We start from the raw sequence: 51,948 nt of genomic DNA, 5'->3' as shown, positions 1-51,948 counted from the left end.
CCTCACCCCCAGGGGATGAATTGAGCGAAGGCGTCCGCGCCACCGCAGTGGCGAAGGTCCTGATCCGGGTACGCCACCCGCCGAACCGACGCGGCCGCCGACGGAACTGCCATTTCGCCTGGTCAGCGCGTGGGACGACGCTCACAGCGATGCGATGCCAGAACTGCGTCCGCAGGCAGGTAATCTTTCGCCTCATGTGGATCATCCTTGCCATCTCCGTGGTCAGCTCGGTCGCGATTGCGATCTTGTTCGCGACAGGCTTCCCCAAGGACTGAGCGTCCGCGGATCGACCAAGCACCAGCGATCGGTGCCGTTTTCGTCCTGATTCGTGGCGATCGGCCTAGAGTTGAGTGATTGTGCGGGGCGATGTGGTGGGGGATGGTGGGCTTGCCGTCGCGGTGCGGCGTCGTCGCAAGCCAGGTGCTTTCCGGGTGTATTGGACGTTGGCGCGGGCGGGGTTCAAGCGGCAGGCGCAATACAAACTGGCGATGTTCGCCGGGCTTTTCACCAACTGTGTGTTCGGGTTCGTTCGCGCGGCGGTGATGGTCGCGGCGGTGCGGGCCGCCGGTGATTTCGGCGGCTACGACGAGGGCACCATCGGGGCGTATGTGTGGTTGTCGCAGGCACTGCTCGGCGCCACCCAGTTCATGGGACCGCAGATCGACCTGGTCGACCGGATCAAAACCGGTGATGTCGCCATCGACTTCCTGCGCCCGATCGACGTGCAACTCGGCTACCTGGCCACCGATATGGGCCGCGCCGCCTGCACGATCCTGCCGCGCGGGGTGCCGAGCATCCTCATCGGCGCGGCCACCTTCGGTCTGTCGATGCCCGACACACCGCTGGCCTATCTGCTCGGTCTGATCAGTGTGCTGCTCGCGGTGGCGTTGTCGTTTCTGTGTCTGTTCGCGGTGGCGCTGATCGGGTTCTGGGTGGTCGAGATTCGTGGCTTCCGGGTGCTGTACCAGATCGTCGGAACGTTCCTGGCCGGGCTTTTCGTCCCGGTGCACATGTTCCCCGACTGGTTGCGTGTCGTCGCGATGTCTACCCCGTTTCCGTCCATCCTGCAGGCCCCGATCGATACGCTGTCAGGGCGGGCCGCCGGCCCGGAAGCCTTGGTCATCGTTGCGATACAAGGCTTCTGGGTGCTGGTGATCGGACTGCTCGGCAGGGTGTTGCTGCGAGCGGGACAACGCAGGCTGGAGGTACAGGGTGGCTGAACCGGATTCCGCGCGCGTTGTTGCCGGGACCTGGTTCACTCCCTATCTCGCAGTATTGCGTTCGCGTGTGAAAGCACAGCAGGTGTACCGCCTTTCGTTCGCCACCGAGGTGTTCAGCGCCTTCCTGATCGGGCTGGTGGAGTTCGCCGAGGTGTGGGTCATCTTCCACAATGTCAAAACCCTCGGCGGCCTCGATGTGGATGCGGCGCTGCTGCTGTTCGGGCTGTCCAACACCTCGTTCGCGCTGGCACAGGTCGCGGTCGGGCATCTGGACTCCCTGCCCTCGATGATCCGGATGGGCACCCTCGACGCGTATCACCTTCGCCCACAACCGTTGCTGTTACAGCTGGTGACCAGTGACATCTCGTTACGCAGGCTCGCCCGCGCCGCCGTGGCGGTGATCGTGCTCGGGATCGGGCTGTGGCGCAACGATATCGATTGGGGCATCGCCCCGGTTACCTTGATCGTGATCACCCTGATCAGTGGAATCGCGCTGTTCTGTGGCCTTTTCGTATGCGCAGCCGGACTACAGTTCTTCCTGATCGACGGTGCCGAGCTCACCAACAGCTTCACCTACGGCGGCTCGTTCGCCGCGATGCAGCCGGCCTCGGTGTTCCCGACACCGCTGAAACTGTTGTTCGGGTTCGCGATTCCCGTCGCGTTCACGGCGTACGTGCCGACCGTCGCCCTGCTCGGGCTGCCGGGTCCGCCGCTGCTGCCCGCGTGGTCGGCGTGGCTGACGCCACTCGCCGCGGCGTGGGTGTGGTTGCTCGCATCAGCGGCATGGCGGATCGGTACGAGGCACTATCAGGGAGGAGGGGGATAACGATGGACGAGCACGAGAACTCCGAACCGATCATCGACATCGATGACCTCACCCGGCAGTTCACCGTCTACCGCAAGAACGGCAGCCGTTGGCGCCGACATCGCGACACCATCACCGCCGTCGACCGGATGAGCTTTCGCATCGAGCGTGGCTCGGCGGTCGGCTATATCGGCGCCAATGGCGCGGGCAAGTCGACGACGATCAAGATGCTCACCGGCATCCTCGTCCCGACCACCGGAACCGTGCGCACCTGCGGCCTCGAACCGGTGCGCCAGCGCAAGGAACTCGCCTCGCGCATCGGCGTCGTGTTCGGGCAGCGTTCGCAACTGTGGTGGGATCTGCCGCTGCACGAATCGTTTTCGATCCTGGCGGCGATCCACCGCCTCGACCCCGATATCGCCGACAAGCGGACCCACGAGCTGGTGGAACAGCTGGAAATGGGCGACACCCTCGACACCCCGGTCCGCCAGCTCTCGCTCGGTCAGCGGATGCGCGCGGAAGTGGCTGCCGCGCTGTTGCATTCGCCGGAGCTGGTGATCCTCGACGAGCCGACGATCGGCCTCGATGTGTTGTCCAAGCAGCGATTACGCGAGTTCTTGCGCGCCGAACGGATCGAACGCGGCACCACACTGCTGCTCACCACCCACGACATGGGCGATATCGAACGGCTCTGCGATCGGGTGCTCGTGGTCGATTACGGCAGGCTGGTGTACGACGGTTCACTGGCTGGGCTCGGCGCCACCGTCGGCGCGCGGCGCGTCTTGGTCGTCGACTTGGCCGCGCCCACTCCGGATCTCGACGATCTGCCGTGCGGGGCGCAGTTGCTGTCCAGCGAGGCGGGCGGCATGCGCCAGCGGCTGGCCTTCGACGCCGAGAAGACCACCGCGGCGGCTTTACTGGCCGCGGTGTCGGACCGGGCGCAGGTGCGCGATCTGTCGATCGAGGAACCCGATATCGAGGACGTGGTCCGCCGGATCTACGAGTCGACCCGCTGAATTCAGCTCGGCCCGTCCGGGTTTCCCGCGTACATGCTCACCTCGCCACCCTCCCCGAGGAAGGCGTTGACCAGCATGATCCGCTGCGCGCGCAACTCCTCCTCGTCGGGAGCGCCGGTGGTGATCGAAATCTGCGGGATGGCAGCCCAGTTCACGACATAGCGCTCGGGTGGGCCGACGTCGCCGGACAGCCGCGCGAGCCGGAACACCGATACCGCACGACGTTCCATGAGGCCACGCACGACATCGGCGATTCGCTCTGGGTCTTCCAGCGCGAACAGGAACCCGAAGGTCAGCTCTGGCGAGGACACGTAGGCCGGCACAATTATCGAGGTTAGTACATAGGGCGGAAAATGGTTGCCGGAAATGTGCCACCTCGGTTACCCAGCGGTGCTCACCGGGAGACCCCGCCGTAATGGTGGATAACAATTTCCGCCGACCGCCGGGTTTGTACACCATACTATTGCGCGTCACGACCGAATCGCGCTTTCCTGAAGGGGTCCCGATTTTCCCCGGGCCGTCTTCTCTACCCGCAGCGTCGCGGCCATTCGTCGACGTCCGGGCGGGGCTACGCCGGTGCCGGGGAGTGCACCCCCACCACATCCTCCTCGGTGCCGGCGCATCCATGCACGAACGCGTCATCAGGGGCCAGCCATGCCGATCGATTACGGCCACCGTCTGGATGCCGCACAGCTGCCGACTCCCTCGGCACTGTTGCGCGCATTTCTCGAAACCGACCACCCCGACCCGGCGCGACACCGGGTACTCGACGCCGCGAGCGGGCTCGCGCACTGCCACGATCGCCGGCGCAGAGTCCTGGAGCAGGCCCGCGATCCCGCCGCGTCGAGCAGCGGCGTCGCGGCGTGCGGGCGCCTGGTCGACGACATCGACAACGACCGCATCGCGCTGATCGCCCGCATCGACAACTGGGTCGCCACCCATGTCGAACACCGCGACGGCGCCTCGTTGCACACCGAGACGCTCGGCGCGGTGATCGACCGGATGGCCGCGAAATGGGTTGCCGCGCACCAGGCTCTGGCCGCGCAAACGACAACGACACCACGGCAGCGGGAGGCTCGCACCCATCTGCAGTGGTGTCGTCTTGCCGAATTGACCGACGGCTACCGCGATCTGATCACCGATGTCACCGAACACCGCAGGCGGTTGCCGGTGTGGTGAACGTCAGGCCTTGTCGCCCGGCTCGGCGAACACCGGCGCCGCCCCGAGATCGCTCTCGACCGGTGCGTCGAGGTCGACAGTCTCGGTCTCGACGAACTCCGCCGCCGCGCGATCCTGCGCCGCGTCGCGACGAGCAGCAGCCGCGGCTTCTCTCATCTCGATCGCATCGGTGACGAATTCACCGATCTCGCGGGCAACCTCGGCGACGGTTCCGGTGATGAGGGTCGCGATCTTGCCGACCCGCTGGGCACCGGATGCCGTCAGTTCCTGGACCAGGTCCTTATTGCTTTCGAATTTGCCGACCATTTACACGCCCACTTCGGTTGCCTTCCGATTACGCATAACGATAACACCGGGCTTGGGCGCCCTCTTCACGAAACGATCGGGCACCGCGAGCAGGAAGATCTTGGCCCAGACCGAACCGATCTGCTTGGAGAAACGACCGGTGTTGTAGGGCAGGCCGTACTTCTCGGCCAGCGCCTTCACCTCGGGCGCGATCTCCGGGTACCGGTTCGCCGGGATATCGGGGAACAGGTGGTGTTCGATCTGGTGCGACAGGTTGCCCGACATGATGTGGAACAGCCGCGAGCCGGTGATGTTGGCCGAGCCGAGCATCTGGCGCACGTACCACTCACCGCGGGTCTCGACCTCGGTCTCCTCCTTGGAGAACGTCTGCACGCCCGACGGGAAGTGACCACAGAAGATGATCGAGTAGGTCCACACGTTGCGCACCAGGTTGGCCGCCACGTTGCCCGCCAAGGTGTGCAGGAACAGCGGGCCGGTCAGCGCCGGGAACATCACGTAGTCCTTGAGGACCTGCTTGCCTGCCTTCTTACCCTGTCCCTTGAGCAGGGGCTTGATGTCGGACCACTTGCGCTTGCCCTTGATGATGTTGTCGGCCTCGAGGTCGTGCAGCATCACGCCCCACTCGAAGAACGTCATCAGCAGGAAGGCGTAGAGCGGGTTGCCCAGGTAATAGGGGTTCCACTTCTGCGCCTCGTCGATCCGCAGGATGCCGTAACCGATGTCGCGGTCCATGTCGACGATGTTGGTGTAGGTGTGGTGCATATAGTTGTGCGAGTGCTTCCACTGGTCGGCCGGGCAGACCGTATCCCAGTCGAATTCGCGGGAGTTGATACCGCGCTCACGCATCCAGTCGTACTGGCCGTGCATGACGTTGTGGCCGATCTCCATGTTGTCGAGGATCTTCGACACACCGAGCGCGGCGACACCGGCCAGCCAGAACGGCGGCAGGAAGCCCAGGTACATCAGACCGCGGCCGGCGATCTCGAAGCCACGCTGGGTCTTGATGATGTTGTAGATGTAGTCGCGGTCGCGTTCGCCGAGGTCGTCGACGACGCGGGCGCGGATCGCGTCGAGCGCGGCGCCGAGTTCTTCGACCTGCTCCGGGCTCAGGATGACCGGACCGTCTTTGCCTTCGGTGAGGATCGTCATGGCTATATCTCCCCTTGTTGTCTCGGTGTCGATCTACAGCGCGATGTCGACGTCGCCGACAGCGGTGTTGATGCAGACCTGGATCTGCTTGTCGGGCTCGGCGTCGAGTTCGCCGGTACGGATGTTGCGGGTGCAGCCGGAGACCTTGGTTGCCGTGCAGGAGAAGCAGATCCCCATGCGGCAGCCGTATTCCGGGGTCAGGCCGGATGCCTCGGCCTGCTCGAGCAGCGTTGCTCCGGTGTTGTCGGCGGCGACGTCGCTGTCGGAGAAGGTGACAGTGCCGGTGGCCTCGGACGGGTCGGTCGGGACCGTGGTGAGCGTGAATTCCTCACTGAGCACTCGATCTTGGAGACCCTCGGCCTCGAAGATCGTGTGCACCGCGCGCATCAGCGGCGGCGGCCCGCACACGAACGTCTGCGCGTCGGCGAACCAGGGTGCGACCCGCTCGAGCTCGTCGTAGTCGAAGAACCCACTGCCGGTGGAGGTTTCACCGTCGATCACCGTGCCCGGCTCGACCGGGTAGCGGTATTCGATGCGAAAGTTGGCGCGGCGCTGCGCGATCGAGGACAACTCGGCCCGGTGCGGCACCATCTCGGGCTGACGAGCGTAGTGCAGGAACGTGACCTGCCCGGTGTAACCCTCCGCGTCGAGGGTCCGCAACATCGACAGTACCGGCGTGATGCCACTACCGCCGCTGACCAACAGGATCTTGTCGGGTCGCTGCTGCGGTAGGTGGAACACACCGGAGGCAGGCGCCAGGTCGACGACCATGCCCGGCTTCGCGTTGGCGTGCAGGTAGTTCGACACCAGCCCGCCCGGGTGCGCCTTGACGGTGAGCTGCAGGTAGCGCTCGCCGGTGCTCTCCGGGTCGATCGGCGAGTAGCAGCGGGTGTGGCGAACGCCGTTGATCGAGACGCCGATCTGCACGTACTGACCGGCGGCGTGGCCGCGCCACTGCCGCGAGGCGCGCAGGGTGAGCGTCACCGAGCCGGGCACCGCGTGTGAGACATGGGTGACCTCGGCGCGCAGCTCCCGAGCGGTGAGCCCGGGGCGGACGAGCTCCAGGTACCGGTCCAGCGGGTGCGGCGTCGTCAACGTCTGCACCAGATCGATCAGTCCCACCATGTCGTGTTGCCCCTTTTGCGAAGTACGGAGAAGTTCCTCGACGTGCGGTTAAATTTTCAGTGCACGTCTGTACACTCACCAGTGTGCCCGATGACCCCGGGCCACTGTCAACCGGCAATAATGTGAGGCGGACAACATCATGACGAAGGCCGCTATGGTGAACGGATGTATGCTCACCGATGTGACTGAGCAGGCAGGAACCCGCAACGAGCGCAAAGCGCATACCCGGGCAGCCCTGCTCGAGGGCACCCTGGCCTTGGCCTCGGAGCGCGGATTCGCTGCATTGAGCCTGCGTGAGATCGCCCGTTCGGCCGGCATCGTGCCGACCGCCTTCTACCGCCACTTCGCCTCGCTCGACGACCTCGGCGCGACCATCGTCGACGAGGGCGTCACCGCGCTGCGGCTGGCATTGCGCGAGGTCAGGCGCAAGCCGGACGCCCACCTGGCCGATACGGTCCGCTTCGTCTTCGAGCAGGTACGCGCCAAACGCGCCCTGTTCGGTTTCCTCATTCGCGAACGGCACGGTGGGCCCGCGCCACTGCGTCAGGCGATCGCGATGGAGATGCAGCTGATCGTGCGCGAGATCGTCGCCGATCTGTCGCGCCTGCGCGCACTGGATTCGTGGAGCACGACCGAGCTGGAGATCGCCGCGGACCTGCTGGTCACCACCGTGACCGACGGTATCGCCGCGTTCGTCGCATCGAGCCCTCGCGAGGAATCGGCCATCCAGGAGCGCACCGTCATGCAGATGCGGCTCATCGCCCTCGGCATCGCGGGCTGGACGCCGAGCGGGCTCCCCGAGTCTTAGGCTCATCGACGCCTCCGCGGCTACCGGACGTGGGCACGCCAGGTGAACGCATCGGGCGGAACGATCGGCCTACACAGGGCGTACCCGGTGAGTTACCCCTGCCCCTTCGAGGTTAGTTGGCCACCGCTGTTCGGAGTACAGGTGTTCACACTCAATGCGCGCGACGATTTCAGTGATACCCCACAACACGATTCACTCGGCGCGCGCAGGCGCACGCACCGGGAGCAACACCAGCAGACCCAGCGCCAGCACGACGAGCAGTCCGGCGATGCCGGCGCGGTCGCTGTGGAAAACCGCCACGAACACGCCGAACAGGGCAGGCGCCAGGAACGACACGGCCCGTCCGGTGGTCGTGTACAGCCCGAACAGCTGACCTTCCCGTCCCGGCGGAGCCAGCCGGGCCAGGAACGAACGCGCCGAAGCCTGTGCCGGACCGACGAACACGGTGAGCGCGAGGCCGAAGATCCAGAACATCGCCGAGCCCGACACCAGCAGCAGCGCCACTCCGCACACCAGCATCCCGGCCAGCGACCCCACGATCACCCGTTTGGGCCCGATCCGGTCGTCGAACCGGCCCGCCACGATCGCAGCCGCCCCCGCGACGACATTCGCGGCGATCCCGAACAGCAGCACATCGGCGTCAGCGAACCCGTACACCGATACCGCGAGCACCCCGCCGAAAGTGAACACACCGGCCAGGCCGTCCCGGAACACCGCGCTGGCGAGCAGGAAGTACACCGTGTGCCGGTCCTGCCCCCACAGCTCCCGCACGTCACGCCACAGGACGCGGTAGGAACCGGCGAAGCCGACCTTCGCCGCACCCGGGTCGGCGCCGGTGCGCGGCATCTCGGGCACCGCGAACAGCACCGGCAGCGCGAAGACCGTGAACCACACCGCCGCGAGCACGATGACGAGCCGGACATTGAGGCCCTGATCGGTGGGCATCGCGAGCAACCCGCGGGTGTCACCGTCGCCGGCGAGGAATCCCACGTAGCAGATCAGCAGCAGCGCGATGCCGCCGAAATAGCCCATCGCCCAACCGAATCCGGACACCCGGCCCACCGTGGCCGGGGTCGACACCTGCCGCATCATCGCGTTGTAGGGCACGCCCGCGAGCTCGAAGGTGGCCGAGGCGAATGCGAGCAACGCCAAGCCAAGCCAGAGGTCGTCATAGTTGTCGCGGACGAAGAACATCAGTGACATCGCGCCGACCGTCAGCGCCGTCAAGGTCGCCAAGGCTCGTTTACGTGAGCCGACCGCGTCGAAGTACTGCCCGCAGACCGGCGCCGTCAGCGCGACGACCAAGCCTGCCCCCGCCAGCGCCCACCCCAGCCAGGCACTCGCCGGTGTCGTCCCCGGCAGATCTTTGCCCACCTTGTCGGTGAGATACACGGAGAACACGAAGGTCAGCGTGACGGCCTGGAACGCCGACGACCCCCAGTCCCACAGCCCCCACGCCAGCACCTGCCCGCGTCCGGCCGCCTCCCCGACGGTCTCGGCCGCGTCCACCTCGGTCATACGCCGAAGCGTAACGACGATCCGACAACCGCGCCGTCTATTGGATCGGCACCGGCAGTTCATATGAACCTGGTTGCATAGTACCCAGCGTTCCGGATACTCTCGTCCCATGGCACTGGAGCACGCGCTACTGGTCTCGCTCACCGAGCGGGCCGGATCGGGCTATGAGCTCGCACGCCGATTCGACAAGTCGATCGGCTACTTCTGGAGTGCCACCCACCAGCAGATCTACCGGGTGCTCAAGCGGATGGAGTCCTCCGGCTGGGTCACCGTCGAATCGGTGACCCAGCAGGGCAAGCCCGACAAGAAGGTGTACTCGGTAGCCCCGGCCGGCCAGGCCGAGATCGCCCGCTGGCTCGCCGAGCCCACCGACGCCACCCCGGCCCGCGACGAACTGGGCGTGAAGATCCGCGCCGCCGCGTACGGCGACATCAATGCCATCTGCGCCGAGGTCGAGCGCCATCGCGGCCAGCACGCCCAGCGCCTCGATGAGTACCGCCTCAGCGAAAAGAAATTCTTCCCGGTGCCGGACCAGCTCTCCGGCACCGCTCTGCACCAGTATCTGGTGCTGCGCGCGGGCATCCGCGCGGAGTCCGGCTACCTCGAATGGTGCGACGAAGTACTGCAGGCCCTGCGACCGCGAAAAGGTGACGACCGCCCATGACTGCCTATCCCCATCTGTTCGAGCCACTCGACCTCGGCCACACCACGCTGCGCAATCGCGTAGTCATGGGCTCCATGCATACCGGTCTGGAGGACCGCGCCTGGGACACCAACAAACTGGCCGCCTACTTCGCCGAGCGCGCCCGCGGCGGTGTCGGCCTGATCATCACCGGCGGCTACGCGCCCAACCGCACCGGCTGGTTGCTGCCGCTCGGCGGCAAGCTGACCAACAAGACCGAGGCCTACCGGCATCGCACGATCACCAAGGCGGTGCACGCCGAGGGTGGCAAGATCGCCATCCAGATCCTGCACGCGGGGCGTTATTCCTATATGCCGACCAGTGTTTCGGCATCGGCGATCAAGTCCGCGATCAACCCGTTCAAGCCGCGGGCGCTGTCGTCGAAGGGTGTGGAGAGCACCATCGACGATTACGCGCGCTGCGCGGGCCTGGCCAAGTTCGCCGGCTACGACGGCTGCGAGATAATGGGCGGTGAGGGCTATTTCCTCAACCAGTTCCTCGCGCCGCGGGTGAACAAGCGCACCGACAAGTGGGGCGGCACACCGGAGAACCGACGTCGGCTGCCCGTCGAGATCGCCCGCCGCATCCGTGCCGAAGTGGGCCCCGATTTCATCATCGTGTTCCGGTTGTCGATGGCCGAACTCGTGGAGAAGGGGCAGACCTTCGACGAGATCGTCGCTCTGGCACAGGAATTGGAAGCCGTCGGCGTCGACATCCTCAATACCGACATCGGCTGGCACGAGGCGCGCGTGCCCACCATCGTCACCTCGGTGCCGCGTGCGGCGTTCGTGGAGTTCACCGCGAAGATCGCGCGCAAGGTGAACATCCCGGTCTGTGCCTCCAACCGGATCAATATGCCCGAGGTCGCCGAGGAGATCCTGACCCGCGGCGACGCGGCGCTGATCTCCATGGCCCGCCCGCTGCTGGCCGACGCCGAATGGGCCAACAAGGCCGAGCAGAATCGGGCCGACGAGATCAACACCTGCATCGCCTGCAACCAGGCCTGCCTCGACCACGCCTTCGGCAACAAGAAGGTGTCGTGCCTGGTCAACCCGCGTGCGGGCAGCGAGACCACGTTGAACTTGCTGCCGACTCGGCGCGCCAAGCGGGTCGCGGTCGTCGGTGCGGGCCCGGCTGGGCTGTCGGCCGCGGTGAGTCTGGCCGAGCGTGGCCATCACGTCGACCTGTTCGAGTCCGATGACAAGATCGGCGGCCAGTTCGACATCGCCCGCCGCATACCCGGCAAGGAGGAGTTCGACGAGTCGATCCGCTACTTCCGCCGCAAGATCGACGTCACCGGTGTCACCCTGCATCTCGAAAAGCGGGTCACCGCCGAGGAATTGATCGCGGGCAAGTACGACTCGGTGATCCTGGCGACCGGTGTGCGCCCGCGCATCCCCAACATTCCCGGTATCGACCACCCGATGGTGCTCTCCTACGCCGAACTGGTGAAGGAGGAGAAGCCGGTCGGTAAGAAGGTCGCGGTGATCGGCGCGGGCGGCATCGGCTACGACGTGAGCGAATACCTCACCGTCGAAGGGCATCCCACGCTCAAGCTCGACGAGTGGAAAGAGGAGTGGGGCGTCGATTCCGAGAACGAGCAGGCTCCCGGCCAGCTCAAGAAGCCCAATCCCTCCCCCGCTGCCCGCGATGTCGTACTGCTGCAACGTAAGTCGACCCCGTTCGGCAAGGATCTGGGCAAGACCTCCGGCTGGGTGCACCGCGCGGCCCTCAAGGCCAAGGGTGTCGAGCAGGTCGGCGGCGTGAACTACGACCGCATCGACGACGCGGGCCTGCACATCAGCTTCGGCGAGAAGCACGAGAACCCGCGCGTGATCGAGGTCGACAACGTGATCGTCTGCGCCGGACAGGAATCCGTGCGCGAACTCGAAGAACCGCTGCGCGCCGCGGGCGTCGACCTGCACCTCATCGGCGGCGCCGACCTGGCCGCCGAACTCGACGCCAAGCGCGCGATCAACCAGGGCACCCGATTGGCCGCTGTGTTATAGGAGCGCTGGCGCGCTCGAGCGCGGCCCCTGGGGGGCCGCGAGTTAGCCGCCGTTGCTGGCGGCTGCGCCGCGGACGCAACGGCGGCTAACTCGCGGCCGGGCCGCTACGCCGCTTCGCGGCGGACCCTCCTCGAGGTCGGGTCGTGGTGGGTGGGAGTGCGGTCATGGCGGAACTGGGGTTTGACGGTGTAGCTGGGAAAGCGGTGCGGGTGGGCGGACTCGGTGGTGCCGGGTGGGCGGTCAGTGTAGGGAGAGGTCGCGAACAGCATCGCGTAGTTCGCGGCCCTCCGCTGATTCGTACCAGCGAAGATGTCCGAGAAGCCAGTCGTGGTAGGCGACTTCGGCGTTGCGTGGGTCGTGGGCGATCGTGAGGAAGTAGTCGATCTCCGAGAGCTCGTAGCCGATGTGGACCAGCGGGAGCAGGCTCGGAAGCAGGTTCTGTTCGGCCGCCGACAGTGTTCGCTCGGATCGGTATCCCTGGATCAGCGCGGTGATCTGGTCCGCGCGCACATGGGCGGGACCGCCGTCACGCAGGGAAACCCAGTCGACGGCGGTGCGTTCGATGGCGGTGGCCAGGTCGAAGACGGCGGTGGTCCGGTCTGCCAGTCCGAAATCGATCACCGAGGTCACCTCGTGGTCGGTCCAGAGCAGGTTGGTCGCGTGCCAGTCTCCATGTGTCCACAGTGGCGCGACACCGGAGAAGTCGACCCGGAACTCGGGAACCTCAGCACGCCAGTCCCTTTCGCCCAGGAATCCGGCGACCGACGGCCGCCGTGCGATGTGCCGTTCGAACGCGCTCACCACGTCACCGTGCATACTCGCCAGCAATGGCCTGGGCGGTCGAGCAGGCGCATCGAAACCTGCTGCGGCCGAATGTAATCGACCGAGCATCACCCCGGCGCGCACCGCATCGTCGCTGTCGCGATAAGGCGACCAGGAGAAGTCCGCGCGATACCTGTCCTCCCCCACCCCAACCCTGTGCACTTCGTAGACGAACTCACCCACCGTCGCACGCACTTCGGGCACCGGAATGCCCCGATCCCGCAGATGCGCCATGAAGCGATGCTCCTCACCCAACGCCACCTCATCACGCAAGCGCACTGGCATCCGCTTCACCACAAGCCGCTCCCCGTCGTCCAACCGCACCCCCACCGTCGACGACAACGGCCGCGCACCACGCCATTCGATCGCCGCGGGCGAGCCACCCCACGTCGCGGCGACCGCCCGCGCGATCTCGTCCTCGGTGAGCGCGGGCCACGTCGGCTCGGCCAGTGGGTCATCGCCCATCCCGAACACCTGCTCGTCAGCCATCAGTCCAGTATCGATGGTGTCGCGTCGAACTACCGGAGCGCGCTGCCACCCGTCGACGCGGGCACGGCACACCTGGAGCCGATCCCCTAAGCTCCCCTCGTGAGCTTGCCCTCCCCCACTGCAGACAATCGTGCCGTCGTCACCGGCGCGTCCTCCGGCATCGGCACCGCGTTGGCCGCCGAACTGGCCGGGCGCGGCTATTCGCTGATCCTGGTCGCGCGCCGCGGTGAGATCCTCACCGAGCTCGCCCAGCGGCTGACCCTGGTCCACGGCATCACCGCCGAGGTCCGCGCGGTCGACCTGGCCGATCGCACCCAGCGGGCCAGCCTCGTCGACGAGCTCGCGGTCCGCGATATCGCCGTCCTCTGCAACAACGCGGGCATCGCGACCTTCGGCCCGGTCGCCGAACTCGACTTCGCCTACGAGCGCATGCAGATGGAACTCAACGCCACCGCCGTGCACGACCTGACCCTGGCGGTGCTGCCCGGCATGATCGAGCGCAAGGCGGGTGGGATCCTGATCAGCGGTTCGGCGGCGGGCAACATGCCGATCCCGAACAACGCCACCTACGCGGCGTCGAAGGCGTTCGCGAACACCTTCTCGGAGTCGTTGCGCGGCGAGCTCAAGGGCACCGGCGTGCACGTCACCCTGCTGGCCCCCGGTCCCGTTCGCACCGAAACCCCCGCCCCCGAGGACCAGTCGATCGTCGACAAGATGGTTCCCGACTTCCTCTGGGTGTCGTCGGAGTACACCGCCAAGGTCTCCATCGACGCGCTGGCTCGCAACAAGATGCGCATCGTCCCCGGCCTGATCAGCAAGGGCATGAGCGTCGCGGGCAACTACGGACCGCGCGCGCTGACCGCCCCTGTCGCGGGCGCGTTCTACAAGAAGCTCGGCAGCTGAGCACGGCCTGACGGGTCGGCATGTCAGCAAACCGTCAGGAAGGACTCACCGGTGGTCAAGGACCCGTAAACACCGAGTTCAGCGGCGCGCGCACGGCGTAGTTCTGACAGTAGGCCCCGCCGTTCCGAACGCGGGGGCGTCCTCAGGAGACCACCGTGACGTTGCTCGACATCTTCCCGTCGTTGCGTGCTACCACCGTGCCGCGGCTCGATTCCGCGGTTTGGCCTGCCGATACCCACTACGACCACGACGGCCGGATCACCCTCGGCTCGGTGGCGCTCGCCGATATCGCCGATCAGTTCGGCACTCCTGTCCAGGTGGTCGACGAAGCCGAGGTACGAGAGCGCTGCCGCGCCTACCGCAAGCACTTCCCCGAGGCCGAGATCGTCTACGCGGGTACCGCGCTGATGGTCGGCGCGGTGGCCCGCTGGGTCGCCGACGAGGGTCTGTCGGTGCAGGTGGGTTCGAGCGGTGAGCTGTCGGTCGCGCTCGCGGCGGGCATCGATCCGCGCCGAATCGTGTTGCACGGCAACGGCAAGACCCTCGACGAACTGAAGACCGCCGTGCGCTGCGGGGTCGGCCGCATCGTGGTCGGCTCGCTCACCGAGATCACTCTGCTCACTGCCTTGGCGACCCAACCGCAGCAGGTGCTGCTCCGCGTCGCCACCGGTATCGACGTTCCCGGCGCCGACCAGTTCGGCTTCCCGCTCGGCAGCCGGTCGTTCGAGACCGCCGTGGCCCGGATCGCGGGCCGGTGCAACCTGCAGCTCGTCGGCCTGCACTGCCACCTCGGCCCGCACATCCACAACCCCGACCACTACGGCGAGGCGATCCGCCGGATGATCGGCGAGATGTCCTGGGTCGACCACGAATACGGTCTGCTGCTCTCCCATCTCGACATCGGCGGCGGGCACGCGGTAGCGCTGCGCAGTGGCGACGCGGAACTGAACCTGCGCGAGCTCGCCGACATCCTCGACGACGCACTGGACGCCGGCTGCGCGCGCCATCGCTTTCCCCGCCCCGTGCTGGCGATGGAACCCGGGCGCGCGATCGTAGCCAGGGCGGGCGTCACCCTGTATCGAGTGCTCGCCGTCAACGAGACCGCCGACGGTGGCACCCGGGTGATCGTCGACGGCGGCGGCTGTGGCGGCCAGGGACGCGGACACGGCGGCGCGCTGGTGGTCAACCGGCACCCGACCGGCTCGCAGATGACCGCGTCCATCGCGGGCAGGCACAGCGAATCCGGCGCGCTCATCGCCACCGACGTGCGCTTACCCGCCGATCTGCACCCCGGTGAGGTACTCGCCCTCCCGTGCACCGGCGCCTACCACCACGGGCTCGCGTCGACCTACAGCACGGTGGGCAGGCCGCCGATCGTCGCTGTCGCCGACGGCAGCACCCGGCAGTTGATGCGCCGCGAGACAACCGCCGATCTGCTGATGCGCGAAATTCTGGAATAGGCCGGAATACTGCCGTCATCGGTCTGGTGGCGGCACCCATCGCGCGCCTAATATCAGACAGGTCGGGGATAATCACACAACTCGACCGACGGTGCGTTGGTCCGGTGACGAGCGCACCGGAAGAGGTAGCGATGAATACCAACAGAACACGCGAGGTCGGCCTGCGCCGACTGCTCATGAGCATGGCGGTGGCCGGTATGGCGGTCACATTTCCGATGACAGTGGCGGCGCCCGCGACCGCATTGCCCGCAGCGGCCCCCGACCAGGTACAGACCAATCGCCCACGATGCGACGACTGGAACCACCGGAACTACGACTACTGCGACCGCGACCGCGGGCACCGATGTGACAACGACTGGTACGGCCGCAACCACTGGAACGATCGCGACTGGGATCGCTGCGACCGCGGCCGTGGCGGGCACAACTGGTTCCCGTGGGGCTGGTTCGGCAGCAGCTGAGCCAACCGTCTCGTCCGTCAGCGCCGCCGGGTGCCGAAGATACTGCGACTGATCTCGCGACCGGCGGCGCTGGCCGCTGATCGCAGAAAGCTCTTCACGGCGGGGTTCTTCATGATCCGTTCGGCCGCCGTGTCCTCGTCCTGCTGTGCCTGCGATCGGCCCGGTGCCTGCGCGGCCTCGGGCGCGGGTGCGGCGGCGGCCACGCTGGCCAGCAGCATCTCGTAGGCGGATTCCCGGTCGACGCTCTGCCCGTATCTGCCCTGCAACGCGCTCGCCAGCGCCTTGGACTTGATCGCGTCATCGCCGATGGTGTCCATCAGCGAGCGCGGCGGCGCGATCTTGGTCCAGGCGACGGGCGTCGGCGCACCGGTCTCGGAGAGCACAGTGACGATCGCCTCACCGGTGCCGAGCGAGGTCAGCGCCTCTTCGAGGTCGTACACCGACGACTTCGGGTAGGTGCGCACCGTCTTGGACAGCGCCTTCTGATCGTCGGGGGTGAAGGCGCGCAAGGCGTGCTGGACGCGGGCGCCGAGCTGGGAGAGCACCGGGTTGGGGATGTCGGTGGGCAACTGGGTGCAGAAGAACACACCGACGCCCTTGGACCGGATCAGCTTCACCGTCTGCTCGACCTGCTGCAGAAACGCCTTGGACGCCTCGGCGAACAGCAGATGCGCCTCGTCGAAGATGAACACGAGCTTCGGCTTGTCTACGTCACCCACCTCGGGCAACGTCTGGAACAGGTCGGCCAGCACCCACATCAGGAACGTCGAGAACAGCGCGGGTCGCGCCGCCTGCTGGCCGAGCTCGAACAGCGTGATCACGCCGAGCCTGCCCGCGGTGCGCAGCAGATCGGCCGGGTCGAGCTCGGGTTCGCCGAAGAAGGTGTCGCCGCCTTCGGCTTCCAGGTTCACCAGTGACCGCAGGATCACCCCCGCTGTCTGCGAGGACACGCCACCGATGCCCTTGAGGTCTTCCTTGCCTTCGGGGCTGGTCAGGTGGGTGATGACCGCGCGCAAGTCCTTCAGATCCAGCAGGGCGAGGCCACGCTGATCAGCCCAGTGGAAGATCAGGCCGAGCGTCGATTCCTGGGTGTCGTTGAGGCCGAGCACCTTGCTGAGCAGGATCGGACCGAACGAGGTGATCGTCGCCCGGATCGGCACCCCGATGCCGCCGGTGCCGAGCGAGACGAACTCGGTGGGGAAGGTGCTCGGTGCCCAGTCGGTCGCGCCGGTTTCCGCCGCGCGCGCCCGGATCTTCTCGTTGTCGGCGCCCGGCTCGCTCAGACCTGACAGGTCGCCCTTGACGTCGGCCATCACCACGGGAACGCCTGCGCGGGAAAGCTGTTCGGCGATACCCTGCAGGGTCTTGGTCTTGCCGGTGCCGGTGGCGCCGGCGACGAGGCCGTGCCGGTTCATCATCCGCAGCGGAATACGCACGCGCGCACCAGGATCGGCCACCCCGTCGACCATCACCGTGCCCAGTTCCAAGGCAGGCCCCGCGAAGGCGTAGCCCTCGGCGATCTCCCCGGCCACGCCGGATGCCGGTGACTTCGAATCGGATTCCGTACTCGCGGAGGCGGATTCGTTGCCAGGTGCCGCATGTTCGTCGTCGGTGGCCGCTGCCGCGGCCTCTTGCTCGGCGGCCTCCGCGGCCGCCATCGCCTCGGCCGCGACCCGGGCCGCGTCCTCGGCCGCCTTACGTGCCGCTGCCGCCTTCTCCTGTGGGGTGGTCATTCGCGCGTCCTCCGTCTGCTCACTGGCACGTACGCAAGAAATGCTCGGAACGTCTGCGGACAATTCCAGGCAAACTGTATCCGTGCCGGTCACCTGGGCGGCGAACATCCGCCGATGTCGTCGGCAAACCTGGCCCGCCTCGCCCGCACGACACACCTGCCGACGAGGTTCACGCCTACCCCGTTAGGGTGGCTCGGTGTCCGACAAACTTTTGGTCTGGATGGATTGCGAAATGACGGGGCTCCGTCTCGACAGCGACAAGCTGATCGAGATCGCCGCGCTCGTAACCGACAGCGACCTCAACATTCTCGGTGACGGTGTCGACATCGTCATCCACGCCGACGACGCCGCCCTGGCCTGCATGCCACCGGTCGTCGCCACCATGCACGCTAAATCCGGTCTGACCGACGAGGTTCGGCGTTCGACCGTCACCCTCGAGCAGGCCCAGCAGCAGGTACTCGACTATATCCGCGAGTACGCGCCTACCGCGCGCACGGTGCCGCTGTGCGGTAATTCCATCGGCACCGATCGCGGTTTCATCGCCCGCGACATGCCCGAACTCGACGCGCACCTGCACTACCGGATGGTCGACGTGAGCTCGATCAAGGAACTGTGCAGGCGCTGGTACCCGCGCATCTACTTCGGCCAGCCGGAGAAGGGCCTTGCGCACCGCGCGCTGGCCGACATCAAGGAATCCATCCGCGAACTCGAGTACTACCGCCGCACCGCCTTCGTGCCGCTGCCCGGGCCATCGACCACCGAGATCGCGGCCGCCGCGCAGGCGGCCACCGAGGCCGTGGATGTCACCGGTTCGAGCCCTCTACCAGCGGATTAGGGCCTGGCACCAAACTCACGCTAGTATCGACGGCGCCGGTGATTCACCGGTGATGGTGACCGTAGTTCAGTTGGTAGAGCACCAGGTTGTGATCCTGGATGTCGCGGGTTCGAGTCCCGTCGGTCACCCCGAAGAGAAGGCCCGGTCCCCAGGACCGGGCCTTCTTTGTTCGCCGCGTGCATGTCACACTCGCCGGTCCGGCATCGTCTACTGATCATGAGCATCAACGAACTGCGCGCCGATCTCCGCGGAAACGTTCTCCTGCCGGGCGATACCGCATTCGACCTCGCGGCCCGCCCGTGGAACACCGCGATCGCCCAGACGGTCGCCGCCGTCGTCGAGGTCGCCGACGCCGACGACCTCGCGAACCTCGTGCGCTACGCGAACCGCGCGGGCCGCACGGTGGTCACCCAGCCGACCGGCCACGGCGCGACCGGCGACATCGACGACACGATCCTCGTGCGCACCGGCCACCTCGACACCATCGACATCGACCCGGTCGCGCGGGTGGCCCGCATCGGCTCCGGCACCCAGTGGGGCGCCGTCCAGACCGCGGCCGCCGCACACGGCCTGAGCGGGCTCGCGGGCAGCAATCCCGTGGTCGGTGTGACCGGGTACACCCTGGGCGGCGGCTTCGGCTGGCTGGCCCGCAAGCACGGGTGGGCGGCCGACGCGGTCCGCGCGTTCGAGATCGTCGACGCCGACGGCAACCGCGCACGAGTGAGCGCCGACGCCGATCCGGAGCTGTTCTGGGCACTGCGCGGCGGCGGTGGCGACTTCGCGATCGTCACCGCGCTCGAGATCGACCTGTTCGAACTACCGCGGCTCTACGGCGGGCGGGTGAGCTGGTCGGCCGAGCGCACCCACGACGTGTTCGACGTCTTCACCGCACTCACCACCGACGCACCGCCGGAACTGTCGGTGTGGTTGCAGCGCTACCAGATTCCCGGCGCCGCACCGACCGTCGCGATCGACTTCGCCTACCTCGGTGACGAGGCGCGGGGCCGCGAGCTGACCAGCCGCCTCGACACCATCACCGGCGCGCTCGCCGACACCCGCGCCACCATGACCCCCGACCGGATCGGCACCATCACCGCCGAACCCACCGACCCGAGCCCGTCGCTCTCGCGCGGCGAACTGCTCACCGACCTGGGCGACGCGGTCGTCAAGACGCTCATCGACGCACCGGTCGCACCCCTGCTCAACATCCAGATCCGTGCCCTCGGTGGGGCCCTCGCCGACACCACTCGCGAACACGGCGCCCGCGGCCCGGTCGCCGAGCCCTACGCCCTCTACTTGCTCGGGCTCGGACTCCCCCACCTGATCGACGACGTCCAGACCGCCTTCACCAGCATCGTCGACGACCTCGGCGCCCACGTCACCGGCAAGAAGCCGTACACCTTCCTCGCGCCAGGTGAATCGGCCGAGGCCGCCTTCGACACAGCCACCTTGGAACGCCTCCGCGCGATCAAGCAGGCCCGCGATCCGCGAAACATCTTGAGCGCCAATTTCCCGGTTCAGCCCTGATCACGAGCTCGCGCCGCCACGGGTCGGCGGCGCGGGTCCGCGGTCGTATTACTCGCGGCGAACACCATCGGCCTTTCGCGCACACGCCGTCATCGCGCCGATCCTTCGCCGCACTACAGGCAGGCGTGGTCACATCAGGGTGTGCCCCGCACCGGCAGGCTGTCACCAACTGCGCGACCGGCCCGGTGCCTTCGGACGGCCGACCGGTTCGCACAGGCCGGACTACAGAAGCGTTGTCGGCCGTTGCGCGAAATGTCGGCGTACACCTGGGAACACCCCTGCGCCTCGCAGGCGCCCAAGCGGTCCATGCCGAGCCCGGTCAGGTGCAATGCCGTCCCCACGGTGATCATCGCCGCGATCTGGCGGTCCGTCGGCACCTCGGGGGGCCGGAAATGCAGATGCCAGCCGTCGCCCACGTGGTCGGTCAGGCGGGGCGGGGACGCGTACTCGGCCAGCAACACATTGAGCAGCGCCGCCCGCTCGGCCCGGTCCGCGCACTCCACCACGGCACGCCAGCGCCCCAGAAAAGCCGTCACCGACGTGAGATCGGCGGCTGACACGGGCGCACTCAGCACCAAACCCGCGTCGGCACAGCGCCGCGCCAACTCCCCGGCACTCGAACACGGATCATTGAGCAGATCGACGCCGAGCAGCACCGGCTCACGCCCGTAATGGTTGTAATGCACAATGCCATTACATCAGACTCGAAGCATGGAAAACCACCCCGCGCACACCTGGCAACTCGAGTCACGCCACCGGACCAGCGAGGGCCTCGTCGCCTATCAGCGCTGCCACTGCGGCGCACGCCGAGTGGTCGTCGACCACCTGAGCGTCGCGTCCGAGATCCACCGCGACGAACCGGACTTGGCCGAAGCCGGATAACCCGCTCCACCATGACGAACGTCACGTTTGACCGCTACACTTTGGACCGCTGCCCAGATGTGGGGCAGATCTCGCCACAGCGTCAGCGCTCGACCGGAAAGACCCCTTGATGAAGCGTTCCACCGTCGTCGCCATCCTCGCGGCCGCCACCGTGCTCGGCCCTGTCGCGGGGACCGCGGCCGCCTCGCCCGGCCTACCCCTCACCGATTTCACGGCGGAGACCCCCACCGGCGACTTCGGCCTGCCGAGCGATCAGCCCGAATCCGGTTCGGCGCAGAGCGGCTCCACCACCGGCGTCGAAACCACCGGCTCCTCCGGCACCGGCTCGGCCGGCCTGCCCAACCTCGACCGCCTGCTGTTCGGCGGACGCATCCTGTGCGGCGCGTTCGGCAGCGCCCTCGCCGTCGCGGGCGAGGCGATGATGGACTGCAGCGAGCTTCCCACGCCGCACTGACCACAGACACAGCGAAGGGGCACCGGAAACATCCGGTGCCCCTTCGCTTTTCGTGCGCCTACGGAGCGTCGGCGTTGCCCGCCTTCCATTCCGGCCACGCGATGTTCCAGTCACCGAGCCCGTCGACACCGGACAGGGTGCCGCCGACCGTGTTCTTGATGATGGTGATGTCGCCACGCTTGGCGTTCTCGTACACCCAGCGCGCGTTCGCCGGACTCAGATTCAGGCAGCCGTGACTCGCGTTGGAGTAACCCTGCTGCCCGACCGACCACGGCGCCGAGTGGAAGAAGATGCCGCTGTAGGAGATTCGCGTCGCGTAGTCGACCGGCGTGCGATACCCGTCGGCCGAGTTCACCGCCACACCGTAGGTCGAGGAATCCATCACGATCTTCTCGTGCCGGTCGCTGACGATGTAGATGCCGTTGTCGGTGGGCGTGCTGTCCTTACCCATCGAGGTGGGCATGGTCATGATCACCTGACCGTTCTTCTCCACCGTCACCTGGTGGGTGTTGTCGTCGGCGGTGAAGATCACCGCGTCGCCGATGGTGAAGAACGAATGGATGTTGTCCTGGCCGTACAGACCCTTGCCCAGGTCCTTGCCGTAGACGTTCACATCGACGGTCACCTTGGTGCCCGGTGCCCAGTAATGCTCTGGGCGCCACCGCACTTCGCGATTGTTCACCCAGTAGAAGGCCCCCTCGACGGCGGGCTCGGTGGTGATCTTGATGGCCTCCTGCGCGGCCCGGCGATCGGGGATGTTCTCGTCGAACTGGATCGCCACCGGCTGACCGATGCCGACCACGTCACCCTCACCGGGCAGCAGGTACGGCTTGGTCTGGCTCTTCGGCGAGCTGGTGGTGAAGCTCAGCGTCGAGGAGTTGGCGCCACCGAGCCCGATGGCCGAAGCCGTGAGCTTGTAGGTCTTGCCGTAGCCGAGCACCTCGGCGGTCGCCCAGGAGCGGCCGTCCGCGGCCAGCTGGCCCGCCACCACACCGCCCTGCTGATTGGTCAGCGTGACGTCGGTGAACTTGCCGTCCTCGACCTGGAAGGCCATCGGCATCCCGGGCGAGACACCCACCTGCCCGTCCTTGATGGTCGAGACCAGTTTCGGCTTGATCAGCTCGGCGAGAGGGTTGCGATCGATCGCCACCTCCACGCCGGCACCCTCCGCGGCCGAACACGCCGATGCCCCCAGGGCGAATACCGCCAGCAGCACCACCGGAACGATCGTCCGCAGCGACCGAGGTCGCCCCCGCTTCTTACCCATGTCAACCCCGTTTCCGTACCGACGCGATAACAGTGCGCCGCAGATCCCACATACCGAATCGCTACTGCCATCCGTGTAGGCGGGGGGCGTTACGAACTCGACGTCTCGCCCATTCTGCCAGCTAGTCCGGCCGGTTCCAACGGGAAAGCCCCCGCGACACGACCAAGTCACAATCGTTAGATACGTACGAGGGCCGTCGGCGTTAACAACGCCCGATACACGGCATTGGCGCTGGTCAGCGCCCGATTTCACTTTCCGGCCCACGGCCTGCTAATGTTTGTTCCGCACCGGAGACGGGGCAAAGAACAAAACATGCGCCATTAGCTCAATTGGCAGAGCAGCTGACTCTTAATCAGCGGGTTCGGGGTTCAAGTCCCTGATGGCGCACTCAGAAGCACCAGGTCTACCTGGTGTTATAGCGATGTGGAACGCTCAACCTCTGGTTGAGCTACCCACAAAACTACCCACCCCCTCTGCGGAGGGACGGCCGGAGCGCCTGATTTCCGCCTCCAGAGCCCTGACCAGCGACTTCTCTGAGGAGAATTTTGCTGTGATTTGGGTCACTCAAACCCCTCTCTCCAACCTGCATAGGAACGTTCAGGGGTTAGACATCCTGTGAACCCGGTCACAGAATCCCACCTGAGATCGAGACTCGAATCAGAGCGGCAAACCGGTTGCCGCACAGTCGGACTCCGACCCGCCGCCGTCTGCCCAAGCGGTGACACCCCGGGAAACAGGCGAATAAACCTGACGTACGATCCTGCATATCGAGGATCTCGCCTCGCCTGACCCGAAGGGTTTCGCCGTGCTGCATCACCCACCAGAACCGGCCGCGGCGCAGTTCGTGGCCATGGGGCTGGAGACGGTCACCATCCGTGGCGGGGCGGTCGAGGACAACGCGTACATAACGATCGAGATCGACACCGGCGAGGGCGTGCCGGTGGTCGCAGAGTTCCGGGCCGCCACGTTTCGCGCACTGCTCGATCGCGGCCACGATGTTGTTGATGCCGCCGAGTTGGAGGCCGCCGACCATGACCACTACGGCGAGGACGAACTCCCCGCAGCCTGAGTGGCCGTAGACGCAGCGAAGGCCCACCCGATTCGTTCGGGTGGGCCTTCGCGCCGTTGGGGGGTCAGTCCTTGCCAGCGCCGACGCGACCTCGAATGCGCTTGAGTGCGAGTTCGTTGATCAACGCTTCGACCTGGAGCAAGTCCTCTTCGGTCAGCGTGGCGACTGCTCGCGGAGGAGTCCAGTGGGGCTGGACTGCGACGCGTTCCTTGAGATCGACCCATTCGGCGAGCGTGTCGATGTCGATGCCGAGGGCCTTGGCCAGCTTGCCCTGGGTTCGGCGCTCGGGGATCGCCTCGCGCCGGATGATTCGCTGAACCGTGGTCGGCCCCAGGCCGGCCGCAGCGGCGAGCGCCTGGATGCTGGGGTTGTTGCTGCGCGGCTCGACGTACCCGCGGGCAATCATCGGCGTCGCCCACGGCTCGCCGACCGGCTTACCTCGGGCCATGACCGCCTCCTCTTTTCTATGTCAAGGTTCGCGGCCATAGTACGTCGATAACCCGCGTAAATCACTTTCTATAGCAGATTTACGGGGTCTTTTCCTGGTCAGCTATCGGCTCGCAGCTCGACATAAACCGCGTTAATGCGTTACGGTGTCTACGTACGAGACCCAATGGTCTTCTCCCCTACCAGCATAAACAGCCGACATAGAGCCTCATCTACGCCCGGATAAACCTCGTAAAACCGTCCGCGCGTGGGGGCTTGGCGACCCCAAGCGAATCGACAGTGATCTCCACAACACACCTAAACCCCGGGCCCGCCGTCGCTATCGGCGAGTTCCCCAGCGGCTCCCCCCAGTGGCACGCCGCACGCGCGAGCGGTCTCGGCGGCAGCGAGATCTCCGCGGTCCTCGGGCTGAGCCCGTGGGAGTCGCGCTTCACATTGTGGTGGCGCAAACAGGACAAGCTCCCGCCGGTCCGCGAGAACCTCTACATGCTCATGGGCAGCTTGTTCGAGCCCGTGATCTTCGACCACTACCGCGACAACCTGCTTCCGCCCGGTCACACGATGACCTCCGGAATCACCTACCGCCACGCCGAGCACCCGTGGATGATCGCCAACCCCGACGGGCTGATCTGGGACGCCAACGGCAACTTGGTCGACGGCCTGGAGATCAAGTGCGCCGCTCGCGACGACAAGTGGGGCACCGAGGGCACCGACGAGATCCCGATCTACTACCGCACCCAGGTCACGTGGTACTGCGCGGTCATGGGCCTGCCCGGTATGTGGGTGCGGGTGGTCTTCGGTGTCGGCGACTGGCGCACCTACCGCGTCGAGCCAACCGCCGAGGAGATCGAACTGCTCATCGCCACCGGCGCGCAGTTCATGCAAGACCTGGCCAACGACGTCGAGCCGGATATCGACGACCACTCCGCGACCTACGCCGTGCTGCGCGAGCTGCATCCCGAGATCGACGGCACCACGCTCCAGATCAGCGCCGACCTGGCCGATCGCTGGTGGGCCGCCCTCGGGGAAGCCGAAACCGCCGAATCCCAGCTGATGGGCGTGCGTAGCGAACTGGCCAAGGTCATGGGCGAGGCGTGGCGCGCGATGTGCGGCGAGCAGAAAGTCGCCTACCGGCAGCGCCCGCCCAAGGGAAACGGCACTCCCTTCGTCAAATCTGCTGCCCGACCGAAGTTTTCAACCATCACTGATGCCGTGAAAGGACCCTGACGTGGAGTTGCTCAACACCCTCCCCCCGCGCGTGGCGCGTGCCTCCGGCCGACCCGCCTCCTACCTGGAGGAAGCGGCCGAGCTGGAGGCGAACAAGGGCCAGTGGGGTCGGGTGATGACCTGCGCGACACCCAAGCGCGCACTAGCGCAAGCCAGTGCGATCAGGAAGGGCAACCTCGTTGCTTTTCAACCCGCCGGAACCTACGAGGCCGACACCCGCGACACCGCGGTCTGGGCCCGCTATATCCCCGAAACCGAACGGAACGCACTGTGACCGAATCCATCATCGACGCCGCTTCTGCCGCCAAATCCACTCCGGCGAGCTTGATCACACGGCACCGCGCCGACTTCGCCAGCGTTCTGCCGCCGACGATGACCGTGGACCGCTGGGTGCGCCTGGCGATCTCGGCGGTCAACGCCGATGACAAGTTGGCCGAGATCTTCCGCCGTGACCGCGGAGCGTCGCTGATGCGGGCGCTGATGCGGTGCGCCACCTTGGGTCACGAACCCGGTGGCGGTCTCTTCCACCTCGTGCCCAAGGGCTCCAGCATCGAGGGCTGGGAGGACTACAAGGGCATCATTCAGCGGATTCAGCGCAGTGCCCTGTACTCCAAGGTCATCGTCGAGGCCGTCTACGAGCACGACGAATACGAGTTCGACCAGAACGTCGACGAGCGGCCCCGCCACAGCAAGGCCAAGGGCGACCGCGGCAAGCCGGTGTCCGCCTACGCCTACGCGGTTCAGTTCCAGGGCGGTGCCATCTCGAAGGTGGCCGAGGCCACCAAGGAGATGATCGCCGCGTCCAAGGCCAAGTCCCGCGGCTCGGACAACGCTGCCTCACCGTGGAATTCGCCGGCCGCGCCGATGCACCGCAAGGTCGCAGTCCGTGAACTGGAAAAGTTCGTGTCGACCTCAGCACTAAACCTTCGGGTCACCGGAGGCATGCTCGTCGACCTGACCAGCCCGGCCGCCGTTGACGACAGCTACGACGACTTCGCCGACGTCGCATGAGCGAGAAGATCTCCTACAACGTGCAACAGGCCGCCGACGCCATCGGGGTCCACCCCCGCACCATCTACGACGCGATGCGTGATTGCCAGTTGGCCTATCTGGAGATCGGCCGCCGCAAGCTGATCTTTCCCGAAGCGCTCAAGGAATGGCTGATCACGTACGGCCAGCCCAAGCGCTAGTCCCTTTCCTCTCCAGCCCTGCGCGGGCGCCTGTCCGCGCAGGGTCTATTTCCCATGCCCTAACGAAGGAGCCCTCGTGGCAGCCGTGGCTTTGGTCCCCGCCGACACCGTCCATGAGCACCTGCTCTACCTCCTGCAAAGCTCATCCCGCAAACGGATCGCCCGCGAGGCGGGTGTGTCGCGGCAGTCGATCATCCAGATTCTGGCGGGCCAGCGGACTATCACCGTGACGACCCATGAACGGCTGATGGCGGTGGAGGCGGTGCGTGCACCGATCCCGGACGGCCACGTCGATGCGCTCGGTTCGGTCCGGCGCGTTCAAGCGCTGATCGCCAGCGGGCACACGGTGCCGTGGCTGGCGGCGCGGGCCTGCCTGTCGATGCGGTCGGTGCTCGAGCTGGCAAACGGGTCGGTGTCGTCTGTGCCGGCCGAGGTGGCCGACCGGCTGGACGCGGTGTTTCGGGTCTGGCAGCTGTATCCCGGTCGCAGCCCTCGGTCGCGAGAGTTGGGCCGGTTGCAACGCTGGGCATTGCCGTTCGAGTGGGACGAGGACAGCATCGACGACCCGGCGCACAAGCCGTGCCGGTGGAGCAAGCCGCGCCGCCGCGAGATCAAGATGTCGCAGGCCAAGCCGGGTGCCACGCCGATGGTGTGGAAGGTGCTGGCGGCGTGAAGGTTTCGATTCCCGACGACTTTCCGCATGGTCCGGCCTATCTGCCGCTTTCTCCCGCCCAGCTGGTGATGCTGGTCAAGGGATGGATGTATCTGTCGCGGCACAACGTTGCGGCCCTGCCTGTTCAGATCTGGGAAAGTCTCGGCAGCGAGAACGACCGGCAGATGCTGCTTGAGCGTTCGGTGGTGCATCGGGTGCCGGGCGACGAGCAGCTGCAGCTGCCCGGTGCAGGCCGGGTCGCTCGTTCGCGTGCCGTCGCGGTCACCTCGGACCCTCGGTTCGATTCGTGGTGGCAGGTGTGGCCGCGCAAGCAGGCTCGTCGTGACGCCGAGCGGGCTTTCACCACTGCGTTGGCCAAGGTCGGTTTCGCCGAGCTGATGCGCGCCACGGTCGCGTTCTCCGAGGACCCCAATCGCGAGGACCGATTCACCCCTTACGGAGCGACGTGGCTCAACGGTGAACGGTGGCACGACGCGCCTTTGCCGGATCGAAACCCGAACCGGCGCACCGCAGAACGTGGCTTCGCTGATGCGCTCGATATCGGCCGCCAGCTCATGGCCGAGATGAGTCCCGAGGCAGCGCCGATGCCCGCGATTGCCTACCAGGTCGAGACGCTGTGACCACCCACATCGAGGCCGCTACGGCCGCTTATGCGATGGCAGCAGCGATCGACGCTCAGATGCCAGAGCCCACGAAGCTGCGGATACAGGCCTGGGCGACGTTGTTCGACGGCCAGGGCATCGGACCCGAGGACGCGGTGGCCGCGGTGAAGAACTACTACCGCAAGCCGGGCCGGTTTCCGATCAAGCCGGGCGATGTGATCGCAGGAGTGGCGGCCCTGCCGGTAACCAGTTCGCCGGCGCGGATCGAAGCGTTCCTCGATCGCTGGTCCCAGCACCCGTACTCCCAAGCCATCCAGCAAATGACCGGGCTGGATTGGTCCCCGCCGTGGCCGCCGCCGACGACGGTGTCCGCCGAGGACCCGGATGCGCTGACGGCGTTCCACCGCAAGGAATTCCGGCGCTGGATCGACCGCAACCGTGCCCGCCTCGTCGCCAAGGCCCTCGCCAACGGAGAGCAACTAGAACTGCAATGATCGCTTATCAACGCGTCGTCGACGCCTTCCGTGCTGCTGGGCTGATCGTGCTCGAGCGCAGCAGCGGTGTCGCGCAGGCCCAGGCCCCGGGACATTCTGCGGCGGACCGAAGTGTGTCGATTCGCGCGATCGAGGGCCAGGTCCTCATCCACTGTCACAGCGATGACACCGACACGGTGCTGGAATCGGTCGGGCTGGGATTGGTCGACCTGTTCGATCAGCCGCGCGGCGCGGAGTACCGATACGACGACGGCCGAATTGTGCGCCGGTCCCCGAGCAAGGAGTTCAAGCAGGCGGGGAACACGAAGGGCTCGTCACTGTTTCGGGCATCTCGGGTCGCTGAGGCTGACCCGGACCGGGTGATCTGGTTCGTCGAAGGGGAGAAAGATGTCTTGGCCCTCGAGGCGCTCGGTGAGATCGCGACCTGTACTGCGATGGGTGCGGGGAAAGCCCACCTGGCTGATCTGAGCCCGCTCTACGGACGGCGCGTGGTGATCGTGCGCGATATGGACGATGTCGGCCTGGCGCACGCCAACCAGGTCGCCGGCCTGCTGGCCGGGCGTGCCGAGCCCTGCATCGTCTCGCCCGCCGAGGGCAAGGACGCTGCTGATCACATCGCGGCAGGGCGACGGCTCGACGAGTTCGTGTGGACCCAGGCGCCGTTGCCCGAAGGGGTTCGGCGGTTGTCGGACGCGGTCGAAGACTGGTGGCTCTGGCTGCACGCCCCCGCGGAGAAAGTGCGGATCTTCCCCAGCCCGTGGCCGCATCTCGATGACGTCATCGGTGGTGGGCTGCACCCGGGTCGGACGTATGTGATCGCTGGTCGTCCCGGTGGCGGTAAGACCGTCGGGCTGCTCAACATCGGCCAGCACTTGGCCGAGGCGGGCTCACCGGTGCTGATGTGCAGTCTGGAAATGCCTGAGCTGGAGATGGTCTCGCGGATCATGGCCTCCGGTGCCGAAGCCGACTACGGGCGCATTACCCGGCGCGAGGTGGTGGAACGCGACCGCTACAAGCTTGAGCTGTACCGCAGTTCCCGAGTCGCCGAGACGGAGCTATGGCTGATGGACAACCCGTCGATGACGGTGGAACACATCAGCGAGACAGCCCGGCAGATGTCGGCGCGCGGCGGCCTGGACGCGATCTGCGTGGACTATCTGGGCCTGGTGAGCGCCTCACGCGGCAAGCGTGATCGGCGAGAAAGCCTGGGCCACATCATGAAAGAGCTGGTCAAGCTGTCCAAAGAGCTGTCCGTGGCCGTGGTGCTGGCGTGCCAGCTCAACCGCGGTCCTGACCAGTCCAGTCGCCCGCCGGTGCTGAGCGATCTACGCGAAACCGGCGATATCGAGCAGGACTGCGACGTAGCGATCCTGCTGCACCACCCCACCATGGAGGGCTTGCCGACCGGGGAGATCGAACTGATCGTCGCCAAGAACCGGACCGGAACCCGCGACACCATCGTCACCCTGCCGTGGCGACCTCATTTCGCCAAGATCGGAGCTTGACCGTGCCTGACCAGAAGCGTCACTGGAGTGACCTGTCGCCACAGGAGGCGGCCGAGGTCGTGCTACCTCAGCCGGGGATCCTCGACTGCCTCGACGACATGGGCGACCCGTGCCCCTGGCCGTGGTGGCCCACCCACCGTCAAGACATCCCGGGCGGGATGGCGCACTGCCCCCACTGCGGGTCGATGGTCGTGCGGGGCCTGCCACACCCGGACTTCACCTTCATGTACCGGCCCGAGGACGCACCCCCCATGCCTGATGCGTCAACCGAATCCGACCCTCTGGCCGACATCGAATGGATCAACGGAGGTGGCCATGCCCGGCCTGCCTGAGATCGACATCATCGGCAACGAACACGCGCTCATCGTCACCGACCCGAACACCGTCGCCGTGTACAGCTTCGACCGGATCGTCTTCCAGACCGACCCCACCGACGACACGCGTGGGCATCTGGTCTTCACCGTTACCCGCGCCAGCCATCACGACCGAAAGGCCTTCACCGAATGATCGACGTCCTCATCATGGGCGGCACCTGGAACCCCAACGGCGACCCGGTGACCGAGACCTTCGCCAACGCGCTCGACCGTCGCCGGTTCCGGTACCAGTACGTGCCCTACCCCGCCGCGTACGGCACGCCGATGTCGTACCGCAGCAGTGTCGGCTTCGGCAAAAGCGCCCTCGTGCAGGCGATCCGGGACTCGCCGAATCCGGTGATCGTTGCCGGGTACTCCCAGGGCGCTGCGGTGGCGGCCGAGGTCGCCGCTGAGATCGAGCTGTATCCGGACCTGGACGTGCGGGCCGCGGCGCTGATCGCTTGTCCGTCGCGGCCCCGCGGACTGTGTGTGGGCACCGACCCGGGCGGCTATGGCGTGGTCGGCGAGCTGGCGATCACCACGATGCCGGCGCTACACGCAGCCGCGTTCCGCGATCCGATCTGTGCCCTGCCGGAGGGGTCGATGCTGCGGTACTTGGCCGACATGAGTGCCTACATGTCGATCTCCTCGCCGCAGGAGTTCGCGCAGTGGGGTGCCTCGATCGTCGACCTGGCTGTGCGGCGGCGATTCCAGCGTTGGTGGGAGCCTCAGAATTGGCGCGACACCGCCGATGTGATCGCCCAGGCCAACGCGTATCTCACCGAAGGCCGACATACCACGGCCTATATCAACGAGGGCTTGTGCATTGAATTGGCGGATGCCGTCAACAGCCTGTAGCCGACGTCCGAAAATGCCGGTCCAGCAATTTTGCGGACCGGCTTTTTCGGCATGTCAACACCGAGCAATAAAGACTGTCACCGTTTCGGGAAGCAGATAAACCTCATCCAATTCGCTGGCTGTTTTCCCAGCTAGATAGCCTAATCCAACCGATTACACCCCCCGTTCCCGGGCACCTCCACGCTGTTAGCCTCGAAATCAGCAGAAAGAGAGGAGCCCCGCCGAATGGCAGGCGAAACAGTAATTACGGTCATCGGAAATCTAACCGCTGACCCAGAACTTCGATTCACTCCAGCCGGTCAGGCGGTGGCCAATTTCACCGTTGCTTCCACTCCCCGAGTTTATGACAAGAACTCGAGCGAATGGAAAGACGGTGATGCACTGTTCCTGCGCTGCAACATTTGGCGCGAGGCTGCCGAGAATGTCGCTGAGAGTCTCCAGCGAGGCGCGCGTGTGATCGTCTCTGGTCGGCTCAAGCAGCGCTCCTACGAAACCCGCGAGGGTGAGAAGCGCACCGTGGTCGAACTCGAGGTCGACGAGGTCGGGCCCTCACTCAAGCACGCCACGGCGAAAGTGACCAAGGCGGCCAAGGGCGGCGGTGGTTCCCGCAGCGGATCCGGTGACCCATGGGGTTCGGATGCCAGCGCGAGCGACGACGCCCCGCCCTTCTAGACCGCCCTTCCCCTGATCCGTCAGCCGTCAACATCACCGCCACCGGGAACCCCTACGCCCCGACCCGCGGAATTGAAAGCGCGCCCACGACCCGGTCTGCAACCTTCCCGGGAGGCGCAGCTGCGGCTGACGGATCACCCACACCACCGAGATGGAGTGAATCACTCGTGCCCAGCGACAGCCGGGACTGGATGGTCCGGGCGAAGTGCCGCACGTCGAGCACAGCCGCGGAGTTCGCGCTCTACGTTTCCGACAATCGCGGCGGCCGACAGGCCGAAAACCTCGCACGAGCTTGCGGCGGGTGCACCACCACACGCGAATGTGCCGCCTACGCGCTGCTCGACCGCGACAACATCGGCGGCATGGTCTGGGCTGGTATCCCGGTCCCTCAGACGCCGAGCACACGATTCCACCGCAGCGCCATCGCGCACCTGGAACGCATCGCCGACGGGTTGAGCCTGTGAAGACTCCAGCGCGGCTGCGCGAGGCTGCCGAAGCGATGATGTCCCCGGCCTACGTCATCACCATCCCTGGCGAGCCGGTCGCCAAGCGCCGCCCCCGCCTGGGCAACGGCCGCCGATACACCCACCCCGCCGACGTCGAGGCCGAAGCATCGACCGCCGCGATCCTGCGCGCGACACTGTGCGAGCCGCTGACCGGCAACTTGGCCGTCGGGTGCGAGTTCTACCGCTCCACCCGCCGCCGCGTCGACGTCGACAACTTGCTCAAGCACGTTTTCGACGCCGGCAACAAGGTCGCGTGGGTCGATGACTCGCAATGCACGGCAGCGTTCGGCGTGATCGAACTCGACCGAGCCAACCCCCGAACCGTCATCTTCATCAGCTCGCACTCGAGCAGTCTGGTCCGCGAATGAACGTCCACTACCAACGCACCACCGTGCGGTTCCTCGGCGTGCCCGTGATCACCATGACCCGCGAATCGTTCGGCACCGACGCCAACGCGCCGACCACACCTGCTGCCGCGATGGTGCCCTCACCCCAGCTGAGCGAACACGGCGTGGCTTATCAGTGCCCATCGTGCGGCGAGCTGTTGCTGCAAGGGCTGCGCGAACGCCTGGTTTCCACCGACGAACAGACGCTGATGGCCCACCACATCTGCAAGGAGAGCACCCCGTGAGCCGCGCCGCCGAGCTGGCCGAGGTCGACGCCGCCATCCAGCGCTGGATGGACGCCCTTCACCCCGGCGTGCTGGCCACCGAATGGGTCCTGATCTCGGCCGGAGTGTCAAGCGAGCGTCCGGGCACCGGATACGAAGTCGCCGCGTCCTCAGCCCTGCCCTACCACAACGCCACCGGGCTGGCCGCGCTGCTGACCACGGAAATCGAAGCCATCTACGACGAGGAAGACCCCCTGTGACCGACTATTCCGTCGTCGAACTCGACGCACTGATCACCGCTGCCGACCGCGCACTGTCGCACACCCCGTTCAACACCGACTCCGGCGAATTCCGCTCCGATGCCGCGGCACTGCTGCCGCACATCTACCTCGCGATCGAACACCTACGTTCGACGGTCCGGCGCTACAGCGGAGAACACCTGCACGAGCGTGTGCTGGAGTTGCTGCGGCTAGGCCACACCCAAGCCGAACTGGCCAAGGCCGCGCACGTGGGGGTGTCGACGATCTCGCGGATCGTCAACCGCCGCGACACCCAAGGGTTCGCCGCCGACGTTGCCGGGCGGATCATGGACCTACCGGTGGAACCACCAGCCGCACCGGTGATCGACATCGAGCTGATCGGGAAGCTCATCGCCGGGCAACGGGTGAAGGTGCCCCACGGGCAGCGCCAGGCCTACGCCGCGGCGATGACCCATCCATCGTGGGGCCTCAATGTCAGTTCGCTGGCGCGGATCCTGCGGATCTCGCATTCCCAGGCCACCCGCGCTTTCCAGCGGGGCGCGGCATGAGCGTCACCATCCGGCCCGCGTCCGGGCTCACTCGTGAGTTCTTCGGCTGCCTCATCGCCTACGACGACCCCGCCCGGCGCAAACGCCGCCGCGGCCTGCTGTTCGAGGTCGAGCACCTCCAAAGCTATGTGCGGCTGCGGATCAAAGGCCCCCACGGCAACGAGATCGTCGCGCTGCCTGCCGACACCGACATCACCATCGAGTACTAGGAGGTCACGTGTACGACCTGTTGATGACCTTCATCGGCGCGCTGATCGGCGCGATCATCTGCCTGTGGAGCATCGTCACCGACGACACCACGTGTGAACGGTCGGCGCTGCTGGCGTGGCGTGTGGTCTGCGCCTACACCGTCGCCTCGATCTTGATCGGCGCTGCCTACGCCACCGAGTTCATCCGGTGAGCGCGCAGGAGGTGCGGATCACCAGCGCGACTGGCGGCCAGAAGGGCCGCAAGATCCACCGCTACGGGCTGATTCCTGCTGTGCCGCTGCATGATCTGGCCGAGCTGTGCGGCAAGGGCGCCGAAAAGTACTCGGCGGACAATTGGCGTCGCGGGTTCGACTGGTCGCTGAGCTTCGATGCGATGATGCGCCACGCATGGGCGTTCTGGCGGGGCGAGGACTACGATCCCGAAACCGGTGTCCCGCACGTGATCTCCGCGGCGTGGCACTGTCTGGTCCTGGCCGAGTTCATGCGTATGCACCGCGGATTCGATGACCGCCCGATCGGTCCCGCCGAGGCCGTGTGATGCAGCACCCGACCTGGACCGATCGCCCGTGGATCAGGCTGCCGCTGGGTGGATTCGACACCGAAACCACCGGGCTGGACCCGACACGGGAACGGATCGTGACCGCATGTGTGATGGTCGTCGACGACAGCACGGTGTCGGTGCGGACCTGGCTGCTCAACCCGGGCATCGAGATCCCCGAGGAAGCCGCCCGGGTGCACGGCATCACCACCGATCGCGCCGCCGCCGAGGGAATGGACTATGGGCAAGGCCTCGGCGAAATCCGTGACGCGCTCAACGCCGCGTGGCGCGAGGGGCGGGCGATGGCGGCATACAACGCCGCCTACGACGTCACGATCATCTCCTCGGAGCTGGCGCGTTTGGGGATGGAGCCACTGGCCGGCGGGCTGTTGGTCGATCCGCTGGTGATCGACCGCGCCTGCGATCCCGACCGGGTCGGGCGGCGACGTCTTACCGATGCGGTCCGCCACTACGGACTCACCATGGGCACCGCTCACACTGCCGACGCCGACACCTTGGCCGCGATCCGGTTGGCGTGGGTACTGGGTCGCAAGTTCCCAGAGGTCGGACGGCTCAACGGTGCCACGCTGGGACAGATGCAGATCGGGTGGTATCGCGACCAAGCCGAGGCGTTGCGGCAGCGGTTCGCGAACCTGGCCGCCGACAAACGACGTCGCGCCGAACAGATATTGGTCTCGGCCGCCGAGCTGGAGAGCAAGGCCGCTGGAGTGAAGTCGGCGTGGCCGTTGCAACGGGCGTGAGAACGTCGTGACAGGCCTATGACCGGCCGATACGCTCGAGATCGAGCCGGAATTGACAGGCTCTGGCTCCCAGACGTGGGAGCAAACCTCGCCCTATCGGGCGGGCACAACTGAATAGTGAACAACTGAATAGCGGCCGGTGGCGATCTGAAGCTCCGGCAGAGGCACACATTGTGGGCCGGACCCGAGGGGGCGAGCCGATCTGGCTCGCCCCCTCGATGTATCTAGAGGCCGAGACCGAGGTAGCCGATCTCGGCGCGCGCGCCCAGTGCGCCGTGGCGCAGGTTCATCAGCCTGCTGGCCTCGAAACCGTCCCCGGCGGCCATGGCTGTCTCAGCCTCGTTCGCTAGCTCCTCGGCCTGCTCGGCCAAGTTCTGGCGCGCCTGCTGCGCAGCCTCCCAGTCCAGCAGGTCCTTCTTTCGCTGCTGCCACTTGCTTCGAGGCACTCGGTAGTTCACGATCGCTCCTCACTGTGATCCCGACGTCGCGACACATGCGGACATGGCAGGCCAATGCACACCGGCGAGTTCGGCATCGCTGTTCGCGTCCGTCCCACCGCCCTCCGTGCACCACGGTCTGGTAAGGCGTGTTACCACCTGGTACCAACATCGTGATGACCGATAGGTGCCCCATAGTCGATACACGTTCCGTATGGACATGCGACACGGCGCTCACGTGTCCCCCTTCGATCTCATCAGAATTACAGTTCGATCAAGCTTCGAACTGAACACAGCATCACCTCCCTTCACTGGGTACGTCAAATAGTTGGGGCTAACAAATCCGTCACGCGGGGTGGACCGAGAAAGGCTCGCCTAACAATGACGCAAATGAGAAATCCCGGCCTCGGGCCATACCTGAAAGAATTGCGCGATTCAATGGGCTTGAGCCGCAAGGAAGTCGCACGCATATCCGGGATCAAGCCCGACACTCTCGGCAAGATCGAGCAGGGAGCGTTGCCGCTGTCGTTCGCCAACTTCGGCGCGATCGCCGATGCCCTGCGGATCCCCGCCCGGCACCGGATCGAGCTGACTCGCCGCGCCTGGCCACAGCTGTTCGCCGATGCCGGTCAGGACACTCTGCCAGCTGAGATTTTGCCCGCTGACCAGGCGCAACTGGAGTTGATGGAGATGCCGGCGGCGGTGTTCGACGGCAGCAGCTGGGACGTGATCGCCCTCAACGGTCATGCACGCCGCCTGGCTCCGGGCCTCGATGCGGGGATGAACGGGGTTGTGTGGCTGTTCAACGATCCGGTCGCGCGCAGAGTGATGGTGAACTGGCACCGTAACACCCATATGGCGGTGTCCTATTTGCTCGACAACGCCCCGGAGTGGGAAAACGCCGATACATTCGCCGCGATCGCCGCGGCCTGCGAGCACGATCCGCAGTGGTCGGCAATGCTGACCAATCCGGTCGCACCACCACGTTCAGCAGCCGAGACCATCTCGATGCGCGACCCCAGCACCGGTGTCGTGACCGATTATCACCAGCGCTATTACCGCCCCGAAGCCGCCACCCGCCTGCATTGGCGCCTTGGCATCCTGACCCCCGCCGTGACAGACGAAACGCCCCCCACCAGCGGTGAGGGGCGTTCCTGAGTGCCAATCAGCTCCCGGTGGAGACACGGACCAGCTCGGCGACACCTTCATCGAAGTCGGTGCCGAGGAAGATGTCTTCGCGGCCGTCTGCGTAGTTACAGGCGGTGAACATCCAGGCCGTGGCACCCAACTGCTGGAAGCTGCCGACGGGTCTGCCGTCGACGAGCACCAGCGATCGGCGTCCGTCACTGATGACCCGATAGTTCTGCTGCATGTGCACCTCTTTTGCCTCTCTCAGTCAATGTACGACAGCGAGTGTTCGATGTCCGAGCGGCGCTGTTGAAGTTCGTCCAGGCGGGCCTTGGCAGCGTTGTACTCGCGCGCGGCGACGACGAGGTCGGTGTCGACCTCGCGCCGAGCCTTGAGCAGCATGACGATGAGTGACCGACGGTCGCCGCGGGTCATCCGGCGATAGTCGGGAATTATCGTAGCCATTCGTTCTCCTCAATCCATGGCGCGATGTCGAGCACAGGATACGCACACCAACCCCGCCGGAAACAACCCGTTGTGAGATCTACCCTTTCGTACATCAATACCTACTTAGGCACGCCTTAGTAGGTATTGATCAATTACGATTTCTTCATTACGAAGAGATATTCATATCTCCCATATGGGCCATATGGGAGACCATCTAAGGCGCGCCTAAGTTATGCCAGCCTTATCCCTCCCTCCACTATGGAATGACCATTCCTGATATGTGCGATGCAAATCACAATAGAAATGCAAAATGTGCGCAACAGGTGCGAAACAGCACGTCAGGTGCACTTTTTGGAAGTGAAACATGAAATTCCACATTGAAACTATGGTCTAGGTTAGGTTTGCCTGTCCATCAAAAAGGGAATGGACCCCGGAAATAAGGCAAGCCTAAGTTGAAGCATGAAATGGGGCGGTATCTGCGAGGTCGCCGCGACCTCCTCGGCCTCTCCCTGAAAGTGGTTGCCAGCAAGGCTGGCATGTCCTCCGACTACCTCGGCAGAGTCGAACGCGGAACCCAGCAGATCGGCCTCGACACCCTGTCCAACCTGTTCGACGCGCTGGACGTCGACGAACGATCGCGAGAGTTCCTGGTCAAGCTCGCGCACCCAACGCTGCTGGACTCGGCACAGAAGCGAGAGCCACGCGCCTACGGGACAGCACACACCCACGACCTCATCGACCTCCAGGCCAGCCCGTATCCACATGCGCTGATGCGGTGGCCGCTGTTCGACGTCATAGCCTGCAATGCCGCCTTCGAGGCCGCGTTCCCTGGACTGACCGCTGGCGGAAACGTCGTCGAATGGGTCATGCTCAACCCACAAGCACCGCTGGTCCTACCGGACTGGGCCGCGTTCGCCCACGGTATGGTGCACAGCCTGCGCTTCGCGCCGAAGCCGAACGGCGAAGTCGCCCAACGGTTCGCCACGATCGTCGACCGTTGTGCCGGGCTCCCCCGATGGGACCAGTTCTGGAACACCTATCCGCCCGACCCAGGCGGGGACAGTGACGTGATCCTGCTGCGCACGCTGTCCAGCGACGAACAGAGCCGACACATCGTCCGCATCGACAAGCCGGAGTTCCCTGCCAACATCTGGCACCGCTACCGCCTCATTCCCTACCCGGAAGACGCAGCGGTAGCAGCCTGACCGGGCCCGCGGTGTTCGGGGACACCGCGCCCAGGCTCATTGGCGCGACCACGCCGGAGCAATGCTCGGCGGCTAGCTACACACGCCAACCGGGCAACGTTGCGGCGAGTACGGCTCGCTCAGTGACGCACACAGCTGATTCTGGTATCTCCAGTCCTGCCACCGAGCAACGCAGAGGCCCGTCACCGACTGTGCTCCAGCAGCTTTCAAGGCCAACGATGCCGACTGAACGTTCGCGCCCGTCGTCCACGTATCGTCGACGACAAGCACACTCGCGCCCTTGACGACTGGCTCGAAAACAGGAGGGACGAGAAACCGATCCACGGTGACCTTGTGCTTGTCGCCCATGTTGTGAGGCGCCAGGAACACCCACTTGGGATCCCAGCCGGAGATTGCGAGCTTCATCGAGTTCGCCAGCCTCGACACCGGGTGATCAATGCTCGGATACCGAACCGACGGAATGAACGTCACTGCGTCCCAGAGCTTTTCACTGCCCCGCGAAGCGCGGAAGCAGTCAGCGTGAAGTGCACCCGCTGCGCTGAACATCGCACCGAGTTTCCCCAGCAGATCTTCCGACGGCGGAACACCGTCCTTGCCTTTGTAGTACGTCAGGTCATGCACAGACTGGTGGTAGCCGTCCTTGTGATAGGCCTCCACGTAGGTCAGAAGGATCGTCTGATCGGCCAGGCGGTCACCGTACTCATCAACGTGTGCCTGGCACACCTCGCATCGCTCGGTTCCATACACTTGCCCGCGGCACACCTCGCACACACCCGTCAGATAGGTGTTGTGGTAGGTCGCACTGATCGCATCCCGAATGAAGCCGAGCAGATCCCAGATATCGTGTGGACTACTGGATGGCATCGGCCAGCCAGCTTGAAGCGACGGCCTGGCGGTGAGCTATCTGAGCTGCCTGTTCGACCGCTTCCGCCGGCGTCGTCACCACCGCCACACCTGGCTTATCTGCCAAGTCTCGGCCCCAACTAGTCGTGCGGACCACCGACGTGGTGAGAATCAGCGGTCGACCATGCTGATTGGCCTCCCGCGCCTGGTGTCGTGTCCCGGACTTCTCTCCTGCCTCAACGATCACCGTCGCCAGGCCGAAGGCACTCATCGTGATGTTGCGCGCCGGGAAGCTCCACTTGTTCGCCGTGAAGTCGGGAAGGAAATGCGATAGCAGCATGCCGCGACGGGCGATTTCGGACTGCAACGCGGCATTGGGCCTCGGATATACACGTCCGAGTCCATTGCCCAGGACCGCTACGGTCCTGCCTCCAGCCTCCAGAGCTGTGACGTGCGCGGCAGTGTCCACTCCGAGCGCCAGACCAGAGATTACCGACAGGTTCGCTTCTACTGCTCCGCGTGCGACCTCACGAGCGAACCTCAGACCCAAATCGGAGACCGCACGAGAGCCTACGATGCAGACGCCGCGCTCGTCGGAGACTGTTTGTCCCTGTGTGAACACGACCGGCGGCGGGTTCCGTACTGACCTCAGCAGTCGTGGATAGGTCCGGTCGCGGAAGGTGTGGAGTCGGTAGCCTCGTGCCTCCCAGTGCTGCAGGTCGACGACTGCCTGATCGAACACATCCTGGTAATCGCCGGGGCCGAGCAGGTTCGGCTGGTTCAGTTCCTCCCAGACCGCGAGCGCGCTGCCTCCGGCTTCGAAGACCTGCTCGGTGATCGCCGACCACTCGACGAGCTTGGGCCGCATCCGAATGAGCGCGACGAAAGCGGCGCGTTCCTGATCTGCCCTGGTCGGCGACATAGCGACTCCTCTCACCCATGCACTATTGCACGGCGCGGCGACACCTTCTGCCCGTACCACTATCACCCTTCCACAACCTCGGTGACCAGCACCGAACATAGCGATCCTTCCTGTCGACGTGCCCGCCGGCCGAACTCGTTGCACAAGACGGCCGACGGGCAGGTTCTCAGCTCTCGGCTAGGCAATGGCCTGGAGCGACGCGGCGGGTTCGGCGAAGAACAGCCCCAGCAACTCGGCCAGTTCGATCGCGCGCTCCGACGGCGCGAACAGCGTCAGCTGCACCTCGCCACGGCAGTACTGTTCCATCCGAACCTGCCGGGAGAAGACCTCCGGCGCGCTCCGACGCGATTCGTCCGCCCACACCCGCGCGCCGACGGCGGGACCGAGGGCGACGGCAACACCGTTCAACAGGCGTACCCACGCTGCCGCCTTCTCGTCACGGGCCGCCTTGTTCGCTACCGCGTCGGCGTGCACCTCGAGGAAGGCCACCAGCAAGCGGCGCTGGAGTTCGCGGGCGATCACCGCGGGCCGCTTGGACTTGGCGATGTTGATCTGGCTGGGCCAACGGGTGTACTTGACCTGGTCGTATAGCCCATCGTGGAGTCCGACGAACGACCACCGGCCGGGGTCCGCCCATCCGCGTTCGGTGTCGCCGTCGAGGACGACGACGCGCGCACCGTCGGTGTTGACCAGGGACATGTGCGGGCTCATCGCGTACTCGGTGGGCCTAGCCATCCATTCCCCGGACAGCCGCTCGGCGAGCTGCTCGACGAACGTACGCTCCTCGTTGCTGATCATGATGTTGTCTCTCCTCAATGCGAAACGACCAGCCGCACAGGGCTGGTCGTCGATGGTCGGTGTGTAGATGGATCGGCTGCTTCGTCTGTCCTAGTCCTCGCTGAGGAAGGCGTCGGCATCGTTTTCCAGGGGCTCGAATCCGGCTGCGGAGAGCTGTGTGCGCAGCTCCCGGATCGCGCGCTCGTTGGTTTCCGCGCCGATCAGCGCGACAACGGCGACGCGGACGTTGAAGATCGGCATCGCTCAGGCCCCTTGCGTGCTGGCGGCGAGCGCCAGTGCCAAGACATCGGCAACGTGGGCGGCCCGGCGCGCGGGGACCTTCACCGTGAAGGTGGCATCCGAGCCGCGGATCTTGACGTCGCCGCTGTCGAAGTGCACCTCGGGGTAGTCCGGGTCGTTCGAGGTCACTCGTCCGCCGAATGTCTGCGCGACCACATTGGTCACGCTCAGACGGTTGGCGCGGGCAGCGTCCCTCACGGCCCGCGCCTGGTTGCCGACCGCCATCGCTTGCTCGTAGGCGGGGAGCAGTTTGCGGACCTCTCGCACAGCAACGCTGGGCCCGCGGTCGACAGCGAGGGTGAACCGTCGCGGTCGAAGGTCGTTGGGGATGTACTCGTCGATGGGACTGTGCAGGCTGATGGTCACGCGGCCCTTCATCGCCTTGAGGTGGCTCATGTCGCCGTTGTAGATCGAGAGTCGCTGCGCGTCGGGGCCGCTGATTCGGCAGTTGTAGTCGGACACTTCACCGGGGGTCCAGCCCAGCTCAGCCGCGACCGCACGGACGTATTCTGCGAAGATTCTGTGTCCCAAGGCGTTCTCCTTGTGGCGGGGCAAGTAGGTCGTTTCGGTCCACCTCACGCGGCGTGGACCACTGCTTCGGCGTAGTACTTCTCCAGCTGGGCTACGCAGGCCGCGCTGATCGGCGGGGTTGCCTTGTCGATGAATTCGAGGTCGCAGCCAGCGTCGACGGCGTACAGCTCGGCTGGCACAGGCTTGCCGTTGACGAACAGAGCGGCTTCGAAGTGGGTGCCTTCGTCGACGATTGCGATCTCAACCTGTGTGTCGGGCTCCTCGATGCTGGTCAGGTCTGGGATGCCGGTCTTCCAGGGTTGTGCGTCGAGAAACTCGCGGAGTGCCTTGGCGAACGCAGGCCCCTCGTCGACGTCGACGACCAGGCCAACCTTGAGGTGGAAGGCACCGACATTTAGCGGCACGGTGGCAAGATCGACGCCGTGCTTGGTCGTGCGGTCTACGACTGTCACGGTGCTCGGCAACACCCGCTCGGCGGATGGCCGGGCATGCATAGCCTCGACGCGCCAGCCCTGCAGTTGCTCTTGCGTCGTTTTGGCCGCTTCGTACGCCTGGGCCGCAAGGCCCTGGATTCGCGTTTCCACCTTCCTGCGGTCGTCGAGGTACTCGAGCAGCGGGGCGATCGCTCGGCGACGGATGTCGGCAATGATCACCTTGTGGGACTTCGTCTTCGACACGCGGATCCCCGAACCACCTGGTTTGACGTCCCACCCGTCATGGGCGACCTTTTCGCACGGGATGACGATGAGCCGTCCCCGGTCTGCCGCGTTCCTCCAGCGGTCGTCGCCGTCGCAGAAGCGCAGGCCGTGGCCCTCCTCGTGGAGAGCCACGTAGCCGCTCGCCTTGCAGGTGAGGTTGTAGCCGGGCATCTGGTCGACCAAGTCGCGGACGAGCCGGTCGAAGGAGGCTTCCTTTTCGGTGACCATGAGGTTCCTTTCATGATGAATGTCAGATCGGTAGGTGACGTGTGACGGATGGCGGTCAGTACCCGGCCTCGAATCGGTATCCGGCGAGGCCGGGCAGTTCGACGGGTGCACAGACGACGTCGACCTCGTACACGGCGTAGTCGTCGACGCGGCCGGTTCCGGTCAGGGTGAACAGGACATCGTCGATCCATTCGAGGAAGTCCTCCCGCGGGCAGGGCGAGTTCAGATGGATCACGCGGGTGTCGTCGGTGCAGTAGCCGTCGCCGTAGGTGTTCTGGATCCGCATGCGGGCTGCGGTGAGCATGGTCGGCGCCAACGGGCGTCACTTCCCCGAGGGCGTAGCGCTCGCGCCATCGCCTGTGCCGCAGTAGATGTCGTTGTGCTGGTGAATCCAGACATGCGGGCGGATCGGCTCCCCGCATACCTGGCAGGTCGCCCGCTGTTTGAGCGCGGCAACGAGAGCTTCGACTGGTCCGTGCATGTTCTCGAACTCGTCGAATCGTTTCTCGTCGTAGCTGCGGTAGTCGGGGCTGCTCTCGTCGAGTTGCTCGCTGAGCTTCTGGAGGGTGACGAGGATCGTTTCCACGTCGGCAACGAGTTCAGCGAGGTCGGGGTAGGTGGAGGTGTTCATCAGGTGTCGATTCCTGTCAGGTCGTGGTGAGGGCCAGCACGCGCTGTTCGTCGACGCCGAGCGCGTGAGCGACATCGGCACTCGCCGCGACAGCGCTGTCGATGGCGGCTTCTGTGACGTGGCCGGACGCGGCGGCGTTGCGTACCGCGATGACGGCTTCGAGTGCGCTGATCGCGGGGTGTCCGACTGCGGCGAGGTAGTCCGCAGCGGTGTCGACGGCCGCCTCGTCGACCGCCTTCGGTAGCGATTTCTGCAAGGTCGCGATGGTGCGGCGGATGACGGCAGGCCGGACGTGGCCGTTCATGGCCTGGGCAACGGTGTCCAGAATCTGGTTGAGCGGCAACGTGTTTCCCTCGGTTGGCTAGCTAGCGGGTGTTGGCGGCGATGGTCTCGATGGACAGGACCGTCCGTTCGCTGCCGTCGGAGTAGTCGGGGTCGGTCTCGTCGTAGAGCAGCGCGTCGATCTCGTCGTTGCTGTTGAGTTCCTCGACGGTGATGGTGTCGCGTTCGTGGTCATCGCCGAGCGCCTCGACGAGCGCTTGCCGCGGGAGTTTCACCACGTACCGGATTGTTTCGGTGAAGACGAGCCGGACCATCAGCTCGTCCTCACCGTCCTCGGCTGGTTGGGTAACGTTGAAGGCCTTGGCGGGCAGGTATGCATATTGATCGAGTTCGACTGGGTGCTCTTGGCCGATCTCGAGCCACAGACCAGAGAGTCGTTGCAGTGCCGTCGCGTCGTCGCGCAGCGGGATCAGCACCGCACCGTCGGGCAGTCGGTCAGCTTCCCAGATATGCGTGATGATCATCGTGGTGCTCACAGGTAGGCCGACGTGTCGACGTCATCGTCGTCGTCGGCTCGGCCGGATTCCTCGGCGTCAGACCACGCCTGCGCGACGTCGGGCATCTCAGCCTTCTCGAAAAGGTTGAGTAGCGGCCAGATCTCGGACTGAGTGCATAGCCCGCCGATTTGCTCTGCGAGGGAGGTATTGCCCCAGGCGGCGAGGAACTGCATCAGTGCGGCATCGAGGGTTGGCGACGTCGGCACCCGCAGCTCCCGCCCGTTCAGCCGGATCGTCATAGCTAGTGCGTCGGCCGGTGCGATATCGAACGTGACGCCGGTGTCGGCTTCGGTGATCGCGACGGTGCTTGTACGTCCGTCACGGTGGCGAATCATCACTGTGACGGGATTGATCGTGTCGACGACGACGTTGACCATGTGCTCTCTCTTTCGGGCATGACGGATAACCCCGCGGGCCGAGACCGGCCCGCGGGGTTGAGTGGATGTGAGCTGGTGCGCTACTTCATGTAGGCGGTGAGTAGCGGTTCGAGGTGGCTCAGCTTGGCTTTCAGGTCCGTGTTCTCAGCTTCGAACTCGGCCAGGCGGTCCAGGTCGGCCTGCGACACCGTCATCGTTCGCGACTCCCGCGCCGAGATCTCGAGTTTTTCGATCTGTGCATCACGGTCAGCGATCTGCCCCTTGAGCGCGCCGACCTGCTCCTTGAGCCGGGTGACCTTCCCCTCAAGGGTGGAGATCTCCCTGCGCAGCGGCCGGGCTACGGACTCCCCGAACGCGCTCAAGTCGACCTTTGGGGGCTCGGGGGCCTCCACGACCGTCAACTTCGGCTTGGCGGGCGCGGCGTCGGCCGCCTTCTTCTCCGCGAGGTACCAGGCGTAGATCGTGGTCTTCGCCGGGCCTTTCGGTGCGAGGAGGTCGGCGACCTCCTCGATCGCAACGGTCACCTTCGCGCCTGCCTGGACGCGGTTTTTCAGCTCGTCGAGGGCAAGCTCTTTGATCTCGGCGTCGAAGGCCACGGGGAATCCGGAAACGGAGGCGGTCATTGGTTTCTCTCTTTCGTTGCAGGAGTGATTGATTGGTGCCGGTCGAGCAGTGGTCGGCGGCATTGCGGTTTGGGAGGTGGTCAGGCCTGGGTGGTAACGCCGCAGTCGCGCAGGATCTCGCGGGCAGCTTCGGCGGATTTGCTGCCCTCGGCCGATTCCTTGAGGACCTGGCGGGCGAAGGCAACCAGTCCCTTGACATCGGGAGTGAGGTCGATGTGGTCACCCATCAGTTGCCGTCCTCGTTACTCGAGTCGGCGACGTCCGAGTCGTCGTCCTCGTTGTCGTCCTCGTCGTACTCGGCATAGTCGAGATCGTCCAGGCCTCCGAGGAGTTCCTCGACGGCGTCGAACAACGGACCCACGAATTCGTCGGGGATGTCGGGGAACTCGAAGATGGGAGTCGTTCGGTAAGCGCCATCTCGGGCGCAGTTGGCGCGACCGTCGTCTGCCTCGTCCTCGGTGTCGAAGGCGTGGACGTAGAACTCGTTGGACGCGCCACCCTCTTGGATGTACACAAAAGTCACTGGCAATCCCCTATGTGGTCGGCCTCAACCGGCTGCGTCTGTTCCCGGCGCTCGCCGATGTCGGTGCGTTCATTTGCTGTGCGCTGTAGCTGTTTTGGGCTGGCCGCAGGTTGCGCAGTGCGGGCCGGAGTAGATGCCTTGGGGGTGACAGGCGTTGTCGCAGTACAGGGATGGCTCGTATCGGTGGACCATGCCGGTGCCGTTCGGCGCCTCGCCCGCGACCGCCGAGTGGGGGTCGGGAATGGAGCTGGTCACCGGTCTGCCCACCAGTTCTCGATCCAGTCGTCGAGGTCACGCAGCCACCACCGCGCCCGTCGGCGGGCCCGGATCGGTACCCGCTGGATCTCGCCCAGCCAGTAGGTCGGGTCGAGCTGCCGGACCCATGCCGGGAGAACCCGGACATCGCATTTGCTGCACTGGCCCAACGCATTCCACGCCGGATACCGACTGACCTCAGCGCTCGGAAGGTGCTCGAGTGCCGCGCGAGACATCCCCCAGGTGATGTAGCCGCTGGGGCAGTACGCCACCTTGGCGTATCGCATGCCGCCGCCGTTCCATCCGGGGCAGCGCCACGACTTGTCGTAGCAAGGGCGGCTGATCTTCCACCAGCCGCGAGGCGTGAACTCCTCACCCATCAGACTGACCTCCCGCAGATGACCGATCGAGCTGCATCATTTGCTGGCTCGATCGCAGTGAATGTTGTTGCAGCAGCGACTGATTTGCCTTGCTGGCGAGCCAGTGCACGGCGAGCGGCCTCTGCCAGGGGTGTCTGGTCGGTCTCGGCGATCGTGAAGGACACCGATAGGCCGGCTGCGGAGGCGATCCATCGTTCAGCCATCGGCGTGACCTCCAGCCGCGAGCGACATCAGGCCGCCGGTGATCGCGTAGTCGGTGGAGATCACCTCGGACTGGGACTCGCCGCGGGTGTTGACCAGGTCGGTCAGCGCGAATACGCCGTCGTTGAGCAGATCGCGGAATGTGTTGGCCAGCACTGCGTCCGGGAACCGTTGGTAAGGCGCGGGTTGCCCGTGTGCGGTGAGCAGGTACACGACCTCTTCGCGGGTGTATCTGGAGTGGTAGTTGACCGTCTCGGTCAACGTCACCTCGATCATGGTCATCACCTCCTGTCGTTGAGCTACTTCGAGACGAGCGCGGCGAAGGCCGCGACCACCTGGCCGACGATTTCGGGCAGGTCGCCGGGGCGAATCTCGGGGGTCTCGCTGCCGGTCAGGGCTTTGCTGATCTCGTCGAGGACGCGTTCGATGGCGTCGAGCACGTTGTCGTGGTGCGCGGCCTTTTGCGCGAGGGCGGCGAAGAGGATCAGCTGGGCGCGGCTGACCTGCACGGTCGCTTCGCCGTCGGTATCGGTGAGAAGTCCGTCGAGCCAGGCGATGACCTCGTTGGGGTCGAGCTGGCTGGGGTCGAGCCGCAGCGCTTCGGCGTGCTGCTCGGGTGTTGACGGGCCCTGGTGTGTGTTGGCCGGTTCGAGCAGGCTCAGGATCTCGGCGATCGTGGCCTTCTTGGAGGCGTAGTTCATCGGGTTTCCCTGTCTGGTGCGATGTTTGGCTGTCGGACGGGCTGACGGTTGCCTCATGGCGGTGTCAGAACGGGGGCTCGTTGTCGTCCCGTGCGGTGATGGCCCTCAGCGGTCGGACGCGCTCGACGAGGATTTGGGCGTCGATGCCGGGCCGATGGGCCATGTCCCGGATGTCTTCGGCCAGTTCGCAAGTCGCGGACTTGGGGACTGAGATCTTGATGCCGCCGGACTTCCCGATGACGAACGTTTCGACCGTGTCGTCGACGTCGACGATCTCGAGTCCGGCGCGACTGAGCGCCATCCGGACACGGCCGCCGACCACCGCATATCTGCCCGATGTCTGCACCGTGTCCAGGGCCTCGCCGATCACGTGATCAACCTCGGCGACGGCTTCGACGCCGTCTCGAATCGCATGCAGCGGCAACACGTCCAGGCCCAAGGCCTCGTGCAGCTTGATCGACCTGTCGATGTCGTAGAGGAGTTCGTAGTCGGTTTTGAAGCTGTCAGACATGGGCGATTCCTTCGGTGCGTGCGGCCGCCGGCGCGGTGGTGGAGGTGTCGATCAGCAGGTACTCGCAGAAGCCGACGCGCCGGACTCGGCGGACCAGGACATCGGCGGGGTTGTTCCAGCGTTCGCGGAAGAACTCGGCGCGCGGTTCGGCGGCCTGGGCGGTGGGGAACACGAGGAATGCGCTGTATCGGCTGCCGATCACGGTCAGGTGCTCGCCCTGGTGTGTCGTGCCGACTGCCCAGCCCTCGTCTATGACCTGGTCGTGGCGAAGCTCGTCGCTCACAGGTCCACCACCTGGCCCAGGTGCTGAGCGAGCCGCTTGCCCTGCCAGATCACCACACCCGTGGGGCTCTTAGCGCTGATGATCAGCAGGATCCGGTGCAGGTTGGCCGGACCTGCTTTGATCCGCATGATCGCCTTGTCGAGGGCGGGCAGGTCGGCACCGTGTGCGGTGTGCCATTTGCCGTTGATGTCGTACTGGACACGGAAGCGCACCTGGTTGTCGCTACTCATCGGAAGTCCTTTCTCGGAGGGGTTTTCAGGAGGCTCCGTGGCGCCGGGCGAATCCTGCCCGGCGCCACTAAACGAGGAACCGAGGGTGTAAACCCACAGGTCAAACGGTTGCCAGATAGGCCGAACCGTCAGCGATCAACTGATCGAGATATGCGCGAGCCGTGTCGTTGCTGTACTCGAAGAACAGGTCGAAGGCTTCCCCCCAGTTCAAACCGAGCCGCTCCTGTGCGAAGTCGCTGATATCGACCGCGCCGTCAACGGTGGTTGCGCAGCAGTTGCAGTCGTCGAACCGCGTACCTGGCGTGAGTGCCACGACAACACCCGCAATGCAGTGCGCCACACCGTCTTTGGTCGCGGTCCGGAAGCTGGTCTGGTCGTGGAGATGGGGGTTCTGTTTGATCCAGCAGGAAACGCCGTGAGCGAGGTCCAACTGTTCACGCGTCGTGATGGGCATGACCGGGCTCCTTTCGGGTGGGAGGAGTCAGGAGTTGGACAGGACCAGATCGAGCAGGCGCAGGGTCTTCTCGTCGGACTTGGCCTGATCGCCGTCGATGGCCCGGGTGGTGTTGCGCTCGCCGCGGGTGAGGCCGGATCGGTTGCTGGCCTCGTGGTGGTCGTAGGTGTTGGTGGCCTGGAGAACGCCCCACGCGGTGCCCGCCCACGGCGCGACGCGGTTGTCGTTGCGGTAGAGGCTGGTCAGCTTCTCGCGACGGTTCTCCGCGAGGGTCTTGGCTCGGCCGTCTTCCTCGGGGAAGGGTGCGATCTCGCCGAGGAATGCCTGCCACTGGCGCTCAGTGACGGGCATCTCGCACAGTCGCTTGATCTCCTCGGCGAACGAATCCGAGGACTCGATGATGAGGTTGAGGGCCTGGCGGGCGTCCTTGAGCTTGGTGCTCATCGACTTCGCGGAACGGCGAACCTTGTACTGCTGGCCGGTCCGCGACATGTCCTTGCGGGCCAGGCTCAGGGTGTTGTCGCAGACTACGACCGTGTTTCCGCGACCGTAGGTGGTCGCCATGCTGCTGTCGTGGGAGGAGTAGGCGGTGATGTGGGAGCGATAGGCCACTCCCTCGGGCGTCTTGAACGTCTCGTGCGGTTCGAGCTGAACCCAGGCCTGCGCCCCGCCTCGCAGCACTCCTGCCGAACCGATGCCCAATGAGTCGGTGGTGACGGCCAAGCCGTCGGCGGTGACGAGGTGGGCGAGGTTGTCCAACAGCCATTCCGAGTACTGGTGGATGCTGTCGGTCTTGTAGACGCCGAAGATCTGGCCGGTGACCGGGTGATAGGTCACGTTGCGGGTCTGGTCGACGATCTCGCGCATCAGCGTGCCGTCGTCACCGATGGTGGTGAAGTTGTCGTTGTCGGCGGGGACTTGGATGCGCAGCTTGGTGTTCTGGGCATCCCAGTCGAACAGGCGTCGCACGACGTCGGCGACCGGGACGAATCCGGTGTAGTGATTGGTCTCCTGGCCCTGTTCCTCGGCTCGGTAGTGCCAGGCCTTGCCGCGCTCGGCGGTCATGCCGATCAGGGTGTTGGTGTTGAGCCACTGCGAGGTTTCCATCGACATTCGGGTGCTCCTTGCATGGTTGAGAGACCCTCCAGTCGATGCTGGAGGGCCTGCTGAAAGGTGTTGGGACAGAGTCGGGTTCGGACCCCTACTCGGGGATGAGGTGCGCCAGGCGTTGAGCCGCCTTCGCGCGGGCGTCCACGGCGCGGATCTCGCGTCGTTTGCAGCAAGCGACGGCCTTGCTGATCGCCTCGAGGGTGGCCTCGAGAACTGCGGTGTCGTCGACTCCTCGGTTACGGGCCTGCGTGACCTCGTGGGTGAGGCTGACGATGTCGGTGCGGAAGTCCTCGCACCGGTCGGCCTGGTTGGCGGTCAGGATCTCTCCGACAAGGTTCGACTCGATCCTGGTGCGGATCTCGGGATCGGTGAGCATCAGACCGGCGGCAGTGATGTAGTCGAGCAGCGTTGCGCTGCGGGCGATCTCGGCGTTGTGCTGGCGTTGGGTGTTGGCCAGCTGCTGTTCGAGGGTGCTGACCTGTCTGACGTACCAGCTGTGGTCGCGATAGGTCACTCACGCACGTCCGTGTAGACCCAGGCCATGAGGTACAGGCACGCGAGGTCGGCGTCGACCTCCTCGTTGAAGTGGCGCTCGACGTTGTCGAGTACCTCCCCCAGGTCAACGCGGCGCTGAGTGAGGTACTTGAGGGTGCAGGTCAGGAAGTCTGCGAGTTCGCTGTCGTCCCAGGCCAACTCGCCCTCGATCTCGATCTCGCCGGGCCGTCCGTGTTCGGCTGCGTATGCCTTCATGGCAGCTATCACGGCGGTCTGGCAGTTGGAGTCGACAGCCTCGAGGGTTGCGGGGTTGCTCACTTTTTCTGCTCCTTTTGTTGGGCGGTTTCGGCTATACGAAAAGCGCTTCGCAAATCCCGAACATGTTTTGGTAGTCGGTGACGAAGGAGGGGAATTCTTCATCCCCACTCCAGCCTTTCCAGCCGACGAAGAAATTGCCTGTTACCTGCACAAATCGCAGGTAGTCGGCATAGAGTTCATCCACTGAATCCCCTAGAGCTGGTGACTGTCTCGAATCGTTCGGTGAAGTTACCCGGCATCTCCAACAGGGGGACGCAGGGTGTAAATCGAACACTGTCGAGATATAACGAAGGGAAATTGGTTCGGCGAATCAGAACAGTGCGAACTGTGCGGCAGGCTCACGCGTGACCAGCTGCGGCGGCACGATCGCCGCCGTTTCGTTGGCCGCGGTCGGTGGCCAGGCGATCTCGCGGCGACGACGGGTGTCGACGACACGAGCGCCCTTGTTCGGCAGGCCCACAGTGTCGGGATCGAGAACCCAGACGGTGTCCTCCAGCGGTCCCGGATACCAGGTTTGGCAGCGAAGCCGCCCGCCTGAAATAGACGGGTCGGTGTGGTTGATGGCGTCGAACTCGACCACTTGGTTCCTCACACAGCCACCACCTGATCGCGCTTGGTCGCTACCCGCAGCCACGCCCGCAGTGCTGCGAGTGTCGCCGGGTCAGCGGCGAAATCCATCCCGGTCAGGTCGATGCGGGTGGGGTCGAACGATTCGCCCAGAGCCATCGCCAACAGCGCGGCATCGCCGTCGCTCCACAGCGCCTGTGCCAGCGCACGGGCAACACCGTCACCGACGAGCACGCCGGTCTCTGCGTGCAGCGCGACCTCGCGCTGCACCTGGTCGGGACGAGAAACACGCTCGATGTACATCGGAAAGCACCTCCAGAACGGGCCCCGCAGGGCATGAAAAATGCCCCACCGTGACGATCACGGCAGGGCGTAGGCAGGGGTGGTTGACTTGAATTAGCCAGCAGGGCAGCAGGATTCAGAACTTGTTGACTCGTCGCGGCAAGCGCGCTGCTGGTCATACAAATGCGTTGTCAAGATCGCGACGGCCTCGCCCAACTCCTCGACGATGCCGAGGGGCTTGTCTTCGAGATACGCCGCGGGGCAGGTGATTCGCCACATCGTCGTGCGGGCCTGCCGGAAGATGATGTGTCCGTCGGCGAGGATGTGGCGGTTGTGGCCTTCGCGTCGACGATCCCAGTGCCCAGGCCATTTGACCGGGATGCGATCAGGTGGGACGACAGCGACCTCGAGAGCTGCGCGGCCGGCGTCGGTAGTGGTCCACCACGTCCGCTTCCGCCGCTTCGTGACGTGCTGATGCTTCTG

Annotated in this window: 79 protein-coding genes and 2 tRNA genes (1 of these 81 running past the window's edge); 40 read left to right on the top strand and 41 right to left on the bottom strand. The window is 65.5% G+C overall.

Annotation, left to right across the window (positions count from 1 at the left end; genetic code table 11):
- The first annotated feature begins 356 nt into the window (after positions 1-356).
- From ACQHI0_RS01590 to ACQHI0_RS01580, 3 genes are read left to right on the top strand one after another with little or no spacing between them, the layout of a single operon-like run.
- The gene (locus ACQHI0_RS01590) at positions 357-1,220 is read left to right on the top strand and encodes an ABC transporter permease (RefSeq protein ID WP_427906166.1); all 864 of its coding nucleotides are present in this window, start codon (positions 357-359) and stop codon (positions 1,218-1,220) included.
- The gene (locus ACQHI0_RS01585) at positions 1,213-2,046 is read left to right on the top strand and encodes an ABC transporter permease (protein ID WP_427906165.1); all 834 of its coding nucleotides are present in this window, start codon (positions 1,213-1,215) and stop codon (positions 2,044-2,046) included. Before ACQHI0_RS01590 ends, ACQHI0_RS01585 begins: the two co-directional genes overlap by 8 nt.
- A gap of 2 nt (positions 2,047-2,048) precedes the next feature.
- Positions 2,049-3,041: an ABC transporter ATP-binding protein gene (locus tag ACQHI0_RS01580; RefSeq protein WP_427906164.1), complete on the top strand. Its 993-nt coding sequence runs from the start codon at positions 2,049-2,051 to the stop codon at positions 3,039-3,041.
- A gap of 2 nt (positions 3,042-3,043) precedes the next feature.
- On the opposite strand, the gene ACQHI0_RS01575 is transcribed toward ACQHI0_RS01580, so the two are convergent.
- Positions 3,044-3,364 carry a hypothetical protein gene (locus tag ACQHI0_RS01575; RefSeq protein WP_427906163.1) on the bottom strand — a complete coding sequence of 107 codons (321 nt, stop codon included), beginning with the start codon at positions 3,362-3,364 and terminating at the stop codon, positions 3,044-3,046.
- Between the two features lie 331 nt (positions 3,365-3,695).
- Between ACQHI0_RS01575 and ACQHI0_RS01570 the strand changes: the two genes are divergently transcribed.
- Positions 3,696-4,220 carry a DUF4254 domain-containing protein gene (locus ACQHI0_RS01570; RefSeq protein ID WP_427906162.1) on the top strand — a complete coding sequence of 175 codons (525 nt, stop codon included), beginning with the start codon at positions 3,696-3,698 and terminating at the stop codon, positions 4,218-4,220.
- Positions 4,221-4,223: 3 nt separating this feature from the next.
- Here the strand turns inward: ACQHI0_RS01570 and ACQHI0_RS01565 are convergent, their stop codons facing one another.
- Genes ACQHI0_RS01565 through ACQHI0_RS01555 form a run of 3 tightly spaced genes read right to left on the bottom strand, consistent with a single transcriptional unit; the run spans position 4,224 to position 6,800 of the window.
- Positions 4,224-4,526: a hypothetical protein gene (locus ACQHI0_RS01565; protein ID WP_427906161.1), complete on the bottom strand. Its 303-nt coding sequence runs from the start codon at positions 4,524-4,526 to the stop codon at positions 4,224-4,226.
- On the bottom strand, positions 4,527-5,675 hold the full coding sequence (locus tag ACQHI0_RS01560; protein WP_427906160.1) for a fatty acid desaturase family protein: 1,149 nt from the start codon (positions 5,673-5,675) through the stop codon (positions 4,527-4,529).
- A 33-nt stretch (positions 5,676-5,708) separates the two neighbouring features.
- Positions 5,709-6,800, bottom strand: coding sequence for a ferredoxin reductase (locus ACQHI0_RS01555; RefSeq protein WP_427906159.1), 1,092 nt, complete (start codon positions 6,798-6,800; stop codon positions 5,709-5,711).
- A 181-nt stretch (positions 6,801-6,981) separates the two neighbouring features.
- Between ACQHI0_RS01555 and ACQHI0_RS01550 the strand changes: the two genes are divergently transcribed.
- Positions 6,982-7,608 (top strand): TetR family transcriptional regulator, encoded by a 627-nt coding sequence (locus ACQHI0_RS01550; RefSeq protein ID WP_427906158.1) that lies wholly within the window; start codon positions 6,982-6,984, stop codon positions 7,606-7,608.
- 192 nt (positions 7,609-7,800) lie between these two features.
- Here ACQHI0_RS01550 and ACQHI0_RS01545 read toward each other — a convergent pair whose 3' ends face one another.
- The gene (locus ACQHI0_RS01545; protein WP_427906157.1) at positions 7,801-9,126 is read right to left on the bottom strand and encodes an MFS transporter; all 1,326 of its coding nucleotides are present in this window, start codon (positions 9,124-9,126) and stop codon (positions 7,801-7,803) included.
- Positions 9,127-9,235: 109 nt separating this feature from the next.
- Between ACQHI0_RS01545 and ACQHI0_RS01540 the strand changes: the two genes are divergently transcribed.
- Together ACQHI0_RS01540 and ACQHI0_RS01535 are read left to right on the top strand one after the other, a co-directional pair.
- Positions 9,236-9,790 (top strand): PadR family transcriptional regulator, encoded by a 555-nt coding sequence (locus ACQHI0_RS01540; protein ID WP_427906156.1) that lies wholly within the window; start codon positions 9,236-9,238, stop codon positions 9,788-9,790.
- Entirely contained in the window at positions 9,787-11,817 is a 2,031-nt protein-coding gene (locus tag ACQHI0_RS01535) for an FAD-dependent oxidoreductase (RefSeq protein ID WP_427906155.1), read from the top strand. The genes ACQHI0_RS01540 and ACQHI0_RS01535 overlap by 4 nt, the downstream gene beginning before the upstream one ends.
- 240 nt (positions 11,818-12,057) lie before the next feature.
- Here the strand turns inward: ACQHI0_RS01535 and ACQHI0_RS01530 are convergent, their stop codons facing one another.
- A complete protein-coding gene (locus tag ACQHI0_RS01530) occupies positions 12,058-13,128 on the bottom strand; it encodes a phosphotransferase enzyme family protein (protein WP_427906154.1) in 1,071 nt (356 codons plus the stop codon).
- A gap of 99 nt (positions 13,129-13,227) precedes the next feature.
- Between ACQHI0_RS01530 and cmrA the strand changes: the two genes are divergently transcribed.
- From cmrA to ACQHI0_RS01515, 3 genes are all read left to right on the top strand, one after another.
- Entirely contained in the window at positions 13,228-14,031 is an 804-nt protein-coding gene (cmrA, locus tag ACQHI0_RS01525; protein ID WP_427906153.1) for a mycolate reductase, read from the top strand.
- A 155-nt stretch (positions 14,032-14,186) separates the two neighbouring features.
- Complete coding sequence (locus tag ACQHI0_RS01520; RefSeq protein WP_427906152.1) at positions 14,187-15,491, top strand: diaminopimelate decarboxylase family protein; 1,305 nt, start codon at positions 14,187-14,189, stop codon at positions 15,489-15,491.
- Positions 15,492-15,622: 131 nt separating this feature from the next.
- Positions 15,623-15,949, top strand: a complete 327-nt coding sequence (locus ACQHI0_RS01515) for a hypothetical protein (protein WP_427906151.1) — start codon at positions 15,623-15,625, stop codon at positions 15,947-15,949.
- A 17-nt stretch (positions 15,950-15,966) separates the two neighbouring features.
- Here the strand turns inward: ACQHI0_RS01515 and ACQHI0_RS01510 are convergent, their stop codons facing one another.
- Positions 15,967-17,682 carry a helicase HerA-like domain-containing protein gene (locus ACQHI0_RS01510; RefSeq protein WP_427906150.1) on the bottom strand — a complete coding sequence of 572 codons (1,716 nt, stop codon included), beginning with the start codon at positions 17,680-17,682 and terminating at the stop codon, positions 15,967-15,969.
- Between the two features lie 196 nt (positions 17,683-17,878).
- Here ACQHI0_RS01510 and orn point away from each other — a divergent pair, with 196 nt between their 5' ends.
- The 3 genes from orn (at position 17,879) to ACQHI0_RS01495 (ending at position 20,044) form a co-directional block, all read left to right on the top strand.
- Entirely contained in the window at positions 17,879-18,517 is a 639-nt protein-coding gene (gene orn / locus ACQHI0_RS01505) for an oligoribonuclease (RefSeq protein WP_427906149.1), read from the top strand.
- Between the two features lie 55 nt (positions 18,518-18,572).
- Positions 18,573-18,645: transfer RNA gene (locus tag ACQHI0_RS01500), tRNA-His, on the top strand.
- 88 nt (positions 18,646-18,733) lie between these two features.
- On the top strand, positions 18,734-20,044 hold the full coding sequence (locus ACQHI0_RS01495; RefSeq protein WP_427906148.1) for an FAD-binding oxidoreductase: 1,311 nt from the start codon (positions 18,734-18,736) through the stop codon (positions 20,042-20,044).
- A 134-nt stretch (positions 20,045-20,178) separates the two neighbouring features.
- Here the strand turns inward: ACQHI0_RS01495 and ACQHI0_RS01490 are convergent, their stop codons facing one another.
- Positions 20,179-20,730 (bottom strand): CGNR zinc finger domain-containing protein, encoded by a 552-nt coding sequence (locus ACQHI0_RS01490; RefSeq protein WP_427906147.1) that lies wholly within the window; start codon positions 20,728-20,730, stop codon positions 20,179-20,181.
- A gap of 25 nt (positions 20,731-20,755) precedes the next feature.
- On the opposite strand from ACQHI0_RS01490, the gene ACQHI0_RS01485 reads away from it, so the two are divergent.
- Together ACQHI0_RS01485 and ACQHI0_RS01480 are read left to right on the top strand one after the other, a co-directional pair.
- Positions 20,756-20,926 carry a hypothetical protein gene (locus ACQHI0_RS01485; RefSeq protein WP_427906146.1) on the top strand — a complete coding sequence of 57 codons (171 nt, stop codon included), beginning with the start codon at positions 20,756-20,758 and terminating at the stop codon, positions 20,924-20,926.
- A gap of 109 nt (positions 20,927-21,035) precedes the next feature.
- On the top strand, positions 21,036-21,380 hold the full coding sequence (locus tag ACQHI0_RS01480; protein WP_427906145.1) for a hypothetical protein: 345 nt from the start codon (positions 21,036-21,038) through the stop codon (positions 21,378-21,380).
- A 58-nt stretch (positions 21,381-21,438) separates the two neighbouring features.
- Here ACQHI0_RS01480 and ACQHI0_RS01475 read toward each other — a convergent pair whose 3' ends face one another.
- Positions 21,439-22,647, bottom strand: coding sequence for a L,D-transpeptidase (locus tag ACQHI0_RS01475; RefSeq protein ID WP_427906144.1), 1,209 nt, complete (start codon positions 22,645-22,647; stop codon positions 21,439-21,441).
- Positions 22,648-22,961: 314 nt separating this feature from the next.
- On the opposite strand from ACQHI0_RS01475, the gene ACQHI0_RS01470 reads away from it, so the two are divergent.
- Positions 22,962-23,034 (top strand) — tRNA-Lys (locus ACQHI0_RS01470).
- A gap of 418 nt (positions 23,035-23,452) precedes the next feature.
- Positions 23,453-23,716: a hypothetical protein gene (locus ACQHI0_RS01465; RefSeq protein WP_427906143.1), complete on the top strand. Its 264-nt coding sequence runs from the start codon at positions 23,453-23,455 to the stop codon at positions 23,714-23,716.
- Between the two features lie 64 nt (positions 23,717-23,780).
- Here the strand turns inward: ACQHI0_RS01465 and ACQHI0_RS01460 are convergent, their stop codons facing one another.
- Positions 23,781-24,164, bottom strand: a complete 384-nt coding sequence (locus ACQHI0_RS01460; protein ID WP_427906142.1) for a helix-turn-helix domain-containing protein — start codon at positions 24,162-24,164, stop codon at positions 23,781-23,783.
- 278 nt (positions 24,165-24,442) lie between these two features.
- Between ACQHI0_RS01460 and ACQHI0_RS01455 the strand changes: the two genes are divergently transcribed.
- The 21 genes from ACQHI0_RS01455 to ACQHI0_RS01355 all read left to right on the top strand — a co-directional run bounded on the left by ACQHI0_RS01455 (position 24,443) and on the right by ACQHI0_RS01355 (position 35,169).
- A complete protein-coding gene (locus tag ACQHI0_RS01455) occupies positions 24,443-25,390 on the top strand; it encodes a YqaJ viral recombinase family protein (RefSeq protein ID WP_427906141.1) in 948 nt (315 codons plus the stop codon).
- A 1-nt stretch (position 25,391) separates the two neighbouring features.
- Entirely contained in the window at positions 25,392-25,664 is a 273-nt protein-coding gene (locus tag ACQHI0_RS01450; protein WP_378766374.1) for a hypothetical protein, read from the top strand.
- Positions 25,661-26,401, top strand: a complete 741-nt coding sequence (locus ACQHI0_RS01445) for a recombinase RecT (protein WP_427906140.1) — start codon at positions 25,661-25,663, stop codon at positions 26,399-26,401. The genes ACQHI0_RS01450 and ACQHI0_RS01445 overlap by 4 nt, the downstream gene beginning before the upstream one ends.
- Positions 26,398-26,580: a helix-turn-helix domain-containing protein gene (locus ACQHI0_RS01440; RefSeq protein WP_427906139.1), complete on the top strand. Its 183-nt coding sequence runs from the start codon at positions 26,398-26,400 to the stop codon at positions 26,578-26,580. The genes ACQHI0_RS01445 and ACQHI0_RS01440 overlap by 4 nt, the downstream gene beginning before the upstream one ends.
- 76 nt (positions 26,581-26,656) lie before the next feature.
- Complete coding sequence (locus tag ACQHI0_RS01435) at positions 26,657-27,253, top strand: hypothetical protein (RefSeq protein WP_427906138.1); 597 nt, start codon at positions 26,657-26,659, stop codon at positions 27,251-27,253.
- On the top strand, positions 27,250-27,873 hold the full coding sequence (locus tag ACQHI0_RS01430) for a hypothetical protein (RefSeq protein ID WP_427906137.1): 624 nt from the start codon (positions 27,250-27,252) through the stop codon (positions 27,871-27,873). Before ACQHI0_RS01435 ends, ACQHI0_RS01430 begins: the two co-directional genes overlap by 4 nt.
- Positions 27,870-28,349 (top strand): hypothetical protein, encoded by a 480-nt coding sequence (locus tag ACQHI0_RS01425; protein WP_427906136.1) that lies wholly within the window; start codon positions 27,870-27,872, stop codon positions 28,347-28,349. Before ACQHI0_RS01430 ends, ACQHI0_RS01425 begins: the two co-directional genes overlap by 4 nt.
- Entirely contained in the window at positions 28,346-29,854 is a 1,509-nt protein-coding gene (locus tag ACQHI0_RS01420; RefSeq protein ID WP_427906135.1) for a DnaB-like helicase C-terminal domain-containing protein, read from the top strand. The genes ACQHI0_RS01425 and ACQHI0_RS01420 overlap by 4 nt, the downstream gene beginning before the upstream one ends.
- A gap of 2 nt (positions 29,855-29,856) precedes the next feature.
- A complete protein-coding gene (locus ACQHI0_RS01415) occupies positions 29,857-30,186 on the top strand; it encodes a hypothetical protein (RefSeq protein ID WP_427906134.1) in 330 nt (109 codons plus the stop codon).
- Positions 30,170-30,361, top strand: a complete 192-nt coding sequence (locus ACQHI0_RS01410; protein ID WP_427906133.1) for a hypothetical protein — start codon at positions 30,170-30,172, stop codon at positions 30,359-30,361. The genes ACQHI0_RS01415 and ACQHI0_RS01410 overlap by 17 nt, the downstream gene beginning before the upstream one ends.
- Positions 30,358-31,065 carry an alpha/beta fold hydrolase gene (locus tag ACQHI0_RS01405; RefSeq protein WP_427906132.1) on the top strand — a complete coding sequence of 236 codons (708 nt, stop codon included), beginning with the start codon at positions 30,358-30,360 and terminating at the stop codon, positions 31,063-31,065. The genes ACQHI0_RS01410 and ACQHI0_RS01405 overlap by 4 nt, the downstream gene beginning before the upstream one ends.
- A gap of 225 nt (positions 31,066-31,290) precedes the next feature.
- Entirely contained in the window at positions 31,291-31,737 is a 447-nt protein-coding gene (locus ACQHI0_RS01400; RefSeq protein WP_427906131.1) for a single-stranded DNA-binding protein, read from the top strand.
- Positions 31,738-31,904: 167 nt separating this feature from the next.
- The gene (locus ACQHI0_RS01395; RefSeq protein ID WP_427906130.1) at positions 31,905-32,201 is read left to right on the top strand and encodes a WhiB family transcriptional regulator; all 297 of its coding nucleotides are present in this window, start codon (positions 31,905-31,907) and stop codon (positions 32,199-32,201) included.
- Positions 32,198-32,611, top strand: coding sequence for a RusA family crossover junction endodeoxyribonuclease (locus tag ACQHI0_RS01390; protein WP_427906129.1), 414 nt, complete (start codon positions 32,198-32,200; stop codon positions 32,609-32,611). Before ACQHI0_RS01395 ends, ACQHI0_RS01390 begins: the two co-directional genes overlap by 4 nt.
- The gene (locus ACQHI0_RS01385) at positions 32,608-32,874 is read left to right on the top strand and encodes a hypothetical protein (RefSeq protein ID WP_427906128.1); all 267 of its coding nucleotides are present in this window, start codon (positions 32,608-32,610) and stop codon (positions 32,872-32,874) included. The genes ACQHI0_RS01390 and ACQHI0_RS01385 overlap by 4 nt, the downstream gene beginning before the upstream one ends.
- Complete coding sequence (locus ACQHI0_RS01380) at positions 32,871-33,113, top strand: hypothetical protein (protein ID WP_427906127.1); 243 nt, start codon at positions 32,871-32,873, stop codon at positions 33,111-33,113. Before ACQHI0_RS01385 ends, ACQHI0_RS01380 begins: the two co-directional genes overlap by 4 nt.
- Positions 33,110-33,661, top strand: a complete 552-nt coding sequence (locus tag ACQHI0_RS01375; protein ID WP_427906126.1) for a helix-turn-helix domain-containing protein — start codon at positions 33,110-33,112, stop codon at positions 33,659-33,661. Before ACQHI0_RS01380 ends, ACQHI0_RS01375 begins: the two co-directional genes overlap by 4 nt.
- Complete coding sequence (locus ACQHI0_RS01370) at positions 33,658-33,870, top strand: hypothetical protein (RefSeq protein ID WP_427906125.1); 213 nt, start codon at positions 33,658-33,660, stop codon at positions 33,868-33,870. The genes ACQHI0_RS01375 and ACQHI0_RS01370 overlap by 4 nt, the downstream gene beginning before the upstream one ends.
- A gap of 8 nt (positions 33,871-33,878) precedes the next feature.
- Positions 33,879-34,061, top strand: a complete 183-nt coding sequence (locus ACQHI0_RS01365) for a hypothetical protein (protein ID WP_427906124.1) — start codon at positions 33,879-33,881, stop codon at positions 34,059-34,061.
- The gene (locus tag ACQHI0_RS01360; protein ID WP_427906123.1) at positions 34,058-34,408 is read left to right on the top strand and encodes a dATP/dGTP diphosphohydrolase domain-containing protein; all 351 of its coding nucleotides are present in this window, start codon (positions 34,058-34,060) and stop codon (positions 34,406-34,408) included. The genes ACQHI0_RS01365 and ACQHI0_RS01360 overlap by 4 nt, the downstream gene beginning before the upstream one ends.
- Positions 34,408-35,169: an exonuclease domain-containing protein gene (locus ACQHI0_RS01355; protein ID WP_427906122.1), complete on the top strand. Its 762-nt coding sequence runs from the start codon at positions 34,408-34,410 to the stop codon at positions 35,167-35,169. The genes ACQHI0_RS01360 and ACQHI0_RS01355 overlap by 1 nt, the downstream gene beginning before the upstream one ends.
- Before the next feature lie 224 nt (positions 35,170-35,393).
- On the opposite strand, the gene ACQHI0_RS01350 is transcribed toward ACQHI0_RS01355, so the two are convergent.
- Positions 35,394-35,627 carry a hypothetical protein gene (locus ACQHI0_RS01350; RefSeq protein ID WP_427906121.1) on the bottom strand — a complete coding sequence of 78 codons (234 nt, stop codon included), beginning with the start codon at positions 35,625-35,627 and terminating at the stop codon, positions 35,394-35,396.
- 369 nt (positions 35,628-35,996) lie between these two features.
- Between ACQHI0_RS01350 and ACQHI0_RS01345 the strand changes: the two genes are divergently transcribed.
- Positions 35,997-36,764: a helix-turn-helix domain-containing protein gene (locus ACQHI0_RS01345; RefSeq protein WP_427906120.1), complete on the top strand. Its 768-nt coding sequence runs from the start codon at positions 35,997-35,999 to the stop codon at positions 36,762-36,764.
- A gap of 7 nt (positions 36,765-36,771) precedes the next feature.
- Here ACQHI0_RS01345 and ACQHI0_RS01340 read toward each other — a convergent pair whose 3' ends face one another.
- Together ACQHI0_RS01340 and ACQHI0_RS01335 are read right to left on the bottom strand one after the other, a co-directional pair.
- Positions 36,772-36,978, bottom strand: a complete 207-nt coding sequence (locus tag ACQHI0_RS01340; RefSeq protein ID WP_427906119.1) for a hypothetical protein — start codon at positions 36,976-36,978, stop codon at positions 36,772-36,774.
- A gap of 20 nt (positions 36,979-36,998) precedes the next feature.
- On the bottom strand, positions 36,999-37,199 hold the full coding sequence (locus ACQHI0_RS01335) for a hypothetical protein (protein WP_427906118.1): 201 nt from the start codon (positions 37,197-37,199) through the stop codon (positions 36,999-37,001).
- A 446-nt stretch (positions 37,200-37,645) separates the two neighbouring features.
- On the opposite strand from ACQHI0_RS01335, the gene ACQHI0_RS01330 reads away from it, so the two are divergent.
- Positions 37,646-38,386 (top strand): helix-turn-helix domain-containing protein, encoded by a 741-nt coding sequence (locus ACQHI0_RS01330; RefSeq protein ID WP_427909045.1) that lies wholly within the window; start codon positions 37,646-37,648, stop codon positions 38,384-38,386.
- 72 nt (positions 38,387-38,458) lie between these two features.
- On the opposite strand, the gene ACQHI0_RS01325 is transcribed toward ACQHI0_RS01330, so the two are convergent.
- The 28 genes from ACQHI0_RS01325 to ACQHI0_RS01190 all read right to left on the bottom strand — a co-directional run.
- Complete coding sequence (locus tag ACQHI0_RS01325) at positions 38,459-39,250, bottom strand: ComF family protein (protein ID WP_427906117.1); 792 nt, start codon at positions 39,248-39,250, stop codon at positions 38,459-38,461.
- Positions 39,237-40,151 (bottom strand): DNA-processing protein DprA, encoded by a 915-nt coding sequence (locus tag ACQHI0_RS01320; RefSeq protein WP_427906116.1) that lies wholly within the window; start codon positions 40,149-40,151, stop codon positions 39,237-39,239. The genes ACQHI0_RS01325 and ACQHI0_RS01320 overlap by 14 nt, the downstream gene beginning before the upstream one ends.
- 177 nt (positions 40,152-40,328) lie before the next feature.
- A complete protein-coding gene (locus ACQHI0_RS01315) occupies positions 40,329-40,949 on the bottom strand; it encodes a hypothetical protein (RefSeq protein ID WP_427906115.1) in 621 nt (206 codons plus the stop codon).
- A 90-nt stretch (positions 40,950-41,039) separates the two neighbouring features.
- Positions 41,040-41,189 (bottom strand): hypothetical protein, encoded by a 150-nt coding sequence (locus ACQHI0_RS01310; protein ID WP_427906114.1) that lies wholly within the window; start codon positions 41,187-41,189, stop codon positions 41,040-41,042.
- A 3-nt stretch (positions 41,190-41,192) separates the two neighbouring features.
- Positions 41,193-41,759, bottom strand: coding sequence for a hypothetical protein (locus tag ACQHI0_RS01305; protein ID WP_427906113.1), 567 nt, complete (start codon positions 41,757-41,759; stop codon positions 41,193-41,195).
- Positions 41,760-41,803: 44 nt separating this feature from the next.
- Positions 41,804-42,685, bottom strand: coding sequence for a hypothetical protein (locus tag ACQHI0_RS01300; RefSeq protein WP_427906112.1), 882 nt, complete (start codon positions 42,683-42,685; stop codon positions 41,804-41,806).
- A gap of 55 nt (positions 42,686-42,740) precedes the next feature.
- Positions 42,741-42,989: a hypothetical protein gene (locus ACQHI0_RS01295; protein ID WP_427906111.1), complete on the bottom strand. Its 249-nt coding sequence runs from the start codon at positions 42,987-42,989 to the stop codon at positions 42,741-42,743.
- Between the two features lie 18 nt (positions 42,990-43,007).
- The gene (locus tag ACQHI0_RS01290) at positions 43,008-43,316 is read right to left on the bottom strand and encodes a hypothetical protein (RefSeq protein ID WP_427906110.1); all 309 of its coding nucleotides are present in this window, start codon (positions 43,314-43,316) and stop codon (positions 43,008-43,010) included.
- Between the two features lie 16 nt (positions 43,317-43,332).
- Positions 43,333-43,659 carry a hypothetical protein gene (locus ACQHI0_RS01285; protein ID WP_427906109.1) on the bottom strand — a complete coding sequence of 109 codons (327 nt, stop codon included), beginning with the start codon at positions 43,657-43,659 and terminating at the stop codon, positions 43,333-43,335.
- A gap of 22 nt (positions 43,660-43,681) precedes the next feature.
- Complete coding sequence (locus tag ACQHI0_RS01280; protein WP_427906108.1) at positions 43,682-44,122, bottom strand: hypothetical protein; 441 nt, start codon at positions 44,120-44,122, stop codon at positions 43,682-43,684.
- A gap of 8 nt (positions 44,123-44,130) precedes the next feature.
- A complete protein-coding gene (locus ACQHI0_RS01275) occupies positions 44,131-44,532 on the bottom strand; it encodes a hypothetical protein (RefSeq protein ID WP_427906107.1) in 402 nt (133 codons plus the stop codon).
- Positions 44,533-44,612: 80 nt separating this feature from the next.
- Positions 44,613-45,155: a hypothetical protein gene (locus ACQHI0_RS01270; protein WP_427906106.1), complete on the bottom strand. Its 543-nt coding sequence runs from the start codon at positions 45,153-45,155 to the stop codon at positions 44,613-44,615.
- Between the two features lie 80 nt (positions 45,156-45,235).
- Positions 45,236-45,382, bottom strand: coding sequence for a hypothetical protein (locus ACQHI0_RS01265; protein WP_427906105.1), 147 nt, complete (start codon positions 45,380-45,382; stop codon positions 45,236-45,238).
- On the bottom strand, positions 45,382-45,678 hold the full coding sequence (locus tag ACQHI0_RS01260; protein WP_427906104.1) for a hypothetical protein: 297 nt from the start codon (positions 45,676-45,678) through the stop codon (positions 45,382-45,384). Before ACQHI0_RS01260 ends, ACQHI0_RS01265 begins: the two co-directional genes overlap by 1 nt.
- A gap of 251 nt (positions 45,679-45,929) precedes the next feature.
- The gene (locus ACQHI0_RS01255; protein ID WP_427906103.1) at positions 45,930-46,313 is read right to left on the bottom strand and encodes a hypothetical protein; all 384 of its coding nucleotides are present in this window, start codon (positions 46,311-46,313) and stop codon (positions 45,930-45,932) included.
- 195 nt (positions 46,314-46,508) lie between these two features.
- Positions 46,509-46,796, bottom strand: coding sequence for a hypothetical protein (locus tag ACQHI0_RS01250; RefSeq protein WP_427906102.1), 288 nt, complete (start codon positions 46,794-46,796; stop codon positions 46,509-46,511).
- Positions 46,797-46,813: 17 nt separating this feature from the next.
- Positions 46,814-47,215, bottom strand: coding sequence for a hypothetical protein (locus ACQHI0_RS01245; protein WP_427906101.1), 402 nt, complete (start codon positions 47,213-47,215; stop codon positions 46,814-46,816).
- 64 nt (positions 47,216-47,279) lie between these two features.
- Positions 47,280-47,726 carry a hypothetical protein gene (locus ACQHI0_RS01240; protein WP_427906100.1) on the bottom strand — a complete coding sequence of 149 codons (447 nt, stop codon included), beginning with the start codon at positions 47,724-47,726 and terminating at the stop codon, positions 47,280-47,282.
- Entirely contained in the window at positions 47,719-48,009 is a 291-nt protein-coding gene (locus ACQHI0_RS01235) for a hypothetical protein (RefSeq protein WP_427906099.1), read from the bottom strand. Before ACQHI0_RS01235 ends, ACQHI0_RS01240 begins: the two co-directional genes overlap by 8 nt.
- Positions 48,006-48,239, bottom strand: a complete 234-nt coding sequence (locus ACQHI0_RS01230; protein ID WP_427906098.1) for a hypothetical protein — start codon at positions 48,237-48,239, stop codon at positions 48,006-48,008. Before ACQHI0_RS01230 ends, ACQHI0_RS01235 begins: the two co-directional genes overlap by 4 nt.
- Before the next feature lie 100 nt (positions 48,240-48,339).
- A complete protein-coding gene (locus tag ACQHI0_RS01225; protein WP_427906097.1) occupies positions 48,340-48,693 on the bottom strand; it encodes a hypothetical protein in 354 nt (117 codons plus the stop codon).
- A 27-nt stretch (positions 48,694-48,720) separates the two neighbouring features.
- Complete coding sequence (locus ACQHI0_RS01220; protein ID WP_427906096.1) at positions 48,721-49,806, bottom strand: DUF932 domain-containing protein; 1,086 nt, start codon at positions 49,804-49,806, stop codon at positions 48,721-48,723.
- Between the two features lie 88 nt (positions 49,807-49,894).
- Complete coding sequence (locus ACQHI0_RS01215) at positions 49,895-50,317, bottom strand: hypothetical protein (RefSeq protein ID WP_427906095.1); 423 nt, start codon at positions 50,315-50,317, stop codon at positions 49,895-49,897.
- Positions 50,314-50,616 carry a hypothetical protein gene (locus tag ACQHI0_RS01210; protein WP_427906094.1) on the bottom strand — a complete coding sequence of 101 codons (303 nt, stop codon included), beginning with the start codon at positions 50,614-50,616 and terminating at the stop codon, positions 50,314-50,316. Before ACQHI0_RS01210 ends, ACQHI0_RS01215 begins: the two co-directional genes overlap by 4 nt.
- 31 nt (positions 50,617-50,647) lie before the next feature.
- Positions 50,648-50,800 (bottom strand): hypothetical protein, encoded by a 153-nt coding sequence (locus ACQHI0_RS01205; RefSeq protein ID WP_378766279.1) that lies wholly within the window; start codon positions 50,798-50,800, stop codon positions 50,648-50,650.
- 126 nt (positions 50,801-50,926) lie between these two features.
- Complete coding sequence (locus tag ACQHI0_RS01200; protein WP_427906093.1) at positions 50,927-51,208, bottom strand: hypothetical protein; 282 nt, start codon at positions 51,206-51,208, stop codon at positions 50,927-50,929.
- A complete protein-coding gene (locus ACQHI0_RS01195) occupies positions 51,205-51,486 on the bottom strand; it encodes a hypothetical protein (RefSeq protein ID WP_427906092.1) in 282 nt (93 codons plus the stop codon). The genes ACQHI0_RS01200 and ACQHI0_RS01195 overlap by 4 nt, the downstream gene beginning before the upstream one ends.
- A gap of 93 nt (positions 51,487-51,579) precedes the next feature.
- Positions 51,580-51,948, bottom strand: the 3' portion of a protein-coding gene (locus tag ACQHI0_RS01190; protein ID WP_427906091.1) for a hypothetical protein. The gene runs 105 nt beyond the window's last position; 369 of the gene's 474 nt are visible here — the last part of the coding sequence; its start codon lies off the right edge, out of view; the stop codon is at positions 51,580-51,582.

Source organism: Nocardia sp. FBN12, assembly GCF_050320175.1.
In the GTDB taxonomy this organism is placed as follows: Bacteria; Actinomycetota; Actinomycetes; order Mycobacteriales; family Mycobacteriaceae; genus Nocardia.
The sequence above is the reverse complement of the archived record's forward strand: the minus strand, read 5'-3'. Positions and strand labels throughout refer to the sequence as shown.

Coding starts and splice junctions, on each gene's coding strand:
- ACQHI0_RS01485 (WP_427906146.1), top strand. CDS start 20,756: ATGGAAAACCACCCCGCGCACACCTGGCAACTCGAGTCACGCCACCGG.
- ACQHI0_RS01515 (WP_427906151.1), top strand. CDS start 15,623: ATGAATACCAACAGAACACGCGAGGTCGGCCTGCGCCGACTGCTCATG.
- ACQHI0_RS01565 (WP_427906161.1), bottom strand. CDS start 4,526: ATGGTCGGCAAATTCGAAAGCAATAAGGACCTGGTCCAGGAACTGACG.
- ACQHI0_RS01440 (WP_427906139.1), top strand. CDS start 26,398: ATGAGCGAGAAGATCTCCTACAACGTGCAACAGGCCGCCGACGCCATC.
- ACQHI0_RS01290 (WP_427906110.1), bottom strand. CDS start 43,316: ATGAACACCTCCACCTACCCCGACCTCGCTGAACTCGTTGCCGACGTG.
- ACQHI0_RS01320 (WP_427906116.1), bottom strand. CDS start 40,151: ATGTCGCCGACCAGGGCAGATCAGGAACGCGCCGCTTTCGTCGCGCTC.
- ACQHI0_RS01420 (WP_427906135.1), top strand. CDS start 28,346: ATGATCGCTTATCAACGCGTCGTCGACGCCTTCCGTGCTGCTGGGCTG.
- ACQHI0_RS01405 (WP_427906132.1), top strand. CDS start 30,358: ATGATCGACGTCCTCATCATGGGCGGCACCTGGAACCCCAACGGCGAC.
- ACQHI0_RS01530 (WP_427906154.1), bottom strand. CDS start 13,128: ATGGCTGACGAGCAGGTGTTCGGGATGGGCGATGACCCACTGGCCGAG.
- ACQHI0_RS01400 (WP_427906131.1), top strand. CDS start 31,291: ATGGCAGGCGAAACAGTAATTACGGTCATCGGAAATCTAACCGCTGAC.
- ACQHI0_RS01475 (WP_427906144.1), bottom strand. CDS start 22,647: ATGGGTAAGAAGCGGGGGCGACCTCGGTCGCTGCGGACGATCGTTCCG.
- ACQHI0_RS01255 (WP_427906103.1), bottom strand. CDS start 46,313: ATGGGTGAGGAGTTCACGCCTCGCGGCTGGTGGAAGATCAGCCGCCCT.
- ACQHI0_RS01385 (WP_427906128.1), top strand. CDS start 32,608: ATGAACGTCCACTACCAACGCACCACCGTGCGGTTCCTCGGCGTGCCC.
- ACQHI0_RS01230 (WP_427906098.1), bottom strand. CDS start 48,239: ATGAGTAGCGACAACCAGGTGCGCTTCCGTGTCCAGTACGACATCAAC.
- ACQHI0_RS01345 (WP_427906120.1), top strand. CDS start 35,997: ATGAGAAATCCCGGCCTCGGGCCATACCTGAAAGAATTGCGCGATTCA.
- ACQHI0_RS01495 (WP_427906148.1), top strand. CDS start 18,734: ATGAGCATCAACGAACTGCGCGCCGATCTCCGCGGAAACGTTCTCCTG.
- ACQHI0_RS01225 (WP_427906097.1), bottom strand. CDS start 48,693: ATGCCCATCACGACGCGTGAACAGTTGGACCTCGCTCACGGCGTTTCC.
- ACQHI0_RS01480 (WP_427906145.1), top strand. CDS start 21,036: ATGAAGCGTTCCACCGTCGTCGCCATCCTCGCGGCCGCCACCGTGCTC.
- ACQHI0_RS01250 (WP_427906102.1), bottom strand. CDS start 46,796: ATGACCATGATCGAGGTGACGTTGACCGAGACGGTCAACTACCACTCC.
- ACQHI0_RS01270 (WP_427906106.1), bottom strand. CDS start 45,155: ATGACCGCCTCCGTTTCCGGATTCCCCGTGGCCTTCGACGCCGAGATC.
- ACQHI0_RS01310 (WP_427906114.1), bottom strand. CDS start 41,189: ATGCCGATCTTCAACGTCCGCGTCGCCGTTGTCGCGCTGATCGGCGCG.
- ACQHI0_RS01330 (WP_427909045.1), top strand. CDS start 37,646: ATGGGGCGGTATCTGCGAGGTCGCCGCGACCTCCTCGGCCTCTCCCTG.
- ACQHI0_RS01410 (WP_427906133.1), top strand. CDS start 30,170: ATGCCCGGCCTGCCTGAGATCGACATCATCGGCAACGAACACGCGCTC.
- ACQHI0_RS01275 (WP_427906107.1), bottom strand. CDS start 44,532: ATGGTCAACGTCGTCGTCGACACGATCAATCCCGTCACAGTGATGATT.
- ACQHI0_RS01460 (WP_427906142.1), bottom strand. CDS start 24,164: ATGGCCCGAGGTAAGCCGGTCGGCGAGCCGTGGGCGACGCCGATGATT.
- ACQHI0_RS01280 (WP_427906108.1), bottom strand. CDS start 44,122: ATGATCATCACGCATATCTGGGAAGCTGACCGACTGCCCGACGGTGCG.
- ACQHI0_RS01510 (WP_427906150.1), bottom strand. CDS start 17,682: ATGACCACCCCACAGGAGAAGGCGGCAGCGGCACGTAAGGCGGCCGAG.
- ACQHI0_RS01540 (WP_427906156.1), top strand. CDS start 9,236: ATGGCACTGGAGCACGCGCTACTGGTCTCGCTCACCGAGCGGGCCGGA.
- ACQHI0_RS01325 (WP_427906117.1), bottom strand. CDS start 39,250: ATGCCATCCAGTAGTCCACACGATATCTGGGATCTGCTCGGCTTCATT.
- ACQHI0_RS01555 (WP_427906159.1), bottom strand. CDS start 6,800: ATGGTGGGACTGATCGATCTGGTGCAGACGTTGACGACGCCGCACCCG.
- ACQHI0_RS01335 (WP_427906118.1), bottom strand. CDS start 37,199: ATGGCTACGATAATTCCCGACTATCGCCGGATGACCCGCGGCGACCGT.
- ACQHI0_RS01535 (WP_427906155.1), top strand. CDS start 9,787: ATGACTGCCTATCCCCATCTGTTCGAGCCACTCGACCTCGGCCACACC.
- ACQHI0_RS01220 (WP_427906096.1), bottom strand. CDS start 49,806: ATGTCGATGGAAACCTCGCAGTGGCTCAACACCAACACCCTGATCGGC.
- ACQHI0_RS01295 (WP_427906111.1), bottom strand. CDS start 42,989: ATGCTCACCGCAGCCCGCATGCGGATCCAGAACACCTACGGCGACGGC.
- ACQHI0_RS01355 (WP_427906122.1), top strand. CDS start 34,408: ATGCAGCACCCGACCTGGACCGATCGCCCGTGGATCAGGCTGCCGCTG.
- ACQHI0_RS01560 (WP_427906160.1), bottom strand. CDS start 5,675: ATGACGATCCTCACCGAAGGCAAAGACGGTCCGGTCATCCTGAGCCCG.
- ACQHI0_RS01300 (WP_427906112.1), bottom strand. CDS start 42,685: ATGGTCACCGAAAAGGAAGCCTCCTTCGACCGGCTCGTCCGCGACTTG.
- ACQHI0_RS01340 (WP_427906119.1), bottom strand. CDS start 36,978: ATGCAGCAGAACTATCGGGTCATCAGTGACGGACGCCGATCGCTGGTG.
- ACQHI0_RS01195 (WP_427906092.1), bottom strand. CDS start 51,486: ATGTACATCGAGCGTGTTTCTCGTCCCGACCAGGTGCAGCGCGAGGTC.
- ACQHI0_RS01580 (WP_427906164.1), top strand. CDS start 2,049: ATGGACGAGCACGAGAACTCCGAACCGATCATCGACATCGATGACCTC.
- ACQHI0_RS01315 (WP_427906115.1), bottom strand. CDS start 40,949: ATGATCAGCAACGAGGAGCGTACGTTCGTCGAGCAGCTCGCCGAGCGG.
- ACQHI0_RS01265 (WP_427906105.1), bottom strand. CDS start 45,382: ATGGGTGACCACATCGACCTCACTCCCGATGTCAAGGGACTGGTTGCC.
- ACQHI0_RS01370 (WP_427906125.1), top strand. CDS start 33,658: ATGAGCGTCACCATCCGGCCCGCGTCCGGGCTCACTCGTGAGTTCTTC.
- ACQHI0_RS01240 (WP_427906100.1), bottom strand. CDS start 47,726: ATGTCTGACAGCTTCAAAACCGACTACGAACTCCTCTACGACATCGAC.
- ACQHI0_RS01570 (WP_427906162.1), top strand. CDS start 3,696: ATGCCGATCGATTACGGCCACCGTCTGGATGCCGCACAGCTGCCGACT.
- ACQHI0_RS01245 (WP_427906101.1), bottom strand. CDS start 47,215: ATGAACTACGCCTCCAAGAAGGCCACGATCGCCGAGATCCTGAGCCTG.
- ACQHI0_RS01545 (WP_427906157.1), bottom strand. CDS start 9,126: ATGACCGAGGTGGACGCGGCCGAGACCGTCGGGGAGGCGGCCGGACGC.